53 protein-coding genes and 2 tRNA genes are annotated in these 52159 nt (G+C 37.9%); 13 read left to right on the top strand and 42 right to left on the bottom strand.

Features of this window, described 5'->3' with window-relative positions; all coding sequences use genetic code 11:
- Positions 1-2: 2 nt before the first annotated feature.
- The 14 genes from M3Z76_RS15070 to acpS form a co-directional block, all read right to left on the bottom strand.
- Positions 3-74 (bottom strand) — tRNA-Glu (locus M3Z76_RS15070).
- A 2-nt stretch (positions 75-76) separates the two neighbouring features.
- Positions 77-151: transfer RNA gene (locus M3Z76_RS15075), tRNA-Asn, on the bottom strand.
- A gap of 173 nt (positions 152-324) precedes the next feature.
- Positions 325-783: a SprT family protein gene (locus M3Z76_RS15080; RefSeq protein WP_293928549.1), complete on the bottom strand. Its 459-nt coding sequence runs from the start codon at positions 781-783 to the stop codon at positions 325-327.
- Positions 784-873: 90 nt separating this feature from the next.
- Positions 874-3033, bottom strand: a complete 2160-nt coding sequence (locus tag M3Z76_RS15085) for a Tex family protein (protein WP_483310175.1) — start codon at positions 3031-3033, stop codon at positions 874-876.
- Positions 3034-3201: 168 nt separating this feature from the next.
- Complete coding sequence (gene sigB, locus M3Z76_RS15090; protein ID WP_293928546.1) at positions 3202-3981, bottom strand: RNA polymerase sigma factor SigB; 780 nt, start codon at positions 3979-3981, stop codon at positions 3202-3204.
- Positions 3959-4429 carry an anti-sigma B factor RsbW gene (rsbW, locus tag M3Z76_RS15095; RefSeq protein ID WP_293928545.1) on the bottom strand — a complete coding sequence of 157 codons (471 nt, stop codon included), beginning with the start codon at positions 4427-4429 and terminating at the stop codon, positions 3959-3961. The genes sigB and rsbW overlap by 23 nt, the downstream gene beginning before the upstream one ends.
- Positions 4416-4760, bottom strand: coding sequence for an STAS domain-containing protein (locus tag M3Z76_RS15100; RefSeq protein WP_293928543.1), 345 nt, complete (start codon positions 4758-4760; stop codon positions 4416-4418). Before M3Z76_RS15100 ends, rsbW begins: the two co-directional genes overlap by 14 nt.
- 60 nt (positions 4761-4820) lie before the next feature.
- On the bottom strand, positions 4821-5816 hold the full coding sequence (locus M3Z76_RS15105) for a PP2C family protein-serine/threonine phosphatase (RefSeq protein ID WP_293928542.1): 996 nt from the start codon (positions 5814-5816) through the stop codon (positions 4821-4823).
- Positions 5817-5826: 10 nt separating this feature from the next.
- Positions 5827-6222, bottom strand: coding sequence for an anti-sigma regulatory factor (locus M3Z76_RS15110; protein ID WP_293928540.1), 396 nt, complete (start codon positions 6220-6222; stop codon positions 5827-5829).
- 161 nt (positions 6223-6383) lie between these two features.
- On the bottom strand, positions 6384-6734 hold the full coding sequence (locus M3Z76_RS15115; RefSeq protein ID WP_042476940.1) for a type II toxin-antitoxin system PemK/MazF family toxin: 351 nt from the start codon (positions 6732-6734) through the stop codon (positions 6384-6386).
- 4 nt (positions 6735-6738) lie between these two features.
- A complete protein-coding gene (locus tag M3Z76_RS15120; RefSeq protein WP_406601083.1) occupies positions 6739-7017 on the bottom strand; it encodes a hypothetical protein in 279 nt (92 codons plus the stop codon).
- A gap of 145 nt (positions 7018-7162) precedes the next feature.
- Entirely contained in the window at positions 7163-8281 is a 1119-nt protein-coding gene (alr, locus tag M3Z76_RS15125; protein ID WP_293928536.1) for an alanine racemase, read from the bottom strand.
- 80 nt (positions 8282-8361) lie between these two features.
- Positions 8362-9345, bottom strand: coding sequence for a LolA family protein (locus M3Z76_RS15130; RefSeq protein WP_483310176.1), 984 nt, complete (start codon positions 9343-9345; stop codon positions 8362-8364).
- A gap of 90 nt (positions 9346-9435) precedes the next feature.
- Positions 9436-9789 carry a holo-ACP synthase gene (gene acpS, locus M3Z76_RS15135; RefSeq protein WP_293928534.1) on the bottom strand — a complete coding sequence of 118 codons (354 nt, stop codon included), beginning with the start codon at positions 9787-9789 and terminating at the stop codon, positions 9436-9438.
- A 61-nt stretch (positions 9790-9850) separates the two neighbouring features.
- Between acpS and M3Z76_RS15140 the strand changes: the two genes are divergently transcribed.
- Positions 9851-10456 carry a rhomboid family intramembrane serine protease gene (locus M3Z76_RS15140; protein WP_293928533.1) on the top strand — a complete coding sequence of 202 codons (606 nt, stop codon included), beginning with the start codon at positions 9851-9853 and terminating at the stop codon, positions 10454-10456.
- A 90-nt stretch (positions 10457-10546) separates the two neighbouring features.
- Positions 10547-10912 carry a hypothetical protein gene (locus M3Z76_RS15145; protein ID WP_293928531.1) on the top strand — a complete coding sequence of 122 codons (366 nt, stop codon included), beginning with the start codon at positions 10547-10549 and terminating at the stop codon, positions 10910-10912.
- Between the two features lie 58 nt (positions 10913-10970).
- On the opposite strand, the gene M3Z76_RS15150 is transcribed toward M3Z76_RS15145, so the two are convergent.
- The 7 genes from M3Z76_RS15150 to M3Z76_RS15180 form a co-directional block, all read right to left on the bottom strand.
- Complete coding sequence (locus M3Z76_RS15150) at positions 10971-12419, bottom strand: PH domain-containing protein (RefSeq protein WP_293928529.1); 1449 nt, start codon at positions 12417-12419, stop codon at positions 10971-10973.
- Positions 12412-12891, bottom strand: coding sequence for a PH domain-containing protein (locus M3Z76_RS15155; protein ID WP_293928528.1), 480 nt, complete (start codon positions 12889-12891; stop codon positions 12412-12414). Before M3Z76_RS15155 ends, M3Z76_RS15150 begins: the two co-directional genes overlap by 8 nt.
- Before the next feature lie 117 nt (positions 12892-13008).
- Positions 13009-14529: a degradosome RNA helicase CshA gene (gene cshA / locus M3Z76_RS15160; RefSeq protein WP_293928526.1), complete on the bottom strand. Its 1521-nt coding sequence runs from the start codon at positions 14527-14529 to the stop codon at positions 13009-13011.
- 366 nt (positions 14530-14895) lie between these two features.
- Positions 14896-15588 carry an alpha/beta hydrolase gene (locus M3Z76_RS15165; RefSeq protein WP_293928525.1) on the bottom strand — a complete coding sequence of 231 codons (693 nt, stop codon included), beginning with the start codon at positions 15586-15588 and terminating at the stop codon, positions 14896-14898.
- Between the two features lie 128 nt (positions 15589-15716).
- Entirely contained in the window at positions 15717-17081 is a 1365-nt protein-coding gene (locus M3Z76_RS15170; RefSeq protein WP_293928523.1) for a UDP-N-acetylmuramoyl-tripeptide--D-alanyl-D-alanine ligase, read from the bottom strand.
- A gap of 12 nt (positions 17082-17093) precedes the next feature.
- Positions 17094-18161, bottom strand: coding sequence for a D-alanine--D-alanine ligase (locus M3Z76_RS15175; protein WP_293928522.1), 1068 nt, complete (start codon positions 18159-18161; stop codon positions 17094-17096).
- Between the two features lie 32 nt (positions 18162-18193).
- Entirely contained in the window at positions 18194-18937 is a 744-nt protein-coding gene (locus M3Z76_RS15180) for a hypothetical protein (protein ID WP_293928521.1), read from the bottom strand.
- 577 nt (positions 18938-19514) lie between these two features.
- Between M3Z76_RS15180 and M3Z76_RS15185 the strand changes: the two genes are divergently transcribed.
- The gene (locus M3Z76_RS15185) at positions 19515-20705 is read left to right on the top strand and encodes an FtsW/RodA/SpoVE family cell cycle protein (protein ID WP_293928519.1); all 1191 of its coding nucleotides are present in this window, start codon (positions 19515-19517) and stop codon (positions 20703-20705) included.
- 121 nt (positions 20706-20826) lie between these two features.
- Here M3Z76_RS15185 and M3Z76_RS15190 read toward each other — a convergent pair whose 3' ends face one another.
- A complete protein-coding gene (locus tag M3Z76_RS15190) occupies positions 20827-20958 on the bottom strand; it encodes an Lmo0850 family protein (protein WP_293928518.1) in 132 nt (43 codons plus the stop codon).
- A 342-nt stretch (positions 20959-21300) separates the two neighbouring features.
- On the opposite strand from M3Z76_RS15190, the gene cls reads away from it, so the two are divergent.
- A complete protein-coding gene (cls, locus tag M3Z76_RS15195; RefSeq protein WP_293928517.1) occupies positions 21301-22758 on the top strand; it encodes a cardiolipin synthase in 1458 nt (485 codons plus the stop codon).
- A gap of 41 nt (positions 22759-22799) precedes the next feature.
- Here cls and M3Z76_RS15200 read toward each other — a convergent pair whose 3' ends face one another.
- The 4 genes from M3Z76_RS15200 to M3Z76_RS15215 form a co-directional block, all read right to left on the bottom strand.
- Positions 22800-23663: a M15 family metallopeptidase gene (locus M3Z76_RS15200; RefSeq protein ID WP_293928516.1), complete on the bottom strand. Its 864-nt coding sequence runs from the start codon at positions 23661-23663 to the stop codon at positions 22800-22802.
- 33 nt (positions 23664-23696) lie between these two features.
- A complete protein-coding gene (locus tag M3Z76_RS15205; protein WP_293928515.1) occupies positions 23697-23945 on the bottom strand; it encodes a hypothetical protein in 249 nt (82 codons plus the stop codon).
- A 9-nt stretch (positions 23946-23954) separates the two neighbouring features.
- Positions 23955-24704, bottom strand: a complete 750-nt coding sequence (gene yidC, locus M3Z76_RS15210; protein WP_293928513.1) for a membrane protein insertase YidC — start codon at positions 24702-24704, stop codon at positions 23955-23957.
- 234 nt (positions 24705-24938) lie between these two features.
- A complete protein-coding gene (locus tag M3Z76_RS15215; protein WP_293928512.1) occupies positions 24939-25730 on the bottom strand; it encodes a helix-turn-helix transcriptional regulator in 792 nt (263 codons plus the stop codon).
- Between the two features lie 615 nt (positions 25731-26345).
- Between M3Z76_RS15215 and M3Z76_RS15220 the strand changes: the two genes are divergently transcribed.
- From M3Z76_RS15220 to M3Z76_RS15230, 3 genes are all read left to right on the top strand, one after another.
- Entirely contained in the window at positions 26346-26996 is a 651-nt protein-coding gene (locus tag M3Z76_RS15220; protein WP_293928510.1) for a LytTR family DNA-binding domain-containing protein, read from the top strand.
- Between the two features lie 345 nt (positions 26997-27341).
- Positions 27342-28865 (top strand): succinyl-CoA:acetate CoA-transferase ScpC, encoded by a 1524-nt coding sequence (locus M3Z76_RS15225; protein WP_293928508.1) that lies wholly within the window; start codon positions 27342-27344, stop codon positions 28863-28865.
- A 103-nt stretch (positions 28866-28968) separates the two neighbouring features.
- A complete protein-coding gene (locus M3Z76_RS15230) occupies positions 28969-30114 on the top strand; it encodes an MFS transporter (RefSeq protein ID WP_406601082.1) in 1146 nt (381 codons plus the stop codon).
- 47 nt (positions 30115-30161) lie between these two features.
- Here M3Z76_RS15230 and M3Z76_RS15235 read toward each other — a convergent pair whose 3' ends face one another.
- The 7 genes from M3Z76_RS15235 to mntR form a co-directional block, all read right to left on the bottom strand.
- A complete protein-coding gene (locus M3Z76_RS15235; protein ID WP_293928507.1) occupies positions 30162-30464 on the bottom strand; it encodes a hypothetical protein in 303 nt (100 codons plus the stop codon).
- Positions 30465-30626: 162 nt separating this feature from the next.
- Positions 30627-31085 carry a GNAT family N-acetyltransferase gene (locus tag M3Z76_RS15240; RefSeq protein ID WP_293928506.1) on the bottom strand — a complete coding sequence of 153 codons (459 nt, stop codon included), beginning with the start codon at positions 31083-31085 and terminating at the stop codon, positions 30627-30629.
- A gap of 245 nt (positions 31086-31330) precedes the next feature.
- On the bottom strand, positions 31331-31750 hold the full coding sequence (locus M3Z76_RS15245; protein ID WP_293928505.1) for a DUF4362 domain-containing protein: 420 nt from the start codon (positions 31748-31750) through the stop codon (positions 31331-31333).
- Between the two features lie 63 nt (positions 31751-31813).
- Complete coding sequence (locus M3Z76_RS15250; RefSeq protein WP_293928503.1) at positions 31814-32092, bottom strand: GNAT family N-acetyltransferase; 279 nt, start codon at positions 32090-32092, stop codon at positions 31814-31816.
- A 19-nt stretch (positions 32093-32111) separates the two neighbouring features.
- Positions 32112-33014 (bottom strand): DUF1002 domain-containing protein, encoded by a 903-nt coding sequence (locus M3Z76_RS15255; RefSeq protein ID WP_293928501.1) that lies wholly within the window; start codon positions 33012-33014, stop codon positions 32112-32114.
- Between the two features lie 98 nt (positions 33015-33112).
- Positions 33113-33967: a CvfB family protein gene (locus tag M3Z76_RS15260; RefSeq protein WP_293928499.1), complete on the bottom strand. Its 855-nt coding sequence runs from the start codon at positions 33965-33967 to the stop codon at positions 33113-33115.
- A gap of 24 nt (positions 33968-33991) precedes the next feature.
- A complete protein-coding gene (mntR, locus tag M3Z76_RS15265) occupies positions 33992-34411 on the bottom strand; it encodes a transcriptional regulator MntR (protein WP_293928497.1) in 420 nt (139 codons plus the stop codon).
- A 259-nt stretch (positions 34412-34670) separates the two neighbouring features.
- On the opposite strand from mntR, the gene M3Z76_RS15270 reads away from it, so the two are divergent.
- On the top strand, positions 34671-35345 hold the full coding sequence (locus tag M3Z76_RS15270) for a DUF7683 domain-containing protein (RefSeq protein WP_293928495.1): 675 nt from the start codon (positions 34671-34673) through the stop codon (positions 35343-35345).
- 73 nt (positions 35346-35418) lie between these two features.
- On the opposite strand, the gene M3Z76_RS15275 is transcribed toward M3Z76_RS15270, so the two are convergent.
- The 3 genes from M3Z76_RS15275 to M3Z76_RS15285 form a co-directional block, all read right to left on the bottom strand.
- A complete protein-coding gene (locus tag M3Z76_RS15275; RefSeq protein ID WP_483310177.1) occupies positions 35419-35685 on the bottom strand; it encodes a late competence development ComFB family protein in 267 nt (88 codons plus the stop codon).
- 293 nt (positions 35686-35978) lie between these two features.
- On the bottom strand, positions 35979-38072 hold the full coding sequence (locus M3Z76_RS15280; protein ID WP_293928493.1) for a heavy metal translocating P-type ATPase: 2094 nt from the start codon (positions 38070-38072) through the stop codon (positions 35979-35981).
- On the bottom strand, positions 38073-38423 hold the full coding sequence (locus M3Z76_RS15285) for an ArsR/SmtB family transcription factor (protein ID WP_293928492.1): 351 nt from the start codon (positions 38421-38423) through the stop codon (positions 38073-38075).
- Between the two features lie 152 nt (positions 38424-38575).
- On the opposite strand from M3Z76_RS15285, the gene M3Z76_RS15290 reads away from it, so the two are divergent.
- Both M3Z76_RS15290 and M3Z76_RS15295 read left to right on the top strand, forming a co-directional pair.
- Positions 38576-39046: a hypothetical protein gene (locus tag M3Z76_RS15290; RefSeq protein ID WP_293928490.1), complete on the top strand. Its 471-nt coding sequence runs from the start codon at positions 38576-38578 to the stop codon at positions 39044-39046.
- Between the two features lie 58 nt (positions 39047-39104).
- Entirely contained in the window at positions 39105-39575 is a 471-nt protein-coding gene (locus M3Z76_RS15295) for a hypothetical protein (RefSeq protein WP_293928488.1), read from the top strand.
- A 63-nt stretch (positions 39576-39638) separates the two neighbouring features.
- Here M3Z76_RS15295 and M3Z76_RS15300 read toward each other — a convergent pair whose 3' ends face one another.
- Complete coding sequence (locus M3Z76_RS15300; protein ID WP_293928486.1) at positions 39639-39983, bottom strand: winged helix-turn-helix transcriptional regulator; 345 nt, start codon at positions 39981-39983, stop codon at positions 39639-39641.
- Between the two features lie 188 nt (positions 39984-40171).
- On the opposite strand from M3Z76_RS15300, the gene M3Z76_RS15305 reads away from it, so the two are divergent.
- The gene (locus tag M3Z76_RS15305; RefSeq protein WP_293928484.1) at positions 40172-41395 is read left to right on the top strand and encodes an MFS transporter; all 1224 of its coding nucleotides are present in this window, start codon (positions 40172-40174) and stop codon (positions 41393-41395) included.
- Entirely contained in the window at positions 41395-42234 is an 840-nt protein-coding gene (locus tag M3Z76_RS15310) for an aldo/keto reductase (protein ID WP_293928551.1), read from the top strand. The genes M3Z76_RS15305 and M3Z76_RS15310 overlap by 1 nt, the downstream gene beginning before the upstream one ends.
- Positions 42235-42427: 193 nt before the next feature.
- Here M3Z76_RS15310 and M3Z76_RS15315 read toward each other — a convergent pair whose 3' ends face one another.
- From M3Z76_RS15315 to murB, 3 genes are read right to left on the bottom strand one after another with little or no spacing between them, the layout of a single operon-like run.
- Positions 42428-44854, bottom strand: a complete 2427-nt coding sequence (locus tag M3Z76_RS15315; RefSeq protein WP_483310178.1) for a penicillin acylase family protein — start codon at positions 44852-44854, stop codon at positions 42428-42430.
- Positions 44855-44858: 4 nt separating this feature from the next.
- A complete protein-coding gene (locus M3Z76_RS15320) occupies positions 44859-45620 on the bottom strand; it encodes an exodeoxyribonuclease III (RefSeq protein ID WP_293928481.1) in 762 nt (253 codons plus the stop codon).
- 47 nt (positions 45621-45667) lie between these two features.
- A complete protein-coding gene (gene murB / locus M3Z76_RS15325; protein WP_293928480.1) occupies positions 45668-46579 on the bottom strand; it encodes a UDP-N-acetylmuramate dehydrogenase in 912 nt (303 codons plus the stop codon).
- Positions 46580-46810: 231 nt separating this feature from the next.
- On the opposite strand from murB, the gene M3Z76_RS15330 reads away from it, so the two are divergent.
- The gene (locus M3Z76_RS15330) at positions 46811-48550 is read left to right on the top strand and encodes an ABC transporter ATP-binding protein (protein WP_293928478.1); all 1740 of its coding nucleotides are present in this window, start codon (positions 46811-46813) and stop codon (positions 48548-48550) included.
- A 57-nt stretch (positions 48551-48607) separates the two neighbouring features.
- Here the strand turns inward: M3Z76_RS15330 and M3Z76_RS15335 are convergent, their stop codons facing one another.
- Both M3Z76_RS15335 and M3Z76_RS15340 read right to left on the bottom strand, forming a co-directional pair.
- Positions 48608-50977 (bottom strand): bifunctional 2',3'-cyclic-nucleotide 2'-phosphodiesterase/3'-nucleotidase, encoded by a 2370-nt coding sequence (locus M3Z76_RS15335; protein WP_293928476.1) that lies wholly within the window; start codon positions 50975-50977, stop codon positions 48608-48610.
- An 18-nt stretch (positions 50978-50995) separates the two neighbouring features.
- The gene (locus M3Z76_RS15340; protein ID WP_293928474.1) at positions 50996-52048 is read right to left on the bottom strand and encodes a lytic polysaccharide monooxygenase; all 1053 of its coding nucleotides are present in this window, start codon (positions 52046-52048) and stop codon (positions 50996-50998) included.
- Positions 52049-52159: the final 111 nt, after the last annotated feature.

The raw sequence follows: 52159 nt of genomic DNA on the forward strand, positions 1-52159 counted from the left end.
GGTGACCCGTACGGGATTCGAACCCGTGTTACCGCCGTGAAAGGGCGGTGTCTTAACCACTTGACCAACGGGCCATTGGCTCCGAAGGCAGGGCTCGAACCTGCGACCAACCGGTTAACAGCCGGTTGCTCTACCACTGAGCTACTTCGGATTAATTGTTATTTAATCAGTGATTACCTCACCGACTTTTTCTATTATAGACAGCTTATTTTATATAGTCAACATTTTTTTAAAATTAATTTCATATTTTTAATTCCTTAATTTGAATATCCTAAATTATAAGCGATGAATCCTATATAAATCAACTTCTCCCTCCTCATTCTCTCAATTCTTTTTTACGTATTGAATAGCACCATGACATTTACTACAGCAATACGATTTTACGTTAATTCTTCTCTTTCTTCTATATAATTGCCCACAATCAGTACATTTATAATTGTAGAGTGGTGATATTTTCTTTTCTTCTTTTTCAATTGTGGAGCAAAAGCGTGGTGCGCCCACCCTTTTTAAGAGCGTTCGAAAATCTTGATCTCTATGTTTGTAGCCTTTCCCCTGTAAATGCAGATGATAGTGACAAAGCTCATGCAAAATGATGCCATTTAATTCGTTCATTCCAAAATGCTCATAGTAGCGTTTGTTTATTTCAATATTGTGAGTCCCTAGCATATAGCGCCCACCTGTTGTTCTTAAGCGAGTATTAAAGTATGCCTTATGCTGAAAAGGCATTTGAAAATGCTGCTCTGATAATTGCTCTACTAATTGCTGTAATTGTGAATCATCCATTCCTATCATCTCCAAAAACATTTATATTAAACAGCGAAAAATCCAAACTGCTGTTAAGCAAGTATGGATTTTTTGCTGTTCACTTCGTCATTAATCTATGTTTTGTTGGGGTGGTAGCATCGTTAAAGAAATGCGCCCTTTCTCAACTTCTACTTTTTCTACCCAAACAGTTACAATATCCCCTAATGCAACTACTTCTAGCGGGTGCTTGATTCGGCGATTTTGCAATTTAGATATGTGTACAAGACCATCTTGCTTCACACCAATATCAATGAAAGCACCGAAGTCAACTACGTTACGTACAGTTCCTTGTAGTTCCATTCCTACTTTTAAATCTTCCATTTTCAAAACATCTGTTTTTAACAATGGTTGTGGAAAAGCATCACGAGGGTCACGAGTAGGTTTCATTAATGTATCAACGATATCTTTTACTGTCACTTCTCCAGCGTTTAACGTAGCACTTAATTCAGCAATAGATAAGCTAGAAATTGCTTGCTCTGCTTTTTCTGTTCCAACATCTTTCTTTGTCAAATTAGCTATTTGCAAAATTTGTTCTGCTAACGCATAGCTTTCAGGATGGATTCCTGTTGCATCGAGTGGATTTTTCGCGTCAACAATACGCAAGAAGCCTATTGCTTGTTCATACGTTTTTGCACCAAGACGTGGAATTTTCTTTAGTTGTGCACGTGAAGTAAATTTCCCACTCTCGCTGCGCACATTGACAATATTTTCAGCTACGGTTTTTGATAAACCTGATACATATTGCAATAAAGATGCTGAAGCAGTATTTACATCTACCCCTACCTGGTTAACTGCGGTTTCTACTATAAATGTTAAAGAGTCTGCCAACTGCTTTTGTGATACATCATGCTGGTATTGTCCAACTCCTACTGCTTTCGGTTCAATTTTCACTAGCTCTGATAGTGGATCTTGCAAACGGCGTGCGATTGACACTGCGCTACGTTGTTCTACTTGTAAATCTGGGAATTCTGCACGTGCCACATCAGATGCCGAATAAACCGAAGCGCCTGCCTCGTTAACAATTACATAGGCTGTATCCACTGTTCCACGTTCTTTTAAAACATCTGCAATAAATTGTTCTGTTTCACGAGAGGCTGTCCCATTTCCAATTGCGATAATACTAATCGGATAACGCTTCAATATTTCGTTTACTACTTTTTTAGATTTCGCTACATCAGGCTTTGGTGGATGTGGATAAATTGCTGTTACTTCTAGCATTTTTCCCGTTTCATCTACAACCGCTAACTTACAGCCAGTACGATAGGCTGGGTCAACACCTAATACCATTTTGCCACGCATTGGTGGCTGTAGCAGTAAATTACGCAGGTTTTCTGCAAAAATATGAATTGCTTGTGCCTCGGCTTTTTCTGATAGCTCATTGCGTAGCTCTCTCTCAATAGAAGGCTGAATTAATCGTTTGTAACTATCATAAATGGCTTCTTTCACCTGTTCGATAGAAGAACAGGTGCGATTTTTAGGAATCCATTCATTTTCCATAATTTGCGTTGCACGCTCCACTGGGACAACAATCGAAACTTTTAAAACATCTTCTTTTTCACCACGATTGATTGCTAAAATACGATGTGGCACGATACGATGAATGGGTTCCTCGTAGCTATAGTACATTTCAAAAACATGCTTCTCGTCTTTTTCTTCATTCTTACCTGCCGTTTCAATTTTCCCTTCACGCCAAGATAACTTACGTAAGCGCTCACGGATTGCGGCATCATCAGCAAAACGCTCTGCTAAAATTGCACGTGCGCCAGCTAAAGCTTCCTCTACAGTTGCCACAGCTTTTTCTTCATTTACGAATTTTTGTGCTTCTTGCGTTACATCGCTATTTATAAATAGCATCATGAAATCAGCAAGCGGCTCTAATCCACTTTCCTTAGCAATTGTTGCCTTTGTTCTACGCTTTTGTTTATATGGACGATACAAATCCTCTACACGCTGCAAAACTGTTGCTATTTGAATCGCCTGCTGTAGCTCTTCTGTTAACTTGCCTTGTTCATCAATTAAGCGTAGTACTTCTTCTTTTCTTTTTTCAAGCTGCTGTATATATTGATAGCGGTCATCAATTGCTTTAATTTGCACTTCGTCTAAAGAGCCTGTTGCTTCCTTACGGTAACGTGCAATAAATGGTACTGTATTGCTATCTTTAAGTAATTTAATAACAGCCTCTACTTGACGTGGTGATACATTTGTATCTGTGGCAATTAATTTAAACATTTGTTTGTCATCCAAATTTTTCACGTTCCTTCACATTGTTTTAGTGCAAGATTAACTAGTGCCTTACTTCATTCACTTTGCTAATTTATAATAAAAAATCAGCATGCTAGAAGAACTAACCATCCGTGGATTGGTGTGTTCTCTCTATTCTAACATGCTGATTTTATTTTAACTATTATTGACTGTTACAGCTGCTTCCTGCAATTTTTTTATTGCGGTTCGTTGAATTCTAGATACGTGCATTTGCGAAATACCTAACTGATCGCCAGTCTCTTTTTGACTAAGCTGTTTTAAATATGTAAGCTCAATCACTCGTTGCTCACGCTCATTTAGTACATGCATAATTTCAGACACAATCAATCGTCGATCTGCTGTTTCAAATTCGGTATCTTCCGCACCAACTACATCAAACAACGTGACTGTACTGCCATCGGCATCTGACTCAATTGCATGGTCCATTGAAAGTGCTTGATAGCCTCGCCCCAATTCCATTGCTTCTAGTACTTCTTCCTCCTGCACCTCTAAATGTGCGGCTATTTCAGGAATGGTTGGTGAGCGTTGTAGCTCAATCGTTAAATGCTCCACAGTTGCTTTAATGCGTGGACCTAATTCTTTAATACGACGTGGTACGTGGACATCCCAAGTTTTATCGCGTAAATAGCGCTTCATTTCCCCTATAATCGTCGGTATTGCGAATGCTTCAAAGCTACGCCCTACAGTTGTATCAAAGCGCTGTATTGCGCCAAGTAAACCGAGCATACCTACTTGTACAATATCCTCATAATAACTTTTACCAGCTGCATATTTGCGTGCCAATGCTTCTACCAGTTGCTGATAATGAAGTACTAGTTGTGTTTGGGCGGTTTCATCCTTCGTTGTTTGATATTGTGCAACCCAATGTAAAATCTCCTCCTTCGAGGTTTCATTAGGTAACGATTCTCTCGTCATATTCCTCCACCTGCTCTCTTGTGACATACTTTGTCATGAAAACAGTGACACCGCCCTCATTATTCACCTTTACTTCATCCATTAGCGCTTCCATCAAATACAGCCCTAAGCCACCTTCACGCAGCATCGATACTTTCTCATTTTCATTGTATGGACCGATTTTCGACTTAATTTCCTCAAAATTAAAGCTATTGCCATAATCTGCTACCATAATTTCAATTTTATCGTTGAACAATGCGCAGCCAATGACAATTTCTCCTTCCTCTGCATCGTGATAAGCATGATGAACGACATTTGTGACAGCTTCACCTGTAGCTATTTTCAAATCTTCAATTTCCTCATAACTAAAGCCTAAGCGTAACGCTAAACCTGAAACTGTAAGACGAATGACACTAACATACTGTGGTTTAGCAGGTACTCTTATTTCGATATAATCAAATGCTTTCATTGTTATACTCCACCTTTGTATTCGTTTCGATGTCCATGAGTTCACTTAAGCCAGTAATTTCAAATAAACGAATTAAGCGAGCTGTTAAACCAACTAGTTTTAAATGAGCATTTTCTTTTACAACCTTTTTATAAAATGCAACAAAAATACCTAGTCCTGTACTATCTAAATAGCTCACCTTCGATAAATCTATTTGGATTAATACATCTTTTTCAAATTCAAGTGCATCTAGCTCCTCACGCAAAATAGGAGCTGTATACGTATCGATTTCCCCTTCAATATATCCATTTACTACTTGACCATCCTTTTGAAATTGCACATTTATATTCATTTTCAAGACACCTCCGTCAGAACCTATAGAACGATTCCCTCTCCACAAAATTTTAAACATTTACTTTTTTAAAATGACAACAGTAAAATCATCATCTAAGCCGTCTTCCTGCAACTCTTGCAATTGTTCATATAATTTTTCACACATTTCCTGTGCACTTAAATGTCGATGCGTAAACGCTAGCTGCTCAATAATTTTTCTCAAATCAAGCTGGGCATCATGGCGAAATTCCGTTACCCCATCTGTCATCATAATGATGAAGTCACCCTCATAAAGCTGAATCTCTGTTTGCTCATATTTCATTTCAGGCATAATACCTAACAACAAGCCTTTTGCACCAAGACCATAAAAGGCATCATCTACAGCGCTATAATAAATAGCAGGCTCATGTCCAGCCGAGCCATATGTAAAAATACTACGAGCTAAATCAAGACGCCCATAAAACATGGAGACAAACATGCTATCATCTACGCTTTTTTCAATAATGCGATTTAATACTTCCAGTACATGTGATGGGTTGTTTTCTGCATACTCCAGCGTTTCTAGTCCATACTTCACCATCGACATACAAAGAGCAGCTGGGACACCTTTCCCAACTACGTCAGTCACAGCTACACCAACATAATTATTTTCATCGTTTAAAAAATGAACGTAATCGCCATTCATTTTACGTATTGGAATTGAGAGCATTCCAATATCTATTCCATCAATTTGTGGCACAGTTGTTTTTAATAAAACACTTTGAATTTTCGTTGCTACATTCATTTCAATGCGCATTTCCTCTTGCTGCTCTAGCAAACTTTGATGCTCTTTTAACGTTAATCCAAAATACACCATTACTTCAATTAAAAAATCATAGCCACGCTTACTCACTTCAGGCAATTCAGGAAATATTTCTTCCATCGCTTGTTTATGCATATGTATAACTTCTTCTGGTGCAACGTTTTTTTGCAGCAATTGCCGTGTAAAATTTTGCCCAATATATAAATCTCGCTCTGATTGATTTTCAATATAGTCTATAAGAATTTTTTTATATTGTTTTTTGAGTTCTTTCATGCAATCCCTCCTATCGTAACCACTTGTTCACTCGCACAATTGTCCCTTCCCCTAATTGTGATTGAATTTCTATTTCATCCGTCAATCTCTTAACGCCTGGTAAGCCTGCGCCAATACTACCTGATGTAGAAAATCCATCCTGCATCACTTTACGTACATCTTCAATCCCCGGCCCCTCATCTGTTGCCGTAATAGCTATTCCTACACTATTCTCACAATCTATTTTTTCAATTGTGATTGTTCCAACACTCGCATATAAATAAATATTGCGCGCTAGCTCACTAATTACTGTCGCAATGCGTGCTTGATTCACTGTGTCGAAGCCAATTCTTTTCGCCTCATTGCGCCCAATTTCACGGGCGGTAACAATATCCCATTCTGTTGTAATATTGATTGTAGATTTCATACACTCATCGCCCCTAATTACGTTTTAAAGCTTATTTCCACTATACAACATAATATTTTTTTGTAAAATTAATTGTCACGAAAGTTGCTAAATACAAAAATAACTGCCTAGAAAATCATGCATTTGCACGCTTTCTAGACAGTTATTTCGTTTATTATGTATTAAAAACTTACGAGGCCTAAACTAATTCCTAATGCCATATCTACTTTTTCCATCAATTCGTCATCAAGCTGTGTAATCCGATCTGTCAATCGTGATTTGTCGATAGTACGCAACTGTTCAAGCAAAATCACCGAGTCGCGCTCAAACCCATACTTTTTCGCATCGATTTCAACATGAGTTGGTAATTTTGCTTTTTGAATTTGCGCAGTAATAGCAGCAATAATGACAGTTGGGCTAAATCTATTGCCAATATCATTTTGAATAATTAGTACAGGTCTTGTACCACCTTGCTCTGAGCCTATAACAGGTGATAGATCTGCAAAAAAAACGTCTCCACGTTTTACGCTCAAATTGTCATCCCCCGCTAACGAGACGCTGCTCCACCATATGTTCCGCTTCATACTCTGCATGCAGACATTCGCTGCAAATCATCAGATTAATGTGCGACATTTCCACATAGCCCTTCTCTAAAGCTTCCCGTATTTGATTTGGTTGTGTCTGCTTCACTCGTTTAGATGTTGAAACATACAATATTTCGCCATTATTATAGAAATTTCTTTGATCAGCTAACTGCTGAATTTCTATTAATGACCTGTTTGAATAGTTTGTATTCTCTCTTTTTTTCGCGTACACAACAAGCACCTCCACAAAAGACCGCAAAACTTCTGCTTTTCATAATTTCATTCTAACATTGATGACCTACAATGAAAAGACAAGAAATCTAAAAAACTGACAATCTTTGTATGAAAAGCGGCTTTTTGTCGAAAGTACGATTATTTTAGCTAATATATATCCTCGGCACTCGGTTTGTAATAATACATGGTATTTCATAATTAATTGTATTGAGCTTAGCTGCCCATTCATCTAGTGAGATCGTTACATTTTGCTGTGTACCTATCAATGTTACTTTCTCTCCAACAGTATATGCTTTTGGAAGTAAAATCATACATTGATCCATACAAATTCGACCAACTATCGGAGCACGTTGTCCATCAATTAATACGGTTTGCCCTATTAAATTTCGAAGAAGACCATCAGCATAGCCAATTGGCAATGTTCCAATAAAAACATCCTTATTTGCCGTATACGTAGCACCATATCCTACAGATTGTCCAGCTGTTAATCGCTTAACATGGACCAATTCTGTTTCTAATGACATAGCTGGCTGCAAAGGAAATGGTAGATTTTCTGCTACGTAAGGAGATGGCGCCATTCCATACATCGAAATCCCAAATCTTATTGCATCAAATTGCAATTCCTCATCCTTAACCATCGCTGTGGCTGTATTAGCAACATGGACCAAGCGAGGTTTAACAGGCATTACTTGCAGCATGTTGCGAAACAGCTGCGCCTGTGTCTCAAAATAGAGGGCATCCTCTTCATCGGCAGTAGCAAAATGTGTGAACACACCATCCACTTCCATTAGCTCTGTTGCGTTAATCGCTTCATATAGAGATTGGAGCTCTTCTTTTGAAGTAACACCTAATCTGCCCATCCCTGTATCAATTTTAATATGTAGCCTTAATTTATTCATCAAGTTTAATAATGCTGCTTGCTCTACCCATTCCGTAGAAAAAACTGTCAATGTAATATTATGCTCAGCGGCATATGGAGCAAAGGAAGCAGGGCTTGCTCCCAATACTAATATGTCTGTGCTTGCTATCTGTGCACGTAAATGTATCGCCTCTTCGGGTGTAGCGACCGCCAATAGTGTAGCGCCTGCCTGTATTGCAGCACGCGCTACTTGAACATCTCCATGACCATAGCCATTTGCCTTTACAACAGCCATGATTTGCACATCCGATTGCAGGTGTTTTTTTAGTTGTGTAATATTTTCTCGAATAGCTTGTAGATGAATAAACGCTTTTGTGGGACGATAATAGTGAATCTCTTCCATATGTCTTCTACCCTCTTTACTCAAATTCTAAACATTTGCTTTTTGTCATTATGGCATAATAGCTACTATTCGAAAACTCCCTACTTCATTTCACCAGATGTAACAGATGCTGCTACTTCAATTAGTTCTTCTCTCGTTAGCTTGTTAGAGGCAATGAAAAACTCAATACCATCGCGCTCCCAACTAATTGAATTATCTGTAATTGCAGCAATACCAAACCCTAAATCAGCTGGATCACCAGGTGCAAAAACTGGTACAGTTGACGCTGTTGCTGTTGCAGGCTGTTGCATTAAAGTGAAGGCCTTTTCACCTTCAAAAGTTAAAATAACACGTTCTACTCCGTCTTCTCGAATGGTTTGTGAATCAACTAATTTCGTATGATCCCATTGCAAAATTGGATAATGTGTTTGAAACGCCTCACTATTTGTTATATCGGCACTCGCTGCTTCTTTTTCTTTATTTTCTTGAAATTTTTCTACAGCATAATCTTCTTTTTTATGTGTTACACCTAATTTTACATCATTGAATGTAATCGTAATTTGCTCCTCGCCTGCTTCGTTTAAAATTGCAACACTCTTCGGTAGCATCGATTTTTTATCAACGGTTACTAGTTGTGTTGCCATACCTGATTTATCTGTGCTACGTGTCGCAGCAGTCAAGACATATGCATCTTCACCACTTTCCATTTTCAATGCTTTATCAGCTTGTATATCCTCTGCCAATGCCCCAATCAAATATGCTTGGCTATTTTGTTTTGGCCAATCACTTTGGAATTTATACGTTTTTGATAATGCCGGTGTCACAACAAATACGCCTTCTTCATTACGCACAATCATTTGTGTAATATCCTCATCTTCCGCTGTCACTTCCACTTTGTAAAAATCTGGCTTCGTATGCCAAACCTTCACATCATAGGCGCGGGGCTCATTGCCTGTCTTAATTTCCATTGAAGCTGTTAACTCATAACCTTTCGTTTCTCCCCATTTTTCCCCAATTTTCTGAACAACATCTTCTTGTGATGCTTTACCACATGCCGCCAATAAGAAAACACAACAACCAATCATAAACATGATTTTTCGGAAGTGCACGATTCCATCCTTTCTCCACTTTCGCTCTAGTAATTCAGCATATGGAGTGTTACGTCAAAATATGTCTTATTCCATTAAGACAACTTGAGCAGCTGCTACCGTTTCCGTGTGTGTTATTGATATAAAGCCTTTTACAGCCTCTCCATTAAAAAATAATTGCGGAGCACCTAATGCATTTTTTAAAATTTCAATTTGCTGAAACTCGCAACCTTTGCCAATGCCCGTACCGTTCGCCTTGGCATATGCCTCCTTTGCCGCAAAGCGCCCTGCTAAAAATTCTACCTTTCTTGCTTCGGATAACTTCAAAAAAATTTCCTGCTCTCGAAGTGATAAAATACGCAATGCAAATTTTTCAGAGCGCTGCATTGCTTTTTTTATACGTCCAAGCTCTGTAATATCTAATCCAATTCCTTTAATCATCTCGTGTTATTCCTTTCATTATTGCTTATAACCAATGTATAATTAAAACCGAGGTGGAAAAATGTTTATTCGTAGAGAAAGCTTTCAACAGTATATTAAAATGTATCCGGTCGTTTCAACTATTATTGCTTTAAATATTATCGTTTATCTTATCACCCTTATCCCTGGCACAGGCATAGAAATCCTTTATAAAGGGGCTAGTGTCAATGGCTTAATTGCTGAAGGTGAATGGTGGCGTCTGCTGACATCCATGTTTTTACACGCTGGGTTTTTACATATTTTATTTAATATGTTCTCGCTTTTTTTATTCGGACCTGAGCTAGAAAAAATCGCAGGAAAAATGCGCTTTTTAACAATTTATTTTCTTGCTGGTATTTTTGGAGGCATTGCAACATTTGCATTTGAAAAAGACCCGCTCTATGCAAGCGTCGGCGCAAGTGGTGCTATCTTTGGTATTATCGGAGCATTTGGTGCACTTCTCTACTATATGCGCCATGTCATGCCGCAATTGCGTCAAATCATTTTACCGATTATTGTAGTCAGCGTCATTATGACATTTTTACAGGCCAATATTAATATTATGGCGCATTTAGGTGGACTTGTAACAGGCTTTATTCTTGGTTTATTTTATTTCAAGCCAAAAAACATGCTGCGTTGGCGACAATAAAAATGTTCATTTTTAGTAAATCATTCAGCTAAGTCTGTCTGAAGCTAGTACCTTTTCATAGCCTAATGTGGACAGTAAAGGAGAGCAACTATGTTAAATAGAAAGCTAGCTGCTGCATTTTTTACTACGGTTATTTGTTATTTTGTTGTACCTTTATTTTTCAATGATTTTCAAAATGCTTATTTTACAATTGGTTTAGCTGTGAGTATAGTAGCTGTTCCAATACTTTTTGTAGTAGGCGTTTTAGCTTCAATAGCTATTGAAGTCATTAGTAAAAATAAAAATATTTTATTTTTATATATAAAACACCTAATTTGCGGATTGATTTGTGTGGCATTACTTTTATTGTTAGAGCGAGATACAGGTTCGCTTTTGATTTATGTATTAACTGCGTTTACTTACGTTTCTATTTTCTTTATTAATGATTGTATAATTAAACTAAAATTTTCACATTAACAATAGGAAAACGGAAGAAGCTGTTCACTTTTCACAGCTTCTTCCGTTTTTTAATTTTTTAATGCTCATACCAGCGCATCAATTCATCAATATGCTGTTCATCCATATGGTAAGCTTTGGCAGATGCGCCTGCCGCACCTGACATAACAACGATTTTTGCTGATGCGATATTTTTACGCTTTTGGAAATACGTTTGGCGTTGCTCCGCAATTTGGATGCGACGCTTTTCAGCAATAAACGTTATGCGACTTAATGTTCGATACATAATTGTAATTTGCTCGTTCGAAATTTTAAAGCGCGCTGTTTTAAATTGCCATCCTCCTATTAATAGGATTGGAATAATTAATAATAAAGACAGCATGCCATACGGGAAAAAGAAATAGGACAATGCTCCGATTAATGGCACAAGCCATATAAAATCTATGCGATAAAAATATGGACGTGCTCGCTTTGGTGAATGGGTTGCTTCCTCTAAGTCCAAGTCAAATCGAGGAAAAAGCTGTTGCAGTGGGGTATTCAGGTGCTTCTTCGAAATAAGCGGAAACAAGACAACCGTCTTATCCTTTTCTCCACCAAAGCCACCACCAGCACTTTCAACAATAACTGCAGCTAACCCAAACAACTGCCGAAATGGATTTTCAACAATTTTAATCGCCTGCACTCGATTTAAAGGGATTGTAATACGCTTCTTTTCTAGTAATCCCCTCGTAATAATAAGGCGCTCATTTTCCTCAGACACTTCAAAATTATAATAATTAATAAAGGTAATTCCCACAGACACAAGCCATGCAACTAATAAACCAACAATCACTAATACGATAATTAATAAGAAGCCGAAGCGTAGCAATTGCTCAATTTCCGCATAAATCGAATCATATGGGATGAACTCTGAAAACTGTGAAATGACAGCTAATACCCCTGCTAAAACAACGCCGACACTATTTGAAGTTGTCGCTAAAATAAGTAAATCCTTCGGTGACATTTTATGAATGAGGCGAGCTGTTGCTAGCACTTCTCCTTCTTCAGTCTGCGGTTTTTCTTTTATTTTTTTCGTTTCATTTTCAATAATATTCGCAGCATCACGCGTAATAGCTGTTAATTCTGCCTCCGCTTTGCCCGATTTATTTCCTGCCGTTTCAACAGACACTTGTACTAAGCCAAAAATACGGTGAAAAATACCTTCTTTATAGTTCAAGCTTTGTATGCGGTCATAGGGGATAAAGCGCTTCTTTTTTACAAATAAGCCATGCTGTACACGCAGTTCATTATCCTCAAACCAATAAGTAAATGTCCACCATTGAATAACCCCACTAACTAATGAAAACAGTGCAATAACAATGATAATAATTAATGGTAACATCGATTGAAAAAAGCGTTCATCACGCCAATCAAAGGTGAAATTAAAGCCATTCGCGACTAAAATAATCACAATTGGAATTAACATGTTTTTTAAAGCTTTCGCACAATTAATAATAGCTGATACAGGATGTAATTTATATTTAGACATCTTCTTCAGCCACCCTTGCTAGCTCGGAAATTTTCGCACGCAGCTCATCCGCATCTGCTGTAATTAGCATCGGAATAACATGCGTTGTTGCAGCTGAAGATATTGAAATATTCGCCAAGTCATATTTTTTTAAGATAGGCCCTTGTCCCGTATCTACATGCTGTACGCGCACCATTGGAATCAATGTGCGCTTAACGATAAATAAACCACTTTGAATTTCAATCTCCTGCTCACGAACCTCATAACGCCAAATGCGCCAACGAACATTTGGAAACACCCATATTTCTAGTAATGCAATAACTATAACGATTGCCGCTGCTATAAAATAAATATATTTTGGCCAGTCAAAAGAATATGTAGCAAAGCTGACACCGCCAGCAATAATAATCGCTACCAATGTTTCTAATACACCATATAGACGCCAAACCGTTAGCCCCTTTTTAGGAATTTGATATTTTGGTTCTTGTCTCATTATTTCCACTTCCTCTCCATTTCATTATACGAATAAATACTTAATTTGTTTCAAAAAAATGAAAAGTGCCAGGCACACAAACAATTCAGAATTGTTTGTGTGCCTGGCACCAATTTTTTAGTCCTCGCGACGGCGTGGGCGTCGGCTTCCGCTACCTTCACGACGACGGTCACGATTGCGATCTGATGATGACGATGATGTGCGGTTACGGTCACCACCACGTCCACGATCGCGATTACCACCACGATCGTTACGACGATTTCGGTCATTGCGACCACCGCCGCTACGGCCTTGATGCGAGCCGCGCTCACGACGCATCGGTAATGGACGCTCTTCTGTAATTGTTACAGGCGTTGCATCTGGCTCACGTGTAACTGACTTTAATGCAGCAGCGATTAAGTCAACTGCATTATAGCTTTCCAATAGCTCTTCTGCTAATAAACGGTAATCGCTAAGCTCAGCAGATTGTACTAGCTCCACTAAGTTCTCCACAGATTGCTGTTGCTGACCTACTAATGCTTCGCTTGTTGTAGGTGGCTTTAATGGTGTCATACGTTTTTTCGTTGTTTCTTCCACGATACGTAAGTAGCTCATTTCACGTGGTGTTACAAATGTTATTGCAATACCTGATTTACCAGCACGACCTGTACGACCAATACGGTGTACATAGCTTTCTGGGTCTTGTGGAATATCGAAATTGTAAACATGTGTTACACCTGAAATATCAAGTCCACGTGCTGCAACGTCTGTTGCTACAAGAATGTCGATTTGGTTTTCTTTAAATTGACGCAATACAGAAATACGTTTCGCTTGGCTTAAATCACCATGAATACCTTCTGCATTATAACCTCGTAAATTTAATGCTTGCGTTAGCTCATCTACACGGCGTTTTGTACGACCGAAGATAATCGCTAATTCTGGTTGATGTACGTTAATTACGCGGCATAAAATATCGAATTTTTCACGCTCCTGCGCTTTTACGAAAAATTGCTCAATATTATCCACCGTTAATTCTTTTGCTTTAATTTTAACGATTTCTGGCTCTTGCATAAATGTTTCTGCAATTTTACGAATTGCTGGAGGCATTGTTGCTGAGAACAATAATGTTTGGCGATTTGATGGTACATTTTCTAAAATTGAATTAATATCATCAATGAAGCCCATGTTTAACATTTCATCCGCTTCGTCTAAAACTAATGTTTGTACATCTTCAAGCTTTAACGTACGACGATTAATATGGTCAATAATACGACCTGGTGTACCAACGATAATTTGTGGTCTATTTTTCAATGCGCGAATTTGGCGTCCAATTTCTTGACCACCGTAAACAGACAATAACTTCACACGCTTGTCATATCCGATTTTATAAAGCTCTTCCGAAACTTGAATTGCTAATTCACGAGTTGGAGCAATAACTAATGCTTGGATGTTTGGATTTTTAGGGTCAATTTTCTCAATTAGAGGAATACCGAATGCGGCAGTTTTACCAGTACCTGTTTGCGCTTGACCAAGTATATCGCGGCCTTCTAATGCAAATTTAATTGTACCTTCTTGGATTGGTGTTGCTTCTTCAAATCCCATGCGCTTTACTGAGCGTAATGTAGATTCACTAATATTTAATTCTGAAAAATTTGTCAAACTCTTCAATCTCCTTTTTCCTTATAAGTTGACAAATGGTTACATTTTCAGATGAAGTGTCGGCAAAATCGAGCCTCTATGTGGAACGGTTTCCGTGACGTAATAATTCTCTTTGCGTTTCATAAATAACGCATAAGCTTTCTTAATATGAAAGGAAAGCCCGGTCGTTGCCGAGCGGTTTAATTCTACCTAGGTAATCAACATGGAACATGAAAACTATAGAATGAAACCGTTAATTTCAAAAAAAAGCACTCTTCAACAAATAATCTGAAGAGTCTTCGCACAAAATGTATCCATTGCTTTACATAGTCTATCACGTGTGCAGACAGTATGCAATGATAATGCTTAACTTAATAATCTGACTTTTTATGATGTACAAAGAAATTCCAACACTTCACAAAACCACTCTTCACAATCATCGCTAAAACAAATATGATGCTTACCATTTGCCGATAAAAATAAATGTTTCTCCTTTGCTTGAATCGTGTCATATAAAAAACGTGCTGCCATGTGTGGAACGATGCCATCTTTTTCGCCTTGGATAATATATGTTGGCACAGCTATATGCTCGATATACGGTTCAACCTTTTTGACAATGCGCATAAATTCAACGACTGAGCTAAGAGGAACTGACATTAGTTTGCGCTCATAGCGTTGAAATAATTCATGATTTTTCAAATGCCCTCGTACTGCCTCTCCTGCCATTTCACGTAAATCCATTAACATCTGCCCTGGGCTCATATACTTAATCGCCGCACTAAGAAGCACAAGTTTTTTGACAGGATAACGCTTTGCTAAATATAATGCGATAACACCTCCCATTGAAAAGCCAATGACTGTCACCTCATCTACTCGCTTTGCTAGCTGCCGATAGGCAAGCTCTGCATCCATTAGCCAATGCTGTGCCTTGTAGCCACGCATCGAAAGCTCCTCACCATGCCCACAATATGTAGGTGTCACAATATCGCATTCCATATGTTGTCGTATATGCGCTGTTAATGGTTCAATTTCATATGGTCCACCAGAAAAGCCGTGCAATAATAAAATTCCTTGCTTCATTTGCCACATCCGCCTTTCTGCAATAACATTTTATTACAATTAATTCAAGCTTACAGGCTCTTAATATAAAGAGTGGACTGTTTGAAAAGAAATATACCTTCTCAAACAGCCCATACTTTGACTTATTTTTATGATAACTGTTGTAAAATCGTTTCAAGCTTCATGCCACGTGAGCCTTTCAACAAAATAATAGACTCCTCATTCGCCTCTGCCTGTATTTTTTGCACAATTGGCATGTAATCTGCTTCGCTATAAATTAAATGTGCTGAATCAAATGTAGATGCTAGCTGATCATATAACCATTTCATACGTGGTCCATATAAACAAATGGAATGTACGGCTTGCGCATCAATTGCTTCAGCGAGTGCCTCATGAAAGGCTTGCTCATCATCCCCAAGCTCTAGCATATCGCCAAGCACAAGCCATTTTTCAGGACGAATTGTTGTTGACTGCATAAAATCAATCGCCGCACGCATTGATGTCGGCGCCGCATTGTATGCATCGTTAATAAATAATAGTGAGCCTTTCGACACTAATTGCATACGCATATCCGTTAATTCAATTTGTGCGAAAGCTGTGCGAATTTGCTCATCTGTTAAATTCATCGCTTTGCATACGAGCATTGCAGCTAACGTATTTTTCACTTGATGCTTGCCTAAAATCGGGATTGTAAAATCGCCATTTATGATGCCAGCAGCTGTAAAGCTACTGCCTTGCTCAGTTGCTGTTATTTGTGTTGCAAAAAGATCATGCGCCTCATCAAAGCCAAATGCCTTTGTTTCGGTATATGGGTCTTGTGCAACTAACTCTTGAAGTAATGGCTCATCTCCATCATAAATAAGGAAGCCCTCTTCCAGCAAACCTTGTGTAATTTCATATTTCGCCTGCGCAATGCCTGCCCTTGAGCCTAAATCTTGCATATGTGCCTCGCCGATATTTGTAATAATCGCCAAATGCGGACGTGCAATACGGGATAATAGCTCAATTTCGCCAAAGCCACTCATACCCATTTCAAGCACGGATATTTCCGTATCTTCATCAAGCTGCAAAATCGTAATAGGTAAGCCTAGCTGATTGTTAAAATTACCGATTGTTTTTTGCACTTTAAAATATGGTGACAAGGAGCTTGCTACAATATCTTTGGCAGAGGTTTTACCATTCGAGCCTGTAATCCCGATAAAGGTAGCCTTGTGCTCGCTACGATAGGCAATCGCCATCTTTTGTAATGCCTGCTCCGCATCATCCACAAATATTAATGGGCAATTTTCAGGAGGATTTGGCTCGTCATTTAACCATAATGAAGCCGCTGCTCCTTTTTCAAACGCTTGCTCTACAAATTTATGACCATTGACCGCTTCGCCACGAAATGGCACGAATAAATCGCCTGCTTGAATTGTACGCGTATCAATGGAAATGCCCGTTACCGTCACATCTTCATGTAATTGCTCATCTATTTTTAACCATGCAGCTAACTGCTTTAATGTCTTTTTCACTTTTGATCCCACTCAATCTCTGTTGTACTGTAGTTGTTGCTTTTCATCATAGCGCTCGACAGCTAGCTCAATTAATCGATTGATTAATTCAGGATATGATACATTCGTATTTTGCCATAATAGTGGATACATACTTACAGGTGTAAAGCCTGGCAGTGTATTAATCTCATTAATTAACACCTCATCCTGCGCTGTCACAAAGAAATCTGCACGTACAAGCCCTGCACAATCTAATATTTTAAATGCGCGCTTCGCCATATCAGTCAATTGCTGTGCTACTTGAGGCGCTAGCTCCGCAGGTATAACCAAGGCTGTAGAACCATCTTTATATTTTGAATCATAATCATAAAACTCAGTCATGGGCTTAATTTCACCTGCCACTGACACTTGCGGCTCATCGTTACCAAGCACAGCTGTTTCAACCTCGCGTGCAACAATCCCTTGTTCCACAACAACTTTGCGGTCATATTGTAGCGCTAGCTCTACTGCCTTCACTAGCTGCTCACGATTCGTTGCTTTGCTAATGCCAACGCTTGAGCCGAGATTAGCAGGCTTCACAAATAATGGGAAGGTTAACTGCTCACACTGAGCCACAATATCCTGCTGATTTTTTTGCCACTCACTGCGAATAAAATAAACGTATGGTACTTGTTTTAATCCTGCAATTTCAAACAATTGCTTCATGATTACTTTATCCATGCCCGTAGAGGAGCTCAATACACCGTTCCCTACATATGGAATATTTAACACTTCAAATAATCCTTGTACTGTCCCATCTTCCCCATTTGTTCCATGCAATAATGGGAAGATTACATCAAATTGAATTGTATTATGCGCCTCGATAAATTCATTAATTGTATTTGGCTTCTTTTCTTCTCTTGTAAATTGTAACTGCTCTAAGCTTTCAACAGGAGCTGTTAGCTGGGGACCTGTACGCCATTCACCATCTAATGTAATGTAAATAGGGTGCACCTCATAGCGAGCAAAATCCACTGCTTTAATTACAGCCATTGCTGTTGATAATGATACTTCATGCTCAGCAGATTTCCCACCATATACTAATCCTATTTTTTTCGTCATATTACTTCCCCCTAAATTAATTTAAAATCGTACTAGCTAATTAAAATTAGCTCATCGTAAGGCTGCTTAATAATATCGTTCAAATCGTCCCAAACTTCATCTGGGAAATCGTAGTCAATTAACGTTCTAATTTCAATACTGTAGCAAGAAGTCGGCTTCTCTTGCTTACTTAGCGATAAAAGTGCCCCTTCCTTCATATAATTTCTCCAAGAGCGCAACACATTCGCATCAATCGCAGGTATTTGTTTCGCAGATTTTCGTCGCCAGAAATTCCCTGTGCCTTCTTTTTCTTTAATCATTTGATTAAATAAATTTGCAACTAGCTGCTCAACATCAGCTAAAAAGCGAAAATATACTTTTGTCATTTGATCTTCAGGCGCAGCATAGTAAACATAGCGATTTTGTAATTTTTGAAAAAATGGTGAAGCAATTGGCTCTCTTTTATGTCCAATGTACAAAAGCTCAGCCTGCTCTATAGGCGTCAGCTCATCGACTTGCTGTTCATTTTGGAAATCTAGTAAGCATAAATTTCCCTTTATCTCTGTTTTGGAAAAATTCGGCAAATCCTCTGACGAGATAAAATCTAGCTGTGTATGCATATTAAAAGAACCATCTTCATAAGCATGCTTCACTAAAAGTAAATTTTTGAATGATGCCGCAGAAGAAATAAATTGTTTATGTGTTAACCTACTAAAAATGACAAAATGGTCAACATCATTCATATGTACATATAAATGGTGCATATAATCCTCTGCTGCCCTCATTTTTCTAGCCACTGCCTACCCGCCCCTTCGAATCCCATAATCAATTACACCTCAGCGCAATTGTCTTCAAACTTCTTTAAGTAAGCTCAAAAAGCTCCTTCTTAAAATTTGCAACATCCGCCAGAGGCTTTATTTTGATTCAACTAGTGTTTGAAAACCCGTTGAATAAAAAAGCAAGATAAATATTCACCTCACTACCTATGGAGGTAAGAGTTTTTTGCTCAATCAAGATACACCTATTATATGCCTATTCCATGTTTTTTTGAAACATTTTCAATAATGTATCGTCTCAATTTTTATCACATATTACGAAATACCTGTTCGATAAGGAATTACTGATCAATTACACCTTGACTAACTGTCCTTCGAAGTTACATCTATGGCATCCACTAGCAGTTGAAGTTTCATTTATATGCAGTTTTTTTTCATATAATATGATAAAATCAATTACGCCTTTGCTAAGTCAAGTGAATCAATTGAACAGGCTTTATCGTCAAATTAAGACGCCTTGCTTTTCAATGGAGTTCCTATGCAAGGTAAAGCTTCAGATCAACAGTGCGTTATGGCACTTATGAATAAGGTGAATTTAATGGAAAATAATCGTCAATTTATGAAACGTTTTGATTGGTCTCTTGCTGCCATATTATTAATATTTCTCATCATTAGTTTATTAGCAATCGCCTCTGCTCAAACGGGCGGACAATATGGCAACTATAATTTCGTACCAAGACAATTACAATGGTATGTTGTAGGCGCATTTATTGTCGCATTCCTTATGTATTTTGAGCCAGACCAATATAAAAAGATGTCTTGGTATTTGTATGGTTTCGGTATTTTACTGCTAGTTGTTCTAGCCATTTTACCAGAAGGCATGTCGCTGGTAGAACGAAGAAACGGTGCCAAAAGCTGGTTCCATCTCCCAGGCGCAGGTAGTATCCAGCCATCTGAATTTATGAAAACATTTTTCATTTTAGCAGCAGCGAGGCTCATTAGTAAGCATCATGAAAAATATTTGAATAAAACACTGAAAACAGATTTTATTTTACTCGCAAAAATTGGGGTTACACTTGCTTTGCCACTTACTTTTATTATGATGCAGCCTGACCTTGGCTCATCGCTTGTTTTTATTGCCATTACAGCTGCGCTCGTTATTGTAGCGGGAATTTCATGGAAAATTATATTGCCTATCCTTGTTAGCGGTGTTGCTATAGGTGGCTCTTTATTATGGATGGCTCTTTATATGCAGGAGTTTTTACAAAAAACCTTTAACTTTAAAGCATATCAATTCGCCCGCATTTATTCATGGCTTGACCCGTATTCGTATTCGTCGAATGAAGGATACCATCTCATTACTTCATTGAATGCAATCGGCTCAGGAGAAATATTTGGGAAGGGCTTTCAAGGTCGAGAAGTATATGTATCGGAAAACCATACAGACTTCATTTTCGCTGTAATCGGTGAGGATTGGGGCTTTGTTGGAGCAAGCTTCGTCATTTGCTTATATTTCCTATTAATCTATCATTTAACGAAAACAACATTGCTATTGAAAGATCCGTTTTGTACATATGTATGTGCAGGGATTATTGCGATGATTACCTTCCATGTATTTGAGAATATCGGCATGACAATTCAATTATTGCCAATTACAGGTATTCCACTACCATTCATTAGCTACGGCGGAAGCTCGCTAATGGGCAATGCACTCGCACTTGGGCTCGTCTTTAGTATGCGATTCCATTACAAAACGTATATGTTCTCTGCTAATGATGAGGACGAATAATATAAAGTGGCTGTCTGAGAACTTTCCAGACAGCCATCATTATTTTGATTTATATAAAAATAGAATGTACTACGCAAAAGAGCCGTCTGAAAATGACTTTTCAGACAGCTCTTTTCTGTTATTACGCTTGTGGTGATTGTCTTGGTGGTGTTAATACTTTCAATAGCTCGATGCGAGATTTCGTAATCGTTGCATTCACACCTAACTTAGATAAATTTGAAACAATTTTCTTTAAGTCGATTTCTTTCGCCATTTGTTCCACCTCAGCCTTTTATATATTAATATGAACGTTTCAGGATAGTAGAAAGTTTCACCCTTAAGAGGTCTGACTTGTTTTTTCTATATTTATCATACCATTAATTCTCACTTAAAAATTTATCAATTATGTTACAACTACGTAAATTATTTTAATGCATTCTATACCTACAGTGATTTTATTTCTTCCTACCCACTTATACAATATGCTCATTTTCTATTATTTTATTCATACTATCACCATATCTTTATTAAAGGAGTTGATATATGCTACTATTAGCTATATGTTAATCTACATATTTTTCGCCTATATCAAAAAATTAGGAAGTGAGGAGTTGCTATGCTTACAGTTTTAGAAACTAGCTTTGTCGCTCTTATCATTTTAGTGCTCAATATTTTGTTTGCGATTGCAGTCATTTTTTTAGAGCGCAAAGACCCATCGTCTACATGGGCATGGCTACTAGTATTATTTTTCCTTCCAGTCGTTGGCTTTATTTTATACTTATTGCTTGGTAGACAGCTAAGTAAAAAGCATTTTTATCGCTGGGAAGGACGAGAGAGCATCGGAATTAAAGCATTAATCGATTATCAAATTGAAGCGATTAAAGAGAATAAGCTTGAATTTCGCGGAGATCATATCGAAGCACATCAAGATTTAATCTACATGAATTTAATTACAAACCATGCTGTTTTAACACAGGACAATCATGTTGAAATTTTGAATGATGGAAGCGAAAAATTCGAGCGACTCATTCATGATATTATGCACGCAAAAGACCATATTCATATTCAATACTATATTTTTAAGCTTGATAATATCGGAAAACGAATTTATAATGCTACGATAAAAAAAGCAAAACAGGGCGTAAAAGTACGCATTTTGTATGATGAAATGGGCTCACGTAGCGTGCGCAAAAGGCAATTCAAAGAGCTTCTTGATGTCGGTGGTGAAATTGAAGTGTTTTTCCCATCTATTTTACCGCTCATTAATCCACGCCTAAACTTCCGAAACCATCGCAAAATTGTTGTCATTGATGGACGGATTGGCTATATTGGTGGCTTTAATGTTGGGGATGAATATTTAGGCTTAAATAAAAAGTTTGGCTATTGGCGAGATACCCATTTACGACTTGAAGGTAGTGCAGTGCATCCACTACAAACGCGTTTCCTGCTTGATTGGAATCAAGCAAGTCATCATCATCGTGTGAAGTATGCAGAGCGTTACTTCCCTGTTATTCCGCAAAAAGGAACAGCCGCTATGCAAATTGTCTCAAGCGGACCTGATACAGATTGGACAGTTATTAAAAACAGCTATTTACGCTTAATTGCAGATGCGAAAAAATATATTTATATTCAATCGCCTTATTTCATACCAGATAGTAGCTTTTTAGATGCAATTCGTATTGCAGCACTTTCAGGAATCGATGTGCGCATTATGATTCCAAACAAGCCTGACCACCCTTTCGTGTATTGGGCAAATTATTCATATGTTGGACAATTGCTCAAAGCAGGTGCACGCATTTATCAATATGACAAAGGCTTTATTCATTCGAAAGTGCTCGTTATTGATGATGAAGTGGCATCCGTTGGTACAGCTAATATTGATGTGCGTAGCTTTAGTTTAAATTTCGAGGTCAATGCCCTAATTTATGATCGTAAAATCGCACATGATTTAGCAGAGGCGTTCGAATCGGATATTTTTGATAGCACAGAGCTATTAAAAGAAGCCTATGAAAATCGCTCTACTATGGTCAAATGTAAGGAGTCTATTTCTCGACTATTATCACCAATTTTATAAAAAAGGAGCTATGGGAAAAATATCCCCATAGCTCCTTTTCATTATTTCAACCCTAAATATTCCTCTAGTGTTGTATTTTTTTCATAAACTGCCTTTGCTGTTTCGTTCCCTACGTAACGGAAATGCCATGACTCATACATATAGCCCGTAATATTTTCCTTCCCTTGTGGGTAGCGTAAAATAAAGCCGTATTCATGTGCATGCTGATGTAGCCATTTCCCTGCTGCTGATTCACCAAACTCACTTGTCAGCCACAAATCCTCACGCCCCTTTTCACCTATATCATAGGCTAAACCAGTTTGATGCTCTGAGTATCCAGGTCGCGCACTGTAACGATCAGCTGCTTTTTTACCATCTCTATTTACATAATTGCTATACAATGTCGTTTGATATTCATATGAGCGAAAGCCGCTAAATGCTACCAAATTAAAGCCAGCACTTTTAGCTCCTGCAAGCATTTTTTCTAATGCTGCCTTCGATTCAGAACTTTCACCAGGGTTATACGTTTTTGGCAAAGGGTACTGTTTGTTCGCAATTAAAATATCTTTGACGTAAGTTGGCTCTGCTGGCTCAATATGCGTCACTGGATAGCCACTTTCATCATATTCGATTTTCGGCTGGTTATCCTTTGGTTTCGGCTCCTTCACTGGCTTTTGCTTTTGTTCTGGCTGTTCTTCATTTAACTTGGCAGCATTTTCATCCTCTGCTTCTTGCTGCTCGTCTTGTTCATTTATTGTTTTAATCGACTGATGATTTTCATTAGGCTGTTCTTTAACAGATGGACTCGCTACATCTCGCTTGTCCTTCACTGTAAATACAATGGCACTAATAATGAATAATGAAGTTATTAAAATCACGACGATCTTCCAAGTATCACTTGTCTTTTTCGCTCGATTGCCCTTCATTGTTTGCGCCTACTTTCCTTACTTAATATTTTGCTATTTCGTCACTAAAATATAAATTACCGCTACTGTTGCTAACCCGAAAAATATCGCTAAATTACGCATCCATTTTGCTTCTTTTACATATCCTTGACGCATAAAGCTGCGATAACGCAGAAGATTAGAAAATGTAAACATTACCGTTAAACATAATACCGCTAAATTAAAATTTTGCTTAAAAATAAAAAATAGTGCTAGCAAGCTACTGCCTGTGACAAGTAGCAAGGCTATTAATTTGTCATTCATAGTGTCTCCTTATTTGTGCTCTGAATAATATTTTCGACCAATATATGTTTGGGTAATAAGCAGCAAGCCCCCTACTGACCAATATACCGGCAGTGCAGCCATTGATGAAAATGAAATAATGACAATCATAATCGGTGAAACATACATAAATATTTTCATTTGTGCTTTTTGTGCGTCAGGCACTGTCCACAACGAAACTTGCGCTTGAACCATATAGACAATTCCAGCGATAACTGTCATAACAATATCAGGTGAGCCTAAGCTAAACCATAGAAATTGATGTGACTTCACATCTGGTGAATATAAAATTGCATAATACAATCCCATAATAATTGGCATTTGAATTAACATCGGTAAGCAGCCCATATTTAATGGATTAATATTATGCTCACGATAAAGAGATAGCATTTCCTGCTGTAGCTTTGCTTGCTCTTCCTTCGATTCAGCTGCCTTCATTTTTTGTTGAATTTCTTCCATCTGCGGCTTAACAATATCCATTTTCGTTTTCATCGTTGCCTGTGCTCGATAATTCCGTAGCATGAAAGGCATTAAAATTAAACGAATTGCCACTGTAATAGCAATAATCGCTAGACCATAACTTCCATTGAATATATCATTCCCTAGAAAATCTAACAAATAATCCATTGGCCTTACAAAAAAGCTATAAAAAAAGCCTTCTTGATTTTCTACTGCCTTACAGCCGCTTAATAATAGAGCTACGCTACCTAGCATGCCAAGCATCATTATTTTTTTCATCATGTCACCTTCTATAGTTGTTAATATGGTGAGTATACAGCAATCCTTTCATGCACTCAATTATTTGACAATGTAAAACTTTCATAGACAATACAAAAATGCCAAAGCACTGTCTCTTCAACGCTTTGGCATTTCACTTGCTTGCTTCCAATTTATCAATTACACGTCGGGGATTAAGGTGCATTTTTGGCATCCATCCCCCTACTTATAGACGTGGGCAACCTCTGCTAATTCAAGTTAAGCCTTTTCTAGCTGATTACCTATCATTTCAAAGCGATAAAAATTATGGTGTAGCTCATCTCGAAAATGTTTCGGGGTAACACCTGTATATTTTTTGAAAATACGCGTAAAATAGCTTTGATTGCAAAAGTGGAATTGATCTGATATAGAGGTAATACTTTTATTCGTATGTCTCAAATAGTATTGGGATTCTTCAACACGACGCACATTTAAATATTCTACTAATGTAATACCTACATGTTCTCGGAAAATTCTTGATAAATGACTTGTACTAATTTGGAAATTACTCGCAATACTTTCTACAGTTAAATCCGTTTCCAATTCATCATTTATAAACATAATCACTTTATTAACAGTTTGATGGCTAAATGTAGGCTGTTTACGGTCAGCGATAAAGTACACATAAAATTCGATTAAATCATCTGCAAATTGTAGAAATTCAGCATCCTTCATTTTGTTTTCAATCATATCCGTACAAGCTAAATTAAATGCAAATGCCTTTTTAGGAGGTACCTGATTATCGAGTAGCTTTCGTGCAATAATTGATGATAAAACTACAAAATATTGACGCACAGCTTTAATCATTTGCTTTCCAAAACGAGTAGATAAAATATCAATTAATGCACGTAATGATTGTTTTGCTTTCGTCTCTTCTAAATGATAAATCTCAAATAATAATCTCGACTCTACAGCAAAAAAATCTTCCACACCATCGTATTGATTAATATTATCAATTTCCTGAAAATAACGTTTAGATATTGTTCCTGCTATCGATTGTTGTGGTTGCATATATATCCCATCTTTCCTAAAAATACTCTCATACCTTCCTAGATTTACATAGCTGTTAAACAAGATGCATATTTATGTTGTAATGAATATAGCTAAAAAACCATTACTCTGAAACTATATTTTCGATAAATTACAAGATATTTTTTAGTAACTACAGTGAATATTACCATAATTTACGTTTTTTTATCAACCAATTTTTTATTTCCCTCGTTAATTTTTAGCATTGTTTAATATTGGAATTACTATTCCTTTCTAAATAAAAATTAACTACCTTATGATAAATCTCAATAAAGCTACACTGTCTATCTTCAATTATAGTGCTTTTCATTCATTACTTTACCCTTTATTATAATAAACTCCCCTCAACAATATCTGAACAAATTATAAAGCTATATAAATATAAAAAGAGCAAAATAAAATATACCATTTAATTACTTTTAAGTTAAAATTAAATAATAACAATTTATCATAAACTTAAATAAAACAAAAAACAGCAATTTCTTTGTAGAAAAAGATACATAGTTTCTGTATCATTCTTAAATCTTCTATAGCATAAATGCAAAAGTATATAGTAGAATGAAGGTTAAAGACTTTATTTAAAAGAGGTGTCGTATTATGGATCCAAAACAAGTGGAAGAAATCATGGAAATCATTAAAGAGTTTTTCCCTGAGGATACATCAATAGCAATTTCCAACACAGACGAATATGTATATTACCAGCCTAGTAAAAAAGTAGACTTAAAAATCAAACCTGGAGATCCTGTAAAAAAAGGGTCAGCAGCATACCAAGCACTAACTTATGGACAAAAAGTAAGTACCTATATAGAACCTGATGTATTCGGTGTTCCTTACTTTGGTATGAGCATTCCTTTAATGGAGGAAGGCGAAATGAAGGGAGCAATTACAGCTGTTTTCCCTCAAAAGCCATCACCATTTTTAACGAACTACATTACAATTAAAATAGATGATTGCTGGTATCCAATTAAGCACAACCAAGTCATCTATTTAGAAACACAGCTACGTAAAACATATGTTAAAACAATGAATCGTGCAGGCTATCATCGTCTAAATTTAAGTGATTTAGAATTATTTTTAGCACCTGACTCTTTCATTAGATGCCACAGATCTTACATCGTAAACATTGATTATATCGATGAAATTCAACCAGACTCTCACTCAACGTTCTTGCTTATTATGAAAGATGGTACACGCATTCCTGTAAGTCAACGCTATGCAAGCTATTTCCGTCGTTCGTTAGGTTTTTAAATTTTATCTACGATTTTGAAAAGAGATTGCTTCACTACATCAATTAATTAGTGATAAATTACTCTAGCCAAATGCTTTTTAATATCGCAACTGCAAGCAGTCTTCGTTTCATTGATATTAAAATTATTATTTTTGTTTTATATACATACTATTACATAGTTCTCTATGCTATCGCAAATTCCACTTTTTTCTCGTTTAAACGTTTTTTAAGCACTTTCATGTAAAATGTGAAGAAGTTGTGACAATTTGGTGATAATATGTGGTGGTATGTATTTTAAATAGCTGTTTTTAAAAAACAGAAAATTCTAACTATTAATTAAACTTATTCGCAAAGGAGGATTTTCAATGGATTCACGAATTGAAAAACGTTTAGGGGTAAAAGAATTAGCAAGCAAAATTGTTTCTGCTACAGAGGCTGCTGCACTTATTCAAGATGGCACTGTAGTAGGAATGAGTGGTTTTACACGTGCTGGGGATGCAAAGGTTGTACCTGAAGCACTTGCTGAACGTGCTAAAACTGAGCCACTAAAAATCGATGTTTATACAGGAGCATCTTTAGGACCTGAAGTTGATAATCACTTAGCAACTGTAGGCGCAATCCGCAAGCGTGGACCATTTATCGCAGATGCAGGTATTCGTAACTTAATTAACTCTGGTGAAGTCACTTATGTCGATGCTCACCTATCTCACAATGCTGAATTAGTTCGTCAAGGCATTATCGGCCCGATTAAACACTTAATTATAGAAGCAGTTGCGATTACAGAGGACGGTTTAATTATTCCAACAAACTCTGTTGGTAATTCACCAATCTTTGCGGAATACGCAGAAAACATCATTATCGAATTAAATGTTTCTCATCCAGAATCATTAGTAGGTATCCATGATATTTACATTCCAGGTGAACAAGGTGCTCGTGAACCAATCCCTATGACAAATGTGCAACAGCGCATTGGTGAAATTGGTATCCGTGTACCACTTGAGAAAATTCAAGCAATCGTTGTCTCTGAAGAGCCAGATGCACCTTCATTAATCGTACCACCAGATGAAGAAACAGAAACGATGGCAAATATTTTACTAGATTTCTTCCGCTCTGAAATTAAAGCAGGTCGCTTAACAAATAGCTTAATGCCATTACAATCTGGCGTAGGCTCAGTTGCTAACGCAGTATTAGAAGGCTTCGCTGATTCAGAGTTTGAAAATTTAATAGTTGCCTCTGAAGTATTACAAGATGCAGTATTTAATTTAATCGATGCAGGTAAAGTAAAATTCGCTGCTGCTACATCAATTACACTTACTGAAGAATTACAAAAAAGAGTATACGGTAACTTAGAGAAATATGCGGATAAAATTGTTTTACGTCCACAAGAAATTTCTAACCATCCTGAGCTTATCCGTCGTTTAGGTTTAATCTCAATCAACACAGCTCTTGAGCTAGACATTTATGGTAACGTCAACTCGACTCACGTATCAGGTACAAAAATGATGAATGGTATCGGCGGCTCTGGTGACTTTGCACGTAATGCCCGTCTAGGTATTTTCGTAACGAAATCTTACGCAAAAGGCGGCGCTGTTTCCTCAATCGTACCAATGGTTTCTCACGTAGACCATACAGAGCATGATGTAGATGTAATTGTCACAGAGCAAGGTATCGCTGACTTACGTGGCTTAGCACCAAAAGAACGTGCACAACTTATTATCGAAAACTGTGCACACCCAGATTTCAAAGAGCAATTACGTGATTACTACAACCGTGCTGTTGAAGTAACAGGTAGCCATCAAACACCACATATTTTAGAAGAAGCTCTTTCTTGGCACGTAAATCTTGCTAAAAATAAAACAATGAAGCAAGAAGTACCTGCACAAGCTTAAAGCTATTGAAAAAGACAAAATCTGTTCAATCAGATTTTGTCTTTTTTTATAAATAAAATGCTATAATTAATTATTGAGAAATATTATCAGCTGGAGGTTTATTATGCGTTTCTTCATATATGCGATTATTTTCTTTTCGTTTTTCGACTTATTTACACAGCTACCTGTCATGAGTACCTTTGCTGAATCTGTTGGTGCTACGCCTTTTATCGCAGGGCTAGCGGTGGGTATGTATTCGTTTTCTAACACGTTCGGCAATATTTTATCTGGCTTTTGGACTGATAAAAAAGGACCTTTCCATGTTCTTGTTATAGGCTTGCTCCTAACAGGTATCTCTCTTTTATTATATCGTTTTATTGAGGAGCCTATATTGCTATTAGCGATTCGTTTTATCCACGGCTTAGTCGCTGGATTTATCGTTCCTGCTGCATTTACTTATTTAGCAAATGCCACAGAGCAAACGAAGCGTGGGAAAAGCAGTGCCATTTCCGGTGCTTTTGTTGGCATTGCAGCAATTTTCGGCCCTGCCTTTAGCGGAATTATGGCGAGCCGTCAAAGCGTCCCATTTGTTTTTAGTATTACAGCTATTTTTATGCTTATTTTAGGCTTGTTAACATTATTCATGCTACGCAATACAAAAATTGTAAAATCAAAGCAGCAGCAACAAGCTGTTCCTGTTCGGGCGTTTTTCCGCAATAGTGGCACCCTAAAGGCATTTACAGGTGCTTTTTTCCTTATGTTTTCCCAAGGTGTCATCGCCTATCAGCTACCTCTACATGTGCAGTCACTAGGCTTTGACTCACGTATGAGTGGCATGCTGATGAGCGTCTTTGGTGTTGTAGCAGTGCTTGTCTTTATTTTACCAACAAATCGGATTTTTGATAAGGTTGCTCCAACCTACACATTAGCTATCGGGATTAGTTTAATGGGTATTAGCCAGCTACTTCTAAGCCAATCGGATAATAGCGGGATGTTATACAGTGCACTTATTTGCTATGGCATCGGCTTTGGCCTGTTATTCCCATCAATTAACTCCTTGTTGATTGATTCTACATCTGTTGAAGTCCGTGGGAAAGCATATGGTTATTTTTATGCCTTCTTCTCATTTGGTGTTGTTATTGGCTCATCTTTACTAGGATTACTTGCATTATCACATACACACGGCTTTATTTTAACAGGTGTTATTTTATTAATTTTCGCTGGTGTGAGCTTAATTAATTTCAATAAAGAAAAACAAGCTGCTCATTAATTTAAGGCTGTTGGACAAATTGTTCACTTGTCCAACAGCCTTATTTTTTACGTTAATTCTTCTTGTTCATTTTCGTTATAATATTGCACCGAAGTCTGTGCACCCTCTGCAATCATATTGTTTTCGCGAATTTCTGTCGTATTTGCACTTGCAGGTGTTTCTGCTATATCTTGCAGCGGTGTTCCCTCTTCATAATTTCCCTTAGCCGAATCCATCATCTCTGTCGCTTTTGCTTTTACGTCATTAAAATAGCCCATGACTTTATCCCTGTTGTCTTTCTTACTTAAATAGCTCGCTGCGCCTGCAACTAAACCTGCAATAACAACGCCTTTTCCTTTAAATTTTGCCATGATTGATTCCCTCCATTGTTATTCACGTTATATGGAAGTTATACCCTGACTTTCAGTGCTTTAAACATTTTGTGCTGTATCAATACTTTATCTTGATTCAGTAAATCTATGTCCTGTCATTGAATGACAGCAAATGAAGCATTCATCGCATCATCTATCAGGCTAGCTGTTTTCTACTGAATTAAAATAAAGCATGTCGATATGTGGCACATTATCCAGCTCATAAGGCTCAGAGGTCGCTACAAATCCGAATTCCTCATAAAACCTTTTCAAGTAATTTTGCGCTTCAATAAATATATTTGTCGTTGCCCAGCGTCCTTTTGCTTGCTGCATTGTGAACGCCACTAATTCTTTCCCTAAACCTGTGCCACGCTTCTCCCTTGCCACAACTACACGTCCAAATGACACTTCCTCATATTTCTCACCAGGTGGAAGTAGACGTGCATAGGCAACAATTTCCCCCTTCTCTTGATAAATGATATGTAAGCTATTTTGATTATGGCCATCTAAGTCCTCATAAATAGATTGCTGCTCTACAATAAATATATTCACACGATGTTGAATGATTTGATAGAGCTCCGCTGTCGTTAATTCGTGGAAATTTTTCACTATCCATGCCATAAGTATGTAACTCCTTTTTATTTTATTTTTTAGATGTTTATAATCATACAGCTCCGGGTATTTATATAATATCAACAGAAAGGGGCGATGGAAATGTTTAAATTTCAAGACGTACAGTTCGGCGGACAAGAAGTATTATCAATACTAGGAGCGGCAGGCGTGCTAACATCGCTCGTATACTTCTTTGTCATGTAATTTCAATAGCATATAGATGACCGTTGGAAAGTACATTCTCCGACGGTTTTTTATTTTGGTATTACTAAAACTGTTGTATTGATATTTTGATTGTTACAGCCTTGAACTGTATAAGTTACCCCTTCATTATCTTCTTTTACTGAAATAGTTGTACATGTAGCTGCTGTCACTGTCTTTTCACCATATTCATCCTGCCTTGTATCATGTGAATATTTAAGAGCTTGCCCTACATATTCCAATGTATCTAATATAGGGTCTCCTTCTACTGTATAATGAACGATTGTTATTTTATCCTTTTTTCTCTCTGCAATATTATTTAAAAATTGCTGAAACCGTTCTATGTTTTCAATCTCCTGTCTAACGATAATAGCATCTTCTGGCAAAGAAGCAGGTGGCTTCGTAATGTTATTTGTATTTTGACAACCTACGGTAAATAAAATACAGAGCATTAGTAGAATCGAATTTTTCATATTTACCTCCTCACCATTAGAAAAAAAGAGCCTAGTAGTGGGCTACTAAGCTCTTTTACATTATTATGCTTTCACATCATCATAGGTATCGCTTTTTTCAAAAGAAGAAACAACGTATGAACAAATCGCATGCATTTTTAAATTGTTCGTACGCGCATAGTCCGCTGCTGCATCTAATAATTTTTTGGCTACCCCTTGTCCACGCAGCTGATCAGACACATACGTATGATCCATATGCATGACGCCATCCTTCTCAGTCCACGTAATTTCAGCTAAACGCTCCCCATTTTGCTCATATTCATAAGCAAATGTGCCGCCATTTTGTACTAATGTAAATTCCATCGTATCCATCCCCTTTATGTTATTTAAACCATGAAGAAATCGTTTCTATTAATTTATTAAAGAAGTTTTTGACACCATTCCAAAAGCCTTCATCTTGTAAAATGGGTGCAAACTTTTCTTCAATCGTTTTACTTAGGTCTGTTAACTGTGATGATAGCTTGGAAAAATCAATATCTAAGCTACGAATGCGATCCATTAAATCAACTAATAGCTGACGGTCTGTTTCGCTTAAATTAATTTGTAGACGCGATAATTGATCCGAGACGATTTTTTCAACTTCCTCACGTGTTACAGGCTTTTGCTCTGCAATCACTTTTTTAATCTCTGTTAAAAGCTCTGCAATACGTTCATCTGAAACCCCTGCACTATCTGCAATGGATGTCGCTACATTTAATTCTTCATTCGCTACATCTGTACGTTCAATATCAAGCTTTTCACCTGTTTTCACTTCATATGCCTTATAAATACCAACTAATGCTGAATGACCTGTTACTGGCTTCGGTGCTGCAATTTCTACGATTGCATCCTCAATCCCAGCTGTTACCATCGCATTTGCGTATATTTCCGCTGTAACCTCTGTAATATTTTCAGGTGTTACAATGCTAATAGTAAGCCCTTTGCCCTCTTCCTGACGCGTAATTTTCGCAGAAGAATACATGCGAGAGCTAGCGTTGCTATTTTTAATATATTGTACTAAATCCTCACCAGACACCGTCACTTCATCAATTTCTGGCTCTTCGTTTACACGCAGTGCCGTTTTTACTGTTTCCTTTTCTGCCTCTGATAGATTAGCACCGTACACGACAATTGGTACACCGAGCTTTTCATTGATTGGCTTTTGTGTTGCGGCATTTGCAAACGGCGCAAATACTGTTAAAGCCAACACTGTTATAATAAGTTTTAACATCCATTTTTGTTTCATATTATTCTCCCCTCAAACACTTCACTGGTTGTACGTATTAAGATACGTCATACCTTTGTTTATTAGTACGTGTTTAAAAGTAAAAGGTTGCAGATAGCTTACACAAGCTCTGTCCAACCATCTTGCTGCTTAATTTTACGCGCCTTCATTAACGAGCCTAGCGCACGTTTAAAAGCACCTTTACTCATATCAAACATCTCTTGAATTTCCTCTGGCGTCGATTTATCACCAAACGGCATTTTACCGCCAACGCTTTCTAAATATGCGTAAATTTTTTCAGCATCATCACCTAAGCGCTCATGCTTACGAGGTAACATCGATCCATTTAATGAGCCATCATCCTTCACATCGATAATACGAACTTGTACATCTTGTCCTAAACGTGGCTCTGCCTTCATTTCAGATTCATGCACAAAAATACGGTATGGTGTATCAACACCAATTAAAAATGAGCCTACAGGTAGCAAGCGATACGGGCGTGCAAGGATATTTTGATTGTACATATCCTCCAAGGCACCTTCATATAATTCATTTACTTTCTCTTCTGTTGCTAAACGACCGAATAAATCTCCACTGCGGTCTGTGCGCAATGTCATAAATAAGTGGTCACCTGGCTGTGGCCAAAGCTCCTGCAATGCAGGTAAATCCTCTGCTTTGACAATAACTTCACGTGATGTACCAATATCAACAACTGCACCTTCACGTGTTACTTTCAAAACGCGCGCCCAATCATATTGCCCTTCTAAAATTGTTGGCAAGGCAGTCGTTGCTTGCAAATCACCTCGACGGTCTGCATATAAAAAGACTGTCAATCGATCACCAATCGCAACCTCCTCCACAACCTCCGACATGTTTAATGGGACTTCCACATCGCCATTTGTTAACATATAGCGCGAGCTTTGTTGTTCCAATACTGTTAATTCTACAACTTGCCCTGAGCGTAATTCATTCATCTTTTGCAAATTCCTTTCTATTGCTTATATATTTTGCTGTGCCTTCATAGCATCCAATTTCGTTACAAAGTCCTTGTCCTCTTCCATTAGCTGTACTAAATCAGCAATTCGATCAATTGCATTCCAGCTTAAATGGTGCTCAATTCCTTCAACGTCTTCATAGATACGTTCTTCATCTACACCAATAATACGCAAAAACTGCTCTAGTAAATCGTGTCTTTGCACAAGCCGCTTTCCTAATTTTTCCCCTTTTGGTGTGAGTGTTAAACCTCTATATTTTTCGTATACTAAGTAGCCGTCCTTATCTAACTTCTGAACCATTTTTGTAACAGACGAAGGTAGAACAGATAATGCTTCTGCGATGTCGGACACTCGTGCATACCCTTTATTGTCAATTAATAAATAAATTTGCTCGATATGATCCTCCATACTTGGTGTTGGCATATCCGAAAACCCCTCTCTTTCATTTAACTATCTTAATTTTACTACATATTTAGGCGGAAAGATAACTGAAAACAATAAGGAGACATGAGAAAAGTAAATACCTTTCATTTTATCTATTTGCAAATCAAATAAATCCATACTAGAATTTCCTTAGATAAATTTCCATATAAAAGAAATGATAGAAGGAGGAATAATCATAAAATATCAATGGCGCATTACAAAATATAACCCCGCCTATCGTAATGAGTACGGTGCTTATATGAAAGAGGAATGGATAAGCTCTTTTGATATCGGTAAATCAGTCACACTTGAGGATTATTTAAAAATAGAAACTGCCTATGTCGATACAGTCATGAAATTTTCAGAAGCGAATCAGATTGATTTTGTGCGGATTCTTAAAGTAACTCACATTGATAAGAATAAAAATTCTATCTTATATGACAAAGATATAGAGGCACTTCCGTTACAAGATGATTGCGAAGTACCTGCTTCACAAGTTCCGCTCTTGGCTAAAATGACATTGCGAGACTACATTCATTGTAATTTTATTACAGAAGACTTCTTTGTTCATTTTGGGGATGATTACTATATGTTTATCGGCTCTAATAGCTATCATGAGGAACCTTTACAATTTGCTAGAGCACATAATTTATTTGTCGAAGATATGATTTCTCCCTTCTATGTAGAAGAGAAAGATATAATGAGGTTTGTCAGTTGGTCAGATAAAGAGGATGAATACTCTATCATTGTAGGAGAAGAAAGTTTACCACCTATTCCATTAGAGGAATATCGAGATTTATTAGGTCTTTCAGCTATCCATCCTGTAACAGGTGTCTTTCCGATTACAATGGACAATAAAGATTTTTTCCAAAGTAAAATTAACCACCAAATCGATTTTACTAAATACGATTATTATTTAGCCTCGATTACTTAAAAACTAAACCTCAATTCGCTCATTAAATAAAGCAGCCTACAACTTGTTATTCAACAGTTGTAGGCTGCTTTCACTATTCATCATGCCCTAAACCTTGCCCTACTTTATAAATGGCATGAATGATTTCTTTATTAATCGCTTCAATGTTTTGTGGTGTATTTAAAACTTTAAAAGCTTCTTGTCGTGCAGCATCCGATGCAACATATTTTGGTGGCAAGCTATTTAATGCCTCCGCTATAATATTCATCTCACATTGCTCACAATGACAAAACGTTTGGTACTCTACTCCATAAAGTAAAAACCGAACAAGTCCACGGACAATTTCTTCAGTAACATTCATTAAAAATGGTGGTGTCAATTACATCGCCTCAATCATTCATGTACTACGAAGATTTGTCATACTCCCTTTTCCCCAAAAGTTTTGTGCTAGTACATCATTAAATTTGTCCCCTTATCATATAACATTATATATTATGTTGCAAATAACTTGTTTACGATTGTATTTCAAGTAAAAAAGCAAATATTCCTCATATTTCCTAGTATTTATGCCAATTTAATCACATAAACTGATTTTCATATTAACAAATATTTTAATATTTCAGGAAAATGATAAAGATGTTTGAAAATTGTATTTTACTGTTTATTTAATAAACGTAAAGAATTTAATACAACAAGCAATGTCGCACCCATATCTGCAAAAATGGCAATCCATAAAGTGAGCCAGCCTGGGATAACGAGCAATAGAGCAACAAGCTTTAATAATAAAGCAAAGGCAATATTTTGTTTAATAATCGCTAATGTTCGTTTACTTAGCCGCATTGTATATGGAAGCTTTGTTAAATCATCACCCATTAATACAATGTCAGCTGTTTCTAATGCCGCATCTGTGCCTGCACCGCCCATTGCAATACCTACAGAAGCTGTCGCAAGTGCTGGGGCATCATTGACACCATCTCCGACCATCGCTACTTTACCGTACTTCTGCTGTAATTCCTTCACTGCCTGCAATTTATGCTCTGGCAACAAGCCTGCACGCACATCTGTAATACCAAGATTTTTTGCAATTGCTTGTGCTGTTAATGGCGCATCTCCTGTTAGCATTACACTATGCTCAAGCTGTGATACAACTTCTTTACTTTCTTCACGAATTTGGTCTGCAATCGCTAATACCCCAATACATTCATTATTACGTGCCGCTACAATAACAGATTGCCCTTCAGCGGCAAGCTTATCAATTTGCTGTATTAACTCTTCACTAATCCCAGCAATGGAAGCAATCCATTTTACACTACCTACTGCAATTTGTTGTCCATCAACCGTTGCATAAGCCCCTTTTCCAGTCACTGATTGGAAATCTGATGCTTGGGCGATTTCAATATGCTGATTGGCAGCCTTTTTCAAAATAGCTTGCGCTAATGGATGCTGCGACTTTTTCTCAACAGCTCCTACTAATACAAGTAGCTCCTGCTCTGTGATATTAGCAGTAATAATTGCTGTGACCTCTGGTGTTCCTTTTGTTAATGTGCCTGTTTTATCGAAGGCAACTGCATTAATATGTCCTAGCGCCTCAAGATAAACGCCACCTTTAATCAGTACACCATGTCTTGCTGCATTGCCAATCGCTGTCACAATCGCAACGGGCGTTGAGACAACTAATGCACACGGGCAGCCGACAACGAGCACTGCTAATCCTTGATAAATCCATTCAAGCCAATGTCCTGTCACTAACGATGGAATCACGGCAACTAATATCGCCACAACGATAATAGCAGGCGTATAATATTTGGCAAAGCGGTCAACGAATTTTTGAGATGGTGCTTTTTCCGCCTGTGCCTCTTCTACTAAATGAATAATTTTCGCAATCGTTGTGTCATGAACGAGCTTCGTTACTTTTACCTCAAGTGCGCCTTCTTCATTTAATGTGCCTGCGAACACCTCGTCATCGACTGCTTTATGCACTGGAATCGATTCGCCTGTAATAGATGCTTGATTGACGGAGGATGTACCATTGATAACAACACCATCCATCGCAATTTTTTGTCCAGGTTTTACAATAAGGATATCGCCAATTTTCACGTCCTCTGTTGGCATTTCTATTTCATGTGAATGATTGCCATGTGCGCGTTTAATTAAGGCAACTGGTGGTGCAATATCCATCAATGTTTCGATTGATTGACGCGCCTTATTCATTGAGTACGCCTCTAATGCTTCACTCACTGCAAATAAAAAGACAACAACTGCCGCCTCCTGCCATTCACCAATAATGGCTGCACCAATAATCGCTATAGTCATTAATGTTTTCATATCAAATTCAAAGCGCATTAGGTTTTTAAAGCCTGTAATAAAGATGGATGTGCCTCCAACGACTATTGCCCCTATGTAAAGAGCAACAACAGGTAGACTATTTTCTGCTGTGAAACTTGCTGTTAGCACTGCCGCAATGACAAATAGCAAAGAAATAGCTGCTAAAATATTTTCCTTGCGCTTATAAAACGGAATCGCTGTTTTACGTCGATCATTGATTGATTTCACTTTAATGCCATCAAAGGCGCCAGCCGCTTCAAGCTGTTCGACTGTTGCTTCTCCTACAACCGTTAATTTTGCTGCACCGAAATTCAACTGTACATCCTCAACCGTCGCAATTTCTCGGACATTGCGTTCAAATTTCGCTGCACAGCTTGCGCAAGACAAATTTTCAAGGCGATATTGTTGATTAGTAGTAGCCATTTAATTGTCCTCCTCCGCATGCTCATAGGCAATTTTCACAATTTGATACACATGCTCATCCGCTAAGGAATAGTAAACGAGCTTTCCTTCACGATGAGATTTTGCCAAGCGATTTTCTTTTAAATAGCGTAAATGATGTGAAGCTGTTGCGACAGAGGAACCAATGATTGCTGCAACATCACATACACATAAAGCTTTTTCAATCGTTAACGCATAGGCGATTTTCAAGCGTGTTTCATCCGCTAAAGCCTTTAAAAACTTCGCAACATGCCCTAGCTCTGGCAACTGCCCTTGCACACGTGCCACCGTTTCTTCATTAATTTTCGTTACCTCGCAAACATCCTTCATCACATTGCCACCTCATTCAAATGTTCATTTGATTGTAGTATACAGTATATGCAAGTAACGTTCAAATGTTTGTTTGAATGTTTGGGTTTTTATTTGATTTTGCTAATTACTTTCCATATGCTTTAATTAATATTGGAGAAATTGGAGTCGATATAATGGAACGAGAAAAAATCTTTATCGATATGACAAATGGAAAGAAAAAACTAGATACAAGTAAAATGGATGAATGGACCTCTGAAGAATTGCAAGAATTTTTTCCAGATGAAAGTGAATATACAGGAATACAAGTTGATTTAATTCAGCACAAAAACTTTTATTTGAAAGTCACACTTGTTTATATCCATGAAACAGAAAAAAATACATATATAGAGTTCGAAGCACAAAATAGGCTGCAAAATGATACGCTCATTCGCTTCGGCAAGTGGTGGATGGATAACCAAGAGTTTGACTTATCACAACGTACTCCAACATTGATTCCAACAAAACTTGAAGCCATCGCCTTTTCTGAATCTGTACACTTTATGTTTATGGAAAGTGGCTTTGCAATGGAAATTGATCTTTTAGATGCTGACAGTTTGAATGTTTTAAAATCGTACGATATTAAAGTCAAAGTATACCCTAGTTAAATACACATCTTAAATCACCAGTTATTTGTACCCAAATATTTTCTAACGAGGTGACATCATGCAACGAGAAAAAATTCTTATTGATCAGACAGTTGGGAAAAAGAAATTGGACACGATGAAAATGGATGAATGGACGGCTGAGGATTGGGAAGAGTTTTTTCCACCTGAAGGTCCTCCTGCTAAAATGCAGTTCGATTTAGTACAACATATAGACCTCTCTTTAAAAATTGATCAAATTTACTTTTTAGAAGTAGAAGATAATATGTATATAGAGTTTGAAGTGCAAAATAAGATGAAAAATAATATTTGTATTCGTTTTGGTAAGTGGTGGATTGATGATAAAGAATTTGATTTATCAGAGCATCCCCCCATTCTTATTCCTACATCATTTAAATCATTTTTCTTTACTGAACATGTACATTATATGTTTTTTAAACATACAATTGCGATGGAAATCGATGTTTTAGATGCGAATAGCCATGAGATTTTGAAAGCCTACGATATTAAAATCAAAGTTTGGCCCGAATAGACATAAAAAAAGCGCATGAAATGCCCTCAAATCATTTCATGCGCTTTATTTCTATTCAAAGCATTAGTCTTCTATTGTAATCAACATAGAGGTGCTATTATTTTTTTCGAGATGGCACTCCCCCCATGTACAAAGATCATCCAATATCGTATTTAAGGATGAACCGTAGTCTGTTAAGGAATATTCTACTTTTGGCGGTACTTGATTGTATACTTTTCTTTGAATAATCCCATCATCCTCCAGCTCTCGTAATTGCTGTGTCAGCATTTTTTGTGTAATATTGGGCATTAAACGTTTTAATTCGCTCGTTCTTTTTGTCCCCTTTTTTAAATGACAAAGAATAACTACCTTCCATTTCCCTCCGATTACATCTAACGTTGCTTCCACTGGAATATGATATTGCTTCATAGCGATAACCTCCGAATTTATTTAAATGTTACTTTTTAGTGCCTATAACACTTTAAAGTGCGTACTTACTTTTATTTATCGTCTGTTTCATAATAGCATATGCAAGCAGAAAACATATAGTACGATACTAAAAAGTGCCTATGTTACTTTTTAGCATGTATAGTCTTTAATAAATAGGAGGGAGTCAATTGAATACAAATACGGTATCCTCCTTAGATGTGCAAACAAATCATCGAAGTGTTTTTGCATTACTAGCACTAGCTATTAGTGCGTTTGGAATTGGCACAACTGAATTTATTAGTGTCGGTTTATTGCCATCTATTGCGGAGGATTTACATGTTTCTGTGACAACAGCTGGTTTAACAGTATCTTTATATGCACTTGGAGTAGCTTTTGGAGCTCCAATTCTTACATCGTTAACAGCTAGTATGTCACGCAAAACACTATTAATGTGGATTATGATTATCTTTATTATAGGTAATGGAATTGCAGCAATGGCAACAAGCTTCGCTGTATTGCTTATTGCTAGGGTTGTAGCTGCATTTGCACATGGTGTTTTTATGTCAATCGGTTCAACAATTGCTGCTGCGCTCGTGCCAGAAAATAAACGTGCTAGTGCCATTGCTACTATGTTTACTGGCTTAACAGTAGCTACTATTACAGGCGTTCCAATTGGGACATTTATCGGTCAGCAATTTGGCTGGCGTGCATCCTTTATCCTTATTGTACTAATTGGCATTGTTGCTTTAATCGCCAACAGCATGCTAATTCCATCCAATTTGAAAAAAGGTGCACCTGTAGCATTTCGCAGTCAACTGAAATTAATAACAAATGGGCGTCTGCTGCTTGTTTTCCTCATTACTGCGTTAGGCTATGGTGGTACATTTGTTATTTTTACGTATTTATCACCCTTATTACAGGAGGTAACAGGGTTTAGTGCAAATGCTGTGACAATTATTTTGCTAGTATATGGGATTGCCATTGCTATTGGAAATATGGTTGGTGGGAAATTATCAAATCACAATCCAATTCAAGCGTTATTTTTTATGTTTGCGATACAGGCAATTGTGTTATTCGTGCTGGCGTTTACAGCACCATTCCATCTAGCAGGTCTTATTACGATTATTTTGATGGGCTTATTTGCATTTATGAATGTGCCTGGACTACAAGTGTATGTTGTTATATTAGCAGAACGTTTTGTGCCGAGCGCTATTGATGTTGCATCTGCCATTAATATCGCCGCCTTTAATGCAGGTATTGCGCTAGGTGCTTATTTAGGTGGTGTTGTGACAAACTCATTCGGTTTAATTCATACTACTTGGGTAGGTGGCATCATGGTAGTAGGTGCAGTTATTTTAACAGCTTGGAGCATCAAACTAGAAGAAAAAGATCAAAAGGAGAAAATATTATGATGAAAAATTTACAAAGTACAACAGTATTGCATAACGGTGTAGAAATGCCTTGGTTTGGTTTAGGTGTTTTTAAAGTAGAGGACGGGCCAGAGCTAGTGGAAGCTGTCAAAGCTGCAATTAAAGTAGGCTATCGTAGCATCGATACAGCTGCAATTTATGAAAACGAAAAGGCTGTAGGCGAAGGTATCCTTGCAGGTATAAAAGAAGTTGGTATTACGAGAGAAGATTTATTTGTTACTTCAAAGGTGTGGAATGCTGATCAAGGCTATGAAACAACACTTGCTGCTTATGAAGAAAGCTTGAATAAATTAGGATTAGATTATTTAGATTTATACCTTGTTCACTGGCCTGTAGAAAGTAAATATAAGGAAACGTGGCGAGCGTTAGAAACACTTTACAAGGAGAATCGTGTACGTGCAATTGGCGTAAGTAATTTCCAAATTCATCATTTGCAAGATGTAATGAGAGATGCAGAAATTAAACCGATGATTAACCAAGTGGAATATCATCCCCGATTAACGCAAAAGGAATTACAAATGTTTTGTAAAGAGCAAGGCATCCAAATGGAAGCATGGTCACCACTTATGCAAGGTCAATTATTAGATAACGACATATTACAGGAAATTGCGAATAAATATGATAAATCTATAGCACAAATTATTTTGCGCTGGGACTTGCAAAATGAAGTTGTCACAATTCCAAAATCAACAAAAGAACATCGTATTATTGCCAATGCTGCTATTTTTGATTTCGAGCTAGCGCGAGAAGATATGGAAAAAATCGATGCATTAAACGCAAATCATCGTGTTGGTCCAGATCCAGATAATTTCGATTTTTAATAGATTAAATCAATTATGCCTTGGCATAATTACGTTGGAGGCTTTGACGCAACATGATGTTGGTCATTCAGTTGTTGTCACAAGGCGTAATGTTCTTAAACTGAGTTCCCTTTCTCAGTGCATGTTTGGACATCTACTGAATCATAATAAAATAGCGCATGAAACGGGTTAATACCATTTCATGCGCTTTATTTTATTCTGCCTTCAAAATTAAATCATAGGCAGGATCGATATCACCGTTAATATATGTGCGGTGGTAACGACCGTATACCCAGCCGGATACTTGGTTGTCATACCATTTCGATTTTAAATGCCCGCTTTGCCCTGGACCAACGATATGATCAGCATAGTTTAAATTGTTTAAATCTGCGACAAAGCGCCATGATGCACCGTGGTTAACATTGCCATTGGCATCATTCGCTGCTGCCATTACTGTTACGCGTGAGCCACCAGTAGGCATCGTTTTCGGATTGACATATGAGGCAATAAAATCAGATGCACTTGCAAGTGGGTGCTTGAATAAAATTTTATGGTAAGTGCCCCATTGCCATTTGGCAACAGTTGTACCGTACTTCACTTTTAAATCTGCGATAGCACGCTCAAATGAACCATAAACAACTTGGTCTAAGCCACCTGCCTGCTTCACCCATACACCTTCATTTCCAGCGTATGCTTTGCGCAGCATTTCATCCATAATTTGATATTTACCAGGCATCATTTCATAAACATCTGCTGGCATTTGGTCTTTGAAAATCGTCTCTTTAATCTCTTCAATCAAGAAGTGCCATATTAATGGCTGTGCGTCATCTCTGTTGTCGTATAATTCCCACTCTTCCATTAATGCAATAATATCAGCATATTTACCATCTGTATCATTCGCTTTAATTGTTTCAAGGAAGCCTGGTAAAAATTCAGCTGCATACAGATTTTTCTTATCTATTTGCATTGCCTTCATCTCTGCTCTTGTGAAGCCTTCGTACACGTCTCCAGTTTCTTCATCAACGGTGCCGATGCTCTCTTTTACAGATTCAATCATTTCTACAATGCGCTCATAGCGATATGGCTGTGCCCAGAAATTCGTAATATGGTACGGATATTCTTCACCAATAATTTGATTGTTCGCTGTTGCGATATAGCCTGACTCAGGATTAATCACTGTTGGCAGTTCATCATAAGGGATAAAGCCTTCCCAGCCGTATTCAGAGGAATCTCCTGGTACTGGCAGCTGTCCATCGCCTTTTTTCCGAATCGGAATATCACCGTTTGCTTTATAAGCAATCGTGCCATCCGTTGAAGCAAAGACGAAATTTTGTGCTGGTGCACGGAAATCATTTAATGCTGTTTCGAATTCTTCCCAGTTTGTCGCTTTATTAAAGCCGATAATTGCACGTAGCTCTCTCGTTGGCTGCAATGCTGTCCACTGCATCGAGAATACCGCTGTTGGCCTTTCTTCTTTAAATACTAATTCTGAAATAATTGGACCATGGCGTGTTTCCACCACTTCAAAGTCGATTGTTTTGCCGCCCTTTACCTTGATTGGCTCGTTTCGAACAATCGCATCTTCCCATTCACCATCATATTTAAACTGTTTAGGATTATCGGGGTTTGGCGTTTCAATATATAAGTCTTGAACATCAGGGCCTACATTTGTTACGCCCCATGCAATCTTGTCGTTATGCCCTAAAATAATGCCTGGAATACCTGCAAAAATCACACCACTGACATTTTGCTCTGGCGATTGTAAATGCATTTGATACCAAATCGATGGTGTATTCAATCCTAAATGCGGGTCATCCGCTAATAATGGTTTGCCTGATGCTGTTAAATCACCCGATACAACCCAGTTGTTACTGCCATTAAATTCGTTTGGCAATAAATCAACATTGAAAGCCCCTGCTACGTCTACTGGGTTATTTAAATTTGCCTCAATAATCGATTTTGCATTTTCAGGGTAGTTTATCATTAATTCTTCTACTTGCTCTTCTGAATAATTTTGTAAAGCCCAGTGACGGAACGCTAGCATGTTCCAGTTACCACCTAAATCATAAGCCATAAATTTACCAATTGTTAAAGAATCAATCGGTGTCCATGGCTCTGGCTCGTAGCCTAGTAGCTTAAATTCATAGGAAAGCTTGCTTGTGCCTTTTACCTCATCAATAAAGGCATTCACACCTTCCGCATACCATTGTAAAATTTGCTGTGCTTCCGCATCATATTCATTCCATGATTGCTCAGCTGCATGACGCAAGCTAAATGTGCGGAAAAACTTATCTGTTGACACCGCATTTTCTCCAATAACCTCTGCTAAACGCCCGCTCGCTTGACGGCGTGATAAATCCATTTGGAATAAGCGATCCTGTGCTTGTACATAGCCTTGCGCTCTGTATAAATCCGCATCCGATTGTGCGACAATATGTGGAACGCCTGTACCATCACGCGTTACCTTTACATCAGAATCTAATATCGTTACATCTACTTCTCCTTCAATTTCTGGCAAGGAGTTTGCCACATACATATGTACACCAGCTACCGCTGCCCCAGCTAAAATAATCAATATACCGACAGTCCAAATCGCAATATTAATTATTTTTTTGCTTTTTATTTTACTCATAAAATCCACCTTTCTAGTCAATTCCCTCTACTATTAGTTCAATTGGACAATGGTCGCTTCCTAAAATTTGTGCATGAATATCCGCACTTTGCACATGCTGCATAATGCGCTCTGATACGATAAAATAGTCAATTCGCCAACCAATATTGCGCTCGCGTACTTTATTCATATAGGACCACCATGTGTAAGCATCTGTGCGCTCTGGATATAATGTACGAAACGTATCGTTGAAGCCTGATGCAAGCAATTCTGTCATCTTTGCTCGTTCTTCAACTGTTACACCAGAGTTGCCTTGATTGGCCTTCGCATTTTTTAAATCAATATCCTGATGTGCAACATTTAAATCACCACAATAAATGACGGGTTTTTTTGCGTCAAGTTGCTTCAAATAGAGCGCTAATTTTTCCTCCCATTCAATACGATAAGGCAGCCTTGCTAAATCACGCTGTGCATTCGGTGTATAAACATTTACTAAATAAAATTTCTCATATTCTAATGTAATGATACGCCCTTCCGCCTCGCTATTTTCATCTCCAACTCCATAATGAACATAAAGAGGTTCATGCTTTGTAAAAATAGCTGTACCTGAATAACCTTTTTTCTGTGCATAATTCCAGTATTGATAATAACCCTCTAATGGTAAATCGACTTGCCCCTCCTGACACTTCGATTCTTGAATACAAAAGAAATCTGCATCCATTGTATGAAAATAATCTAAAAAGCCTTTTGTCACACATGCTCGAATACCGTTAACATTCCATGAAATAAACTTCATTTTATTGCTCCTTACAATCGTCAGGGGGATTTAGCTCCCCCCTAGTTTTAATCTTCGCCCACAATTTTCACTTCAAGCTCTAAATCGACATCAAACTTTTCTTTGACCACGCGCTGTACCATGCGGATTGTCTCAATATAATCAGTCGCTGTTGCATTATCTTTATTAATAATAAAGCCTGCATGCTTTTGGGATACTTCGGCACCACCAACACCTTTTCCTTGCAGCTCACTATCTTGAATAAGCTTCCCTGCAAAATGACCTGGTGGACGCTTGAAGACACTTCCTGCTGAAGGATATTCAAGTGGCTGACGTGATTCTCTTTGGTATGTTAAATCAGCTATCTTCGCATCAATTGCTTGTTGTTCCCCATGCTGCAATTGGAACGTTGATGATAAAACGTAGTAGCCTTTTTTAGCAATAATACTCGTACGGTAGCCTAACTCTAACTCATCCTTTGTCAAAACAATGCGTTGTCCCTCTGGTGTCAGCACAACCGTTTCTAAAATGACATCCTTAATTTCTCCGCCATAAGCCCCTGCATTCATCGCCATCGCACCACCAATTGAACCTGGAATGCCACATGCAAATTCTAAGCCTGTCAAGCTCTCAGCTGCTGCATATTTTGAAACATCCTTTAATAATGCGCCACCTTGTGCGAAGACAAGCCCATCTGTTATTTTAATTTGATTTAATTTCGAAAAATTGATGACGATACCGCGTACCCCACCATCACGTACAACCATATTCGAGCCATTCCCAAGCATAAGCAAAGGCACATTATGCTCATGTGCATACTTCACAATAGCTTGCGCCTCCTGCTCTGTATTTGGCATAACGAAAATATCCGCATGCCCTCCTAATTTTGTCATTGTATATGCTTTTAACGATTCATTTATTTTCATATTTGAAGGATCAATGATTTTAGCTAAATCATTCACCCACTGTTGTAATGTCATAAAACGATTTCCTTTCCTTACATTTATCTCAATTATACTTTCTTAGTATCTGTTTTTATAACCTATTTGACAAGTAAATTATTGCTTGCGGTTCACTTTACAAGCTTTCACCTCTATCCTTTCTATTTTACCGACAATTTAAAAGAAAGTAAAATTGTATAGAATTGTGTGTGTGCCTGGCACCGAAACTTTTTACTAGTTTCACCCGTATAAAATACATGGAGGTGCTTTATGGAACAGTCTTCTCAAACAAAGCCTAGTGCTTTTCGGTCATTTATTTCCTTATTAAAAGGCTTAAATTGGCCTGTTGCCATGATTGTTATTGCGTTAATTATTACATTAACAGAAACAGTGGCTAGTCTTGTTTTACCATTAGTGACAATGAATTTAGTTGATAATTTAACGACAGAGTTATTTAATTGGCGTATCTTAGCGATTATTTTAGTTGTCTTTCTTGTGCAGGCGGTCGCAGGTGGTGTGTCATTTTATTTATTAACGTTTATTGGCGAACGGATCGTTGCAGATTTGCGTGAAAAACTGTGGCATAAAGTGCTGCGTTTACCTGTTAGCTTTTATGACACGAATGAAACCGGTGCAACAATGAGCCGTATTACGCAGGATACGACGACATTGAAAACGCTCATTACACAGCAAATGGTGCAAGTGATTTCTGGAGCAATTTCCATTATTGGTGCGATTATATTGCTCTTTATTATCGATTGGAAAATGACTTTAATTTTGCTAATTAGTGTACCTGTATCTTTACTTATTATGATGCCACTCGGTAAAATTATGCAGAAAATCGCCATTGCTACTCAATCGGAAATGGCTTCCTTCTCTGGCTTACTTGGACGTATTTTAGCCGATATTCGCTTAGTAAAAGCCTACAATGCTGAGTCCTTTGAAAATGAACGTGGCAATAAGGCGATTCGTTCTTTATTTGGCTACGGCTTAAAGGAAGCTCGTGTACAGGCGCTTATTTCACCAATTATGACATTATTAATGATGCTTGTACTTGTTGTTATTTTAGGCTATGGCGGTACACAGGTGGCAAGTGGCGCTTTATCTGCTGGTGCACTTGTAGCAATTATTTTTTACTTGTTTCAAATTATCGTACCATTTGCACAAATGGCAACATTTTTTACATCATTCCAAAAAGCAATGGGGGCAACGGAGCGTATTCAAGAAATTTTCTCTATGCCAAGTGAACCAAATGCATTAGAGCAACCAGCAACACAAGGTACAATCGCCTTTGAACAGGTGGGCTTTCAATATAATGAAACGAAGCAAATTTTGCAAAATCTTACCTTCACTGCCTCACCAGGGACAGTTACTGCACTCGTTGGACCGAGCGGTGGTGGAAAAACAACCATTTTTTCATTATTAGAGCGCTTTTATGAGCCAACAAATGGGCGAATTTCTTTTAACAATAAGCCAATTTCTACATTTAATTTACAGGCTTGGCGCAGTAACATCGGCTATGTCTCGCAAGAAAGCCCTTTATTAAGCGGCACGATTGCAGATAATATTATGTACGGCATGAAGCAGCAGCCTAGTGAGGAGCAGTTGCGAGCAGCAGCTGAAGCCGCCAATGCATTACAATTTATTGAGGAATTACCTGAAGGATTTGCAACTGAGGTGGGCGAGCGTGGCATGAAGCTATCTGGTGGTCAGCGACAGCGTATTGCTATTGCACGAGCATTGCTACATAATCCACAAATTTTACTTTTGGATGAAGCAACCTCTAATTTAGATAGCGGCTCAGAAATTTATGTACAAGAGGCTTTGCAGCGCTTAATGCATGGACGCACAACATTTATTATTGCCCATCGCCTTGCAACAATTTTACATGCTGACACAATTTTATTTATTGAAAAAGGACAAATTACAGGTCAAGGCACACATGAGGAGCTTCTTGCTAGGCATGAACTATATCGAGAATTTTCAGCAGGACAAGGGTTAATTGAATAACTAAAAATAAAGGCGTGTTGGAGAGGTAATACCTTTCCTAACACGCCTTTTATTTGCTTATTTCAATTGGAATTTACCAAAGCCATTTGCACTTGGCCCGATGTATTCAATATTGCTGCCTTCTGGAATATAGTCCTTTGCTACATCAGCAGTTTGGAACACTACCTTTGTATTTGCAGGGAAGTCTACAAATTTCCAGTTGTTGTTTGCTTGTGGATTAATCGTACCTTTTTCAATAATGTAATCGATAATCGCTTGACGATTTTCATGTGCGTATACTGTTAAGTTTGATTGGTCTGGCTTCACAAACTGTGCTCCGTAAGAGCCACCAACACGGTAGTTATTCACAATGATTAAAAATTCCTGTGATAAATCGATTGGTTTACCATCAAATTGAACATTTTTAATACGATTTGCTGATTCATCTGCAACGTTACCACGACGATCATACTTCGCAGGAGATGTTACATCAATTTCATATGTTACACCATCTAATACATCAAAGTTGTATGAACGTGCCTCTGGATCAATAATATTTTGCTCTTCTGTTTTTGCAGGATCAATTGTTGCAAATACACCCGCAGCCATTTCTAACCACTCAATTACATCTGCGCCTGTTACTTTAACAGTTGCAACTGTATTGTCATAATGGTAAATGTCTGCCATGTTTTTAATCGCTAACGGACCTGCTGGAATATTTGTATAGTCGCTTGCATTATCACGAGAGCCTGCTTTAAACGGAGCACCTGCTGATAACATTGGTAGCTCAGCGTCCGCTGTGCCTTTTAATTGGTCTTGAATAAACCATGTTTGTGCCTGTGTAATAATTTCGATTGCTGCTGTATCTTGTACTAAACCAAAGTAGCTGTTAATAGGGGCTGCTGTTTCCCCAACTGCACGACGGATATACTCTAAAGTGCCCTCATGTGCTTCCTTCACAGCGTCTAATACGTCTTTGGATGGCACTAAGCCTTCACGATTAATTGAGCGAATTTCGCCTGTCCCATCTGTTACAACCCACTCATCGCCTTCAAGCTCAAGCTCTAAATCAATAACACCAAGATGGCTTCCATATGCACCAGGCATTACTGTTGGTACTCCATTAATTGTTCCTTTTTCTTGATCAACATTCGCTAAGTCTTTGTAGTCACCTGGGAATTGTAAATGTGAATGCCCTGTAATTACTGCATCTACACCTTCTAATTCAGTAATTTGGTAGCCTACATTTTCATTGCCTTGTACATTTTGGTCTGAACCAATACCAGAGTGTGAAAGCACAACAATAACATCTGCTCCGGCTGCCTCCATATCAGGAATTACTTTTTCCAATGCATCAACTGGCTGATCCACTGTTACTTTACCTGTTAAATGGATTGCATCCCAGCCTAAAATTTGCGTAGGTACAATGCCTGTTACCCCTACTTTAATGACATGCTTGTCGCCATCTTCATCTACCACTTCACGCTCTATAATTGCATATGGCTCAAAGTAGTAGTCACCTGTTTTCGCATCGCGTACATTGGCATTTACCCAAGTATATTCTGCATCATCCATTACTTCATTTAAATAATCTAAGCCATAGTTAAATTCATGGTTTCCTAATGTTGCTGCATCGTAGCCTAAAGTGTTAAGTGCTGCTACTGCTGGATGCACTTCACCTTGCTTTAATGTCGCTTCAAGTGCCTTATATGATCCTAGTGGTGTACCTTGAATTAAGTCACCGTTATCAAATAATAAATTATTTGGATTTTCGTTACGTGCCTCATCAATTAATGTAGCAGTATTAGCTAATCCAACATCTTTCGCATCTTTGTCTAAATAATAGTTGTAGTTTGCTAGATTGGTATGGATATCTGATGTACCTAAAATGCGTAAAGCTACCTTCGCTTCATCTTCATCCGTTACCGCTTCCTTATTGTATTGCTCTACAAAACGCTTCACAATAAGCTCCATTTGTTGCTCTGTCACAATTTTCGTATGACTAATCGTGCCATCTGCAAAGCCATTTAAAATTTCTAGCGCTGCTGCATTTGCCATATCCTGCTTATGTGATGCATGGATTTTGGCATTGTCAGTAAATTGGTTCAATACATCAAGTGGTGCATTTTCTGTTGCTAAGCCACGTGCTGCGATAACGAATGCATGTAAACGTGTTAATTTTTCGTCTGGTGCAAAAGTATCTGCAGATTTACCGTGAATTAAATTTAATTCAACTGCTTTTTCTACATATGGTGCTAATTCCTTTGATACATCTTTAAATGTGATAGAAGAACCATCACCTAGCTCTACGCCTAGCTCTTTAATAAGCTGTACAACGTAGTCTCCACGTGTAACAGATTCCTTCGCTGCCTCAGCAGGTGTCATACCACCTAGTCCAGCTGCAAGTATTAATGATGCTACAGTTCCTGTTAAAAATTTACCTTTCATTTTGCCACTCCTTGAAATTTATTTAATCAAAGCCCATACTTGTGTTTTTACAGGCTCATCTCCCTTTGTCCACCATTTCGCTTGGTAGGTTGCCCCTTTATATAGAGCCTTCTCTCCACCTAAATAAACCTTTTCAGCATCCCAAGCGGATAGCTTGCTAGCCCCCTCTACTAAAGCCCATACTTGCGCTTTGTCAGGTCTTTCACCTTTTGTCCACCATTTCGCTTGGTACGTAGCGCCGTTATATGTGGCTTTATCTCCACCTACATATACTTTATTGACATCCCAAGCTGGCGTTTTAGCTACAGGCGCCTCTTCTCCTATTAAAGCCCATACTTGTGCTTTTCCAGGCTGATCGCCCTTCGTCCACCATTTCGCTTGATAAGTCATGCCTTTGTATGCGACTTTATCACCTTCTACATACACCTTTTTCGCATTCCATGCGATGCTCTCGCTTTTATCAGGCGCTGGCTGAACAAATTGCCCATCAAAGTTAGCGTCAATGACATTGTAAAAGGCATTCGGTGTATCACCTATTTCCCAATATGCAACGATAATGTGATAGCCTTTGCGCTCTGGCACAACACATTTATGAGTAGCCTCTTCCCCAGGGCGTTTCCCATTATTTTTTACCGTACAAAAACGCTCTAAATCAGCACGCTTTAAAGGCTTATTCGGATTCCAGCCTTCCTTTGTAATGTAATATTCAAACTTGTCTGTCGCATGTGCTGCAGTAAATTTCCAAGTAAACGTGTTTGCACCGCTTTTCATTGGTACTTTCGCCCAACGCTCAGCTGTTTGCTCATCTAATTTTGGGAATGCTCCATTTGCGCTTGCAATTTTGCCATCAGCGGGCCCTGCACTTGGAAAATTGCCTGGTGCTTCTAGGCTTTGAGGCTCATATATAATTGAACCACAATCATTATTTACCTTTTGCGCACAGAGCAATGCCCTGCTTTCAGGTGATTTTACATAGCCGTGTGCCGATGCTTTATGAACAAAACTAAAAGTGACAATAACTACTCCAAATACGACTAGTAATAGCTTCATAGTTTGTAATCGTAACCTCATTTCACAGCCTCCCGTTCATTATTAAGTTACTATCTTTCACTAGCGTCGCATAAATTTTAACTGAATTTTCTGTTTTCTTGTTTTTACTCATGAGAAGAAAAACAAAGACAT

This window comes from Metasolibacillus sp. (assembly GCF_025291715.1).
GTDB lineage: Bacteria > Bacillota > Bacilli > Bacillales_A > Planococcaceae > Metasolibacillus > Metasolibacillus louembei.

Bases quoted from the DNA above. Each gene is read 5' to 3' on its own strand.
- M3Z76_RS15245 (WP_293928505.1), bottom strand. From the start codon at position 31,750: ATGAAAAATTCGATTCTACTAATGCTCTGTATTTTATTTACCGTAGGT.
- M3Z76_RS15165 (WP_293928525.1), bottom strand. From the start codon at position 15,588: ATGAAGCAAGGAATTTTATTATTGCACGGCTTTTCTGGTGGACCATAT.
- yidC (WP_293928513.1), bottom strand. From the start codon at position 24,704: ATGATGAAAAAAATAATGATGCTTGGCATGCTAGGTAGCGTAGCTCTA.
- M3Z76_RS15280 (WP_293928493.1), bottom strand. From the start codon at position 38,072: ATGGCTACTACTAATCAACAATATCGCCTTGAAAATTTGTCTTGCGCA.
- alr (WP_293928536.1), bottom strand. From the start codon at position 8,281: ATGGAAGAGATTCACTATTATCGTCCCACAAAAGCGTTTATTCATCTA.
- M3Z76_RS15085 (WP_483310175.1), bottom strand. From the start codon at position 3,033: ATGTTTAAATTAATTGCCACAGATACAAATGTATCACCACGTCAAGTA.
- M3Z76_RS15230 (WP_406601082.1), top strand. From the start codon at position 28,969: ATGCGTTTCTTCATATATGCGATTATTTTCTTTTCGTTTTTCGACTTA.
- mntR (WP_293928497.1), bottom strand. From the start codon at position 34,411: ATGCCAACACCAAGTATGGAGGATCATATCGAGCAAATTTATTTATTA.
- M3Z76_RS15275 (WP_483310177.1), bottom strand. From the start codon at position 35,685: ATGAATGTTACTGAAGAAATTGTCCGTGGACTTGTTCGGTTTTTACTT.
- M3Z76_RS15250 (WP_293928503.1), bottom strand. From the start codon at position 32,092: ATGGAATTTACATTAGTACAAAATGGCGGCACATTTGCTTATGAATAT.
- M3Z76_RS15130 (WP_483310176.1), bottom strand. From the start codon at position 9,345: ATGATTGGTTGTTGTGTTTTCTTATTGGCGGCATGTGGTAAAGCATCA.
- M3Z76_RS15220 (WP_293928510.1), top strand. From the start codon at position 26,346: ATGGATCCAAAACAAGTGGAAGAAATCATGGAAATCATTAAAGAGTTT.
- M3Z76_RS15215 (WP_293928512.1), bottom strand. From the start codon at position 25,730: ATGCAACCACAACAATCGATAGCAGGAACAATATCTAAACGTTATTTT.
- M3Z76_RS15080 (WP_293928549.1), bottom strand. From the start codon at position 783: ATGGATGATTCACAATTACAGCAATTAGTAGAGCAATTATCAGAGCAG.
- M3Z76_RS15150 (WP_293928529.1), bottom strand. From the start codon at position 12,419: ATGTCTAAATATAAATTACATCCTGTATCAGCTATTATTAATTGTGCG.
- M3Z76_RS15145 (WP_293928531.1), top strand. From the start codon at position 10,547: ATGTTAAATAGAAAGCTAGCTGCTGCATTTTTTACTACGGTTATTTGT.
- M3Z76_RS15105 (WP_293928542.1), bottom strand. From the start codon at position 5,816: ATGAAAGAACTCAAAAAACAATATAAAAAAATTCTTATAGACTATATT.
- M3Z76_RS15260 (WP_293928499.1), bottom strand. From the start codon at position 33,967: ATGAATGAATTACGCTCAGGGCAAGTTGTAGAATTAACAGTATTGGAA.
- M3Z76_RS15225 (WP_293928508.1), top strand. From the start codon at position 27,342: ATGGATTCACGAATTGAAAAACGTTTAGGGGTAAAAGAATTAGCAAGC.
- M3Z76_RS15175 (WP_293928522.1), bottom strand. From the start codon at position 18,161: ATGACGAAAAAAATAGGATTAGTATATGGTGGGAAATCTGCTGAGCAT.
- murB (WP_293928480.1), bottom strand. From the start codon at position 46,579: ATGACATTACAACAGTGGGTGAATGATTTAGCTAAAATCATTGATCCT.
- M3Z76_RS15110 (WP_293928540.1), bottom strand. From the start codon at position 6,222: ATGAAATCTACAATCAATATTACAACAGAATGGGATATTGTTACCGCC.
- M3Z76_RS15100 (WP_293928543.1), bottom strand. From the start codon at position 4,760: ATGAATATAAATGTGCAATTTCAAAAGGATGGTCAAGTAGTAAATGGA.
- M3Z76_RS15190 (WP_293928518.1), bottom strand. From the start codon at position 20,958: ATGGCGAAAGAAATCGACTTAAAGAAAATTGTTTCAAATTTATCTAAG.
- M3Z76_RS15295 (WP_293928488.1), top strand. From the start codon at position 39,105: ATGCAACGAGAAAAAATTCTTATTGATCAGACAGTTGGGAAAAAGAAA.
- M3Z76_RS15240 (WP_293928506.1), bottom strand. From the start codon at position 31,085: ATGGCATGGATAGTGAAAAATTTCCACGAATTAACGACAGCGGAGCTC.
- M3Z76_RS15155 (WP_293928528.1), bottom strand. From the start codon at position 12,891: ATGAGACAAGAACCAAAATATCAAATTCCTAAAAAGGGGCTAACGGTT.
- M3Z76_RS15185 (WP_293928519.1), top strand. From the start codon at position 19,515: ATGGAAAATAATCGTCAATTTATGAAACGTTTTGATTGGTCTCTTGCT.
- M3Z76_RS15140 (WP_293928533.1), top strand. From the start codon at position 9,851: ATGTTTATTCGTAGAGAAAGCTTTCAACAGTATATTAAAATGTATCCG.
- M3Z76_RS15270 (WP_293928495.1), top strand. From the start codon at position 34,671: ATGAAAGAGGAATGGATAAGCTCTTTTGATATCGGTAAATCAGTCACA.
- acpS (WP_293928534.1), bottom strand. From the start codon at position 9,789: ATGATTAAAGGAATTGGATTAGATATTACAGAGCTTGGACGTATAAAA.
- M3Z76_RS15255 (WP_293928501.1), bottom strand. From the start codon at position 33,014: ATGAAACAAAAATGGATGTTAAAACTTATTATAACAGTGTTGGCTTTA.
- sigB (WP_293928546.1), bottom strand. From the start codon at position 3,981: ATGACGAGAGAATCGTTACCTAATGAAACCTCGAAGGAGGAGATTTTA.
- M3Z76_RS15335 (WP_293928476.1), bottom strand. From the start codon at position 50,977: ATGAAAGGTAAATTTTTAACAGGAACTGTAGCATCATTAATACTTGCA.
- M3Z76_RS15340 (WP_293928474.1), bottom strand. From the start codon at position 52,048: ATGAGGTTACGATTACAAACTATGAAGCTATTACTAGTCGTATTTGGA.
- M3Z76_RS15330 (WP_293928478.1), top strand. From the start codon at position 46,811: ATGGAACAGTCTTCTCAAACAAAGCCTAGTGCTTTTCGGTCATTTATT.
- rsbW (WP_293928545.1), bottom strand. From the start codon at position 4,429: ATGAAAGCATTTGATTATATCGAAATAAGAGTACCTGCTAAACCACAG.
- M3Z76_RS15300 (WP_293928486.1), bottom strand. From the start codon at position 39,983: ATGAAGCAATATCATATTCCAGTGGAAGCAACGTTAGATGTAATCGGA.
- M3Z76_RS15310 (WP_293928551.1), top strand. From the start codon at position 41,395: ATGAAAAATTTACAAAGTACAACAGTATTGCATAACGGTGTAGAAATG.
- M3Z76_RS15200 (WP_293928516.1), bottom strand. From the start codon at position 23,663: ATGAAGGGCAATCGAGCGAAAAAGACAAGTGATACTTGGAAGATCGTC.
- M3Z76_RS15290 (WP_293928490.1), top strand. From the start codon at position 38,576: ATGGAACGAGAAAAAATCTTTATCGATATGACAAATGGAAAGAAAAAA.
- M3Z76_RS15205 (WP_293928515.1), bottom strand. From the start codon at position 23,945: ATGAATGACAAATTAATAGCCTTGCTACTTGTCACAGGCAGTAGCTTG.
- M3Z76_RS15320 (WP_293928481.1), bottom strand. From the start codon at position 45,620: ATGAAGTTTATTTCATGGAATGTTAACGGTATTCGAGCATGTGTGACA.
- M3Z76_RS15235 (WP_293928507.1), bottom strand. From the start codon at position 30,464: ATGGCAAAATTTAAAGGAAAAGGCGTTGTTATTGCAGGTTTAGTTGCA.
- cls (WP_293928517.1), top strand. From the start codon at position 21,301: ATGCTTACAGTTTTAGAAACTAGCTTTGTCGCTCTTATCATTTTAGTG.